Source organism: Streptomyces sp. NBC_01352 (genome assembly GCF_036237295.1).
Taxonomy (GTDB): Bacteria; Actinomycetota; Actinomycetes; order Streptomycetales; family Streptomycetaceae; genus Streptomyces; species Streptomyces plumbiresistens.
The window spans coordinates 6,500,795-6,558,465 of record NZ_CP108354.1 but is presented as its reverse complement, the minus strand read 5'-3'; the positions used below and the strand labels follow the sequence as shown (position 1 = coordinate 6,558,465).

The following is a 57,671-nucleotide window of genomic DNA, read 5'->3' as shown; positions in this document are numbered from 1 at the left end:
GCGGGCCGTACCGCCGCAGGCCGAGCCGGGGAAGATCACCGGCACGACCTGGCAGGACTTCACCCGCGGCAAGGGCGTGGGCACGCTCGGCGCGCCGGACGCGTCCGAGGTCGGCTACCCCGGCATGAAGATCGAGGCGGTCAAGGACGGCAAGGTGGTGGAGTCCACGAAGGCCGCCGACGACGGCACGTTCACCCTGTCCGAGAAGGCCGACGGGGCCCAGCTCCGGCTCCCGGCGAGCAACTTCAAGGAGCCGTACGCCGGCCTGGACTGGCTCGGCCCGTCTCTGGTCACGCCCGCGATCATCGGGTCGTACATCTGGATGTGGGCGGGTTTCGCGATGGTGCTGATCGCGGCCGGGCTGGCCGGGATGCCCCGTGAACTGCTGGAGGCGGCCCGGGTGGACGGGGCCAACGAGTGGCAGGTGTTCCGCAGGGTCACGGTGCCGCTGCTCGCGCCCGTCCTCGCGGTCGTCGCCGTCACCCTGATGATCAACGTGCTGAAGATCTTCGACCTGGTCTTCATCATCGCGCCGGGCTCCTCGCAGGACGACGCGAACGTCCTCGCGCTGGAGCTGTACCGCAAGGGCTTCTCCGAGGACCAGCCGGGCATCGCCAGCGCCATCTCGGTGTTCCTGCTCCTCCTCGTCATCCCGGTGATGTGGTTCAACATCCGCAGGCTCAGGCGGGAGGTGCGGCGATGACCATACATGCGGACAGGGTCGGCAAAACGGAGCCGGTCGAGAGCGTGAAGGCCAAACGGTCCCTCGGCGCACGCCTCGCGGAGGGCGTCGGCGGCGGTCTGATGCGCGTGTTCCTCATCATCGTCGGCCTGTTCTGGCTGGTGCCGACGATCGGGCTGTTGATCTCCTCGCTGCGCCCGCCGGAGGAGATGACCGCCAGCGGCTGGTGGAACGTCTTCGCCGAGCCGTCCCAACTCACCTTCGAGAGCTACGAAAAGCTCCTGCAGAACAGCGACATCACCAACTCGCTCGTCAACACGGTGCTGATCACGGTCCCGGCGACGGCCCTGGTCGTCGTCATCGGCGCGCTCGCGGGCTACGCGTTCGCATGGATGGAGTTCCCGGGCCGCGACTGGTGGTTCCTGGGCGTGGTCGGCCTGTTGGTCGTGCCCGTTCAGGTGGCGCTGATCCCGATCGCCGAACTCTTCGGCAAGCTCGGCCTGTTCGGCTCGATCTTCGGCGTGGTCCTCTTCCACACGGGCTTCGGTCTGCCCTTCGCGGTGTTCCTGCTGCGGAACTTCTTCGCGGAGATCCCCCGGGAACTGCTGGAGGCGGCCCGGCTCGACGGGGCGGGTGAACTGCGCCTGTTCGTGCGGGTCGTGATGCCACTGGGCGCGCCGGCGATCGCGAGCCTGGCCATCTTCCAGTTCCTGTGGGTGTGGAACGACATGCTGATCGCGCTGGTGTTCTCCGACTCCGGCAGCCAGCCGATCACGGTCGCGCTGCAGACGCAGGTACGCCAGTTCGGCAACAACATCGACGTCCTGGCGCCCGGCGCGTTCATCTCCATGGTGATCCCACTCGCCGTGTTCTTCCTGTTCCAGCGACAGTTCGTGTCCGGCGTGATGGCGGGCGCGGTCAAGTAGCCGCCAGGAACACCCACTTGAGGGGGTGGACCACACCGGTCCGCCCCCTTTGTCCGTCCACGGTCCCCCGAATGCCGTAACGCTTCGTAACCAGAACACGCCCTCGGCCGTTCCCGGGCAGAACGCCCGCGACGACCCTTGGATGTCCCCCTTGCCCAGGTTCAGTGTCATCGTCCCCGCGTACAAGGTTCAGGCGTACCTCAACGAATGCCTGGATTCGGTGCTCTCCCAGTCGAATCCGGATCTGGAACTGATCGTGGTCGACGACGGCTCGCCGGACGCCTGCGGCGCGATCATCGACGAAGCCGCGGCCCGCGACCCGCGCGTACGCCCCGTACACCTGCCCCGCAACGAGGGCCTCGGGCCCGCCCGCAACGCCGGTCTGCGCACGGCGACCGGCGACTACCTGCTCTTCCTGGACGGCGACGACACCCTCACCCCGCACGCGCTGCGCGCGATCGCCGACCGCCTGAAGGAGACCGGCGAGCCGGACATCCTGGTCCACGACTACGCGCGCACCGACTGGTCGGGCCGTACCGTCCGCAACCAGGCGGCGATCCAGCTCACCGAACGCGGCCCGGCGTCCTTCGTCCTGGAGGACCGCCCGGGCCTGCTCAAGCTTCTGACGGTGGTGTGGAACAAGACGTACCGCCGGGAGTTCGTCGAGCGTGAGGGGCTCACCTTCCCGACCGGCTACTACGAGGACGTCCCGTGGACGTACCCGGCGCTCATGGCCGCCGAGTCGATCGCCACCCTCGACCGGGTCTGCGTCCACTACCGGCAGCGCCGCCGGGGCAGCATCACCCGCACCACCAGCCGCCGCCACTTCGACCTCTTCGAGCAGTACGACCGGGTCTTCACGTACATCGAGCAGCGCCCCGAACTGGCGTGCTGGCGGCCGGTGTTGTTCCGCCGCATGGTCAACCACCTGACGACCGTCTTCGCCCACCGCGAGCGGCTGCCGCGCGATGCGCGGGCCGACTTCCTGCGCCAGGCACGCGCCCTCTGCCGCCGTCACCACACCCCCGGCCACCCGGTCCCGCTGCGCTCCCGGCTGCGGCACACCCTCGTCCAGCTGGGCCTGCGCCGCACGTTCCACACCCTGCAACGGGCGTCGGCCCTGCGCCGCCGCACGGTCAAGTCCCTGACCCGCCTGCTGAAGTCCATGGGCACCGCGGCCCTCCGGCTCCACTACCGCGTCCAGCGCCGCCTCCCGCTGCGCGCCGACCGCGCCCTCTTCGCCGCGTACGGCGGCCGCGGCCACGGCTGCAACCCGGGCGCCCTGGAGACCGCGTTCCGCACCCACGCCCCGCACATCCGCACGACATGGGTCGCGCGCCGCGAGCACCACCACACGATCCCGGTCGCCACCCGCCGCGTCCGGCCCGGCACGGTCGCCTACTGGACGGCGCTGGCCCGCTCCAAGTACCTGGTCAGTAACGTCGACTTCGACCGCCGCCTGGTCAGGCGTCCCGGCCAGATCCTGCTCCAGACGCAGCACGGCACCCCGCTCAAGCACATGGGCCTGGACCTCCAGGAGCGCCCGGCGGCCGCCCGCGACACGGACTTCGCCGAGCTCCTGCGGGGCGTCGACACCTGGGACCACGTCCTGTCCGCCAACCGCCACTCCACCCTGACCTGGGAGCGCGTCTTCCCCGGCCGCTACCGCACGCTCGAGTACGGCCAGCCCCGCAACGACGTCTTCCAGCAGGCGACCTCGGCGGACGTGTCCCGGCTGCGCGAGACCCTCGGCGTCCCCGAGGGCACGGTCGCGATCCTGTACGCGCCCACCCACCGCGACCACCGCCGCAGCCAGCACCAGCCCCTCGACCTGGAACGGCTCCTGCGCGCCCTCGGCCCCCGCTACGTCGTCCTGGCCCGCGCCCACCACGCCTACGGCGAGCCCCTCACCGCCGGATCGGACCGGGTCATCGACGTCACCGACCACCCGAGCGTCGAGCAGCTGTGCCTCGCCTCGGACGCCCTGGTCACCGACTATTCCTCGATCATGTTCGACTACGCCAACCTCGACCGCCCGATCGTGCTCCTCGCCGACGACCGGGAGGCGTACGAGGCGGCCCGTGGCACCTACTTCGACCTGCGCTCCTTCCCGCCGGGCGCGGTCGCGCGCAGTGAGGACGAGCTGATCGACATCTTCGCCACCGGCCACTGGCGCGGCTCGCGCTCCGCCCAGCTGCGCTCCGCGTTCCGCGAGCGGTTCTGCCCGTACGACGACGGGCGCGCCGCCGAGCGGGTCGTACGCCATGTGGTGCTGGGCGAGACGGACCTCCCGCCGGTCGTGCCGCTCGCCGAGCGCCACACGGTGCCGTCCGCGGCGGCGGCCCTCGGCCGCTTTCCACTGGCGGGCGTGCCGCAGCCGGCCGGTCCGCGGGACGGCGGGTCGCTGGACGGCGGGTCGCGGGACGGCGGGTCGCTGGGTGGCGGTTCACGGCTCGCCGGTCCGCCGGTCGTCGGTTCACCGGCCGTTGATTCGCCGGCCGTCGGTTCACAGCCCGTCGGTTCCCCGGCCGTCGGTTCCCCGGCCGTCGGTTCGCCGGTCGTCGGTCCGCAGCCCGTCGGTTCCCCGGCCGTCGGTTCGCCTGTCGTCGGTCCGCAGCCCGTCGGTTCCCCGGCCGTCGGTTCGCCTGTCGTCGGTCCGCAGCCCGTCGGTTCGCCGGCCGTCGGTTCGCCTGTCGTCGGTCCGCAGCCCGTCGGTTCGCCGGCCGTCGGTTCGCCTGTCGTCGGTCCGCAGCCCGTCGGTTCCCCGGCCGTCGGTTCGCCTGTCGTCGGTCCGCAGCCCGTCGGTTCCCCGGCCGTCGGTTCCCCGGCCGTCGCCGACCGCGTCTGAATGCCGGTGCCACTCCAGGGAGTTCGCATGCCGTCCAGCCCCTCCCGGCCGACCCCGACCCGGCCCTCCACCTGGCGGCCGGCGGGCCGGCCCGGCCGGACGTAGTCGCTCATGAGGCCGCGCACCTGGGTGCTGGTGCTCGCCGCGGTGTTCGCCGTGCTCCAGCTCGCGAACGTCACCGGCCGGGACACCCCCGACACCAGGAACTACCTGTCGTACGCCCTGAGCCTCGGCGGCGACAGCAAGCGGGAGGCGGCGGCCGCCACCCTCGACTACGCCTGCGCGGGCCGGGCGTCGGCGGCGTACCGCAGACAGAAGGTCGACGTGGTGCGCTTCCACGCGCCGGACCCCCGCCGGCGGGTCGTGACGGAGTGCCGGGCCACGGCCTGGCGGGAGGTGGACGCGCGGCTGCGGGCGGGGCAGAGGGGCGGGCATACCGTGCCGTTCAGTTCGGCGCGGTTCATGCGGATCTTCGAGGCGCGACCCGGGTACCCGGTGTTCCTGCTGCCGTTCGTCACCGTGCTCGGCGTGACGTGGGGGGTGTGGGCGGCGAGTGTCGTCATCGCGGTCGCGGGCGGAATCCTGGCGTTCCTCATCCTGCGCACCCTGTCCGTGCCGGTGCCGCTCGCGCTGACCGGCCAGGCGCTGTACTACGTCCTGCCGTGCGGCACGACCGCCATGCGGCCCATGACGGAGGGCCTGCTGCTGGCGCTGACGCTGGCGGCGGTGTGGGGGTGCGCGCTGGTGCTGCACGGGCATCGGGCCCGGGCCGGTCTGGTGCTGGTGGGCGGGTCGCTGGCCGGACTGTTCACGGTGAAGCACTCGCAGGCGCTGTTTCTGGGGCTGTGCCTGGCGGGGGCGGGAGCGGTGATCGCCGTACTGCGGCGGGGGCGGGGGCAGGCCGTGGGGCGTGACGTGATGGCTCTGGCGGCCGTGGGGGGTTCCGCCGTGGTCGGGGGCTTGCTGCTGGCGAAGGTGCTGCACTACCCGTCCGCGTCCGAGAGCGTCCAGGATCTGCTCGCCGACCACTTCACCCGGCCCGACCGGACCCGCCCGTGGCCGGAGTTCCTGCACCTCCAGGCCAACTTCTGGACGGAGTGGCTGCGTCGGCAGCTGTGGCAGCCGCTGTTCGCGGCGGCCCTGGCCGTGGGTGCGTGGGGTGCGCTGCAGGGGCGACGGCGGGCGTTCGGAGGGTTCCTGGTGGCTGCGGGCTGCACGGGGATCCTCACGCAGGCCGCGCACCCGGACATCACCATCTGGGGCGATCGGCTGATCGTGCTGGCGTGGCTGTTGCCGGTGGTCGGGGTGCCGCTGCTGCTGGAGCGTGTCGCACGGGAGCGGGTGACTCTGCCCGCGCAGGAGCGCGCCGAACGGGCTCACACGATGGGGTGAGGTACGGCCGGGCCGTCGCCCTCGGCGTGGCTGCGGGGAACATACGGCCAATGCCTCAGCCCCTCCCCCCGCTTCCCGTCCCCCTTCCCGTGCGATGAGCGGCGTCGGTGTTCTTGCCCGGCGGTCCGTGCGCGGTGCGACGGCGCTGCGTGGCGGCCGAGTCCTGCGTCCCACTCCGTACCAGGTCGTCGGGTTCCTGTTCTGGCTGGTGATGTCGCTGGCCTACTGGCGGGTGCCGCTGTGCTGCGACGCCGGGCAGCACGCGGCGGTCGTCGAACGCCTGAAGGCGAGTCTGCTCCAGCCGCGCCACCCGATGGCCGATCTGCCGGGCGCGGGCAGCCCGTACTACTCGCCGTACGCGCTGGCACAGGGCGCCTTCGCACGGCTGACGGGACTGAGCGGGTGGCAGGTCCTCCAACTCGCCGGGCCGCTGAACCTGCTGGTGCTGCTGACCGGCCTCGGCCGTTTCGTGCGGGTGCTGACGCCGAGACAGTGGGCGCCGGTGCTGGCGCTGGCCGCGATGACGCTGCTGTGGGGGACCGAGCGGGCCTGGTGGAGCGGGTACCTCGGGCTGATGTCGATGACGGGGAACCTCGGTCATCCGTCGGCGTTCGCGATCGGGCTGGCCTTCTGGGCGTGGGGGCTGACGGGGGCACGGGCCCGTGAGGCGGGCCGGGCGGTGCGGTACGTCGGGCCGAGCGGGCTGCCGGGTCTCAGCGGGTACGCGGGGCTCGGCGCGCTGTACGGGCTGATCCTGCTGGTGCACCCGGTCACGTGGGTGGCGGCGGCGCTGGGGGCCGTGGCCCTGGTCGCCGGGTGGCAGCGCGGATGGCGGCCGGCGGTCGTGCGGCGGTGGGCGCTGACGGGCGGGACCGCGCTGCTGGTCGCGGTCTGCTGGCCGTACTTCGACGTGTTCGTTCCGGCCGGGGACGGCAGCGCGGACGGAACGCACCGGACGCTGTACCAGGACCTCGGCGGACACTTCTGGCTGGCGCTGCTCGGGGTGCCGGCGCTGTGGCGGCGAGGGCGACGGTCGGTGCGCGATCCCCTCGTGCTGATGTTCGTCCTCGACTGCCTGGTCGTGGCGTACGGCTGGTTCAGCGGGCACCACACCTACGGCGGGATCCTCGGGCTGACCCTGGTGCCGCCGCAGGTGGCGCTCGCGGTGGAGCTGGCGGCGCCGCGGCCCTGGCCGGTGTGGCGGCGGGTGCTGGGCGGGGCCGCGGCGGCCGGGGCCTGCGTGGGGTTCCTCACCGTGCAGGCGGGCGCGGTCGTCCCGCGCTCACTGGATCCGGTCGGCTTCGCACAGCCGCCGCGCTGGCCGACGTACGCATGGGCCGCGCGGCACATCGGCCCCGGCGAGGTCGTGATCACCGACGGCTACCACGCCGGCCACGCGATCGCGGGCTACGGCGCGAACCTCGCCGCGCCCGCCCGGCCGGACGCGGCCCTCGACGAACGGGAAAGGGCGAGGCGGCTCGCGGACGTCCGCGCCTACCTCGCCCCGACGTCGACCCGCGCCGAGCGCACCGCCGTCGCCCGCCGCTACCAGGTGCGGTGGCTGCTGCTCACACGCCGGCACCCGGTGCCCGAGGAGGCGGTGGTGGTGACGTGGAGCGGGCGGACGGGGGAGGTGCTGGCGCGGGTCGGGTGACGCTTTCCGGTGTGTGACCGGGGGTTGCTCGATGACGAGCCCTGGGGTTACTCGATGGTGAGCCTCGTGGGTTGCTCGATGACGAGCCCTGGACTTACTCGATGACGAGCCTTGGGGTTACTCGATGACGAGGTCGACCTCGATGTTGCCGCGGGTGGCGTTGGAGTAGGGGCAGACCTGGTGGGCCTGCTCGACCAGCTTGCGGCCGGTCTCCTCGTCCACGGTGTCGGGCAGCTCCACGCGGAGGGTGACCTTGAGGGCGAAGCCCTCGCCCTGCTTGCCTATGCCGACCTCGGCGGTGACGGCGGCGTCGCTCACATCGACCTTGGCCTGACGGCCGACGAGGCCGAGGGCGCTGCCGAAACAGGCGGAGTAGCCGGCGGCGAACAGCTGCTCGGGGTTGGTGCCCTGTCCGTTGCCGCCCATCTCCACCGGGATGCCCAGCGCGAGGTCCAGGGTTCCGTCGGAGGAGACGGCGCGGCCGTCCCGGCCGTGGGTGGCGGTGGCGACAGCGGTGTAGAGCGCGTCCATGGAAGAACCATCCCTCTTTGAGTCACGTCTCGGCGGCCTGTCCGGCCGCCTTGCGAGCACAAGTAGAGCACACAATTCAGTTGTGCACAATTGAATGGCTCGCAAGAGCTATCCTGGATACATGACCCGGACGCCGACCCCCGCCCACGCATCAGCCGCCCCGTCGCCCTCGGAAGAGAACTGGCTGCGCCTCGACGGCCAGATCTGCTTCTCCCTGCACGCCGCCTCGCGTGCGTTCAACGGCGTCTACCGGGTGATCCTCAAGGACCTCGGGCTGACCTACCCGCAGTACCTGGTGATGCTGGTGCTGTGGGAGCGGGGCGAGATGCCCGTGAAGCAACTCGGCGAACACCTGCGCCTCGACTCCGGCACGCTGTCCCCGCTGCTCAAGCGCCTGGAGGCGGCCGGCCTCGTCCGACGGGAGCGCAGCACCCGCGACGAACGCTCGGTGGAGGTACGGCTCACCGAGGAGGGCGTCGCACTGCGCGAGCCCGCGCTCCGGGTGCCGCGCCGGATCTTCCAGGCCACCGGCTTCAACCTCGACGAACTCCGAGACCTGCGCGAACGCCTCGACCGGCTCACCTCGACGCTGGACTCGGCGGCACTGGAGGAGATGCCGGGCGGCCGCTAGCGGCACCGATCGGCCCTGCCTCGCGCGGGCACTGCGTGTCGCCTCGGGTTCACGTGGAGTCATCACAGTGACTCGCACGGGACTCGGCCGCCTGCTTCACTGACGACGGGAGCCGACAGCACACCCACAGCTCCTCGCAGATTCACCACAGGCCAATTCACGAGGGGACGGCCGCACATGACCTGGCTGATCACCGGCGGCGCCGGCTACATCGGGGCGCACGTCGTACGGGCGATGACCGAGGCGGGCGAAAGGACGGTGGTGTACGACGACCTGTCGACCGGCATCACCGAGCGCGTCCCCGAAGACGTACCGCTGGTGGTGGGCTCGACCCTGGACGGCGAGCGCCTGGCCCGGACCCTCGCCGACCACGAGGTCACCGGCGTGGTCCATCTCGCGGCGAAAAAGCAGGTGGGCGAGTCGGTGGACCTGCCGCTGCACTACTACCGGGAGAACGTCGAGGGCCTGCGCGTCCTCCTGGAGGCCGTGTCGGAGGCGGGCGTGCCGTCCTTCGTGTTCTCGTCCTCCGCGGCGGTGTACGGCATGCCGGACACCGCGCTGCACGGCGAACTGGTGACGGAGGAGACCCCGTGCGTGCCCATGTCGCCGTACGGCGAGACGAAGCTGGCCGGCGAGTGGCTGGTCAGGGCGACGGGCCGGGCGACGGGCCTGTCCACGGCGTCGCTGCGCTACTTCAACGTGGCGGGCGCGGCGCGTCCCGAACTCGCGGACGTGGGCGTCTTCAACCTCATCCCGATGGTCTTCGAGAAGCTCACGGAGAAAGCGCCCCCGCGCATCTTCGGCGACGACTACGAGACACCGGACGGGACGTGCGTACGCGACTACATCCACGTCGTCGACCTGGCCGAGGCCCATGTCGCGGCGGCCCGCGCCCTCCAGGCGTCCCCCGGCCGTGACCTCACCCTCAACATCGGCCGCGGGGAAGGGGTGTCGGTGCGCGAGATGATCGACCGCATCAACGCCCTCACCGGCTACGACCGCCCCCCGACGGTCACCCCGCGCCGCCCCGGCGACCCGGCCCGCGTCGTAGCCTCCGCCGACCAGGCCGCCACCGAACTGGGCTGGAAGGCCAAGCACGACGTCCAGGACATGATCACGTCCGCGTGGGAAGGGTGGGTACGACTACACCCGGAGGCGGCCCGCGGCTAGGAGACGCTTGTCGGGTGCGGGTGCGGGTGCGGGTGCAGGTCCGGGTCCGGGTCCGGGTCGGGTGCGAGTGCGGGTCTGGGTCGGGTGCGAGTGCGGGTGCCGGGTCGGCGTGGGAGCGGGAGCCGGGACCGGAGCGGGAGCCGGGACCCGGGCCGGGACCGAAGCCGAGGCCGGAGCTGGAGCTGGGACGGCGGCCCGGGCGGGAGCCGGAGCTGGGACCGGAGCCGGGACCAGGGCCGGAGCCGGGGCCAAGGCCGGAGCTGAAGCCGGGACCGAAGCTGGGACCGGGGCCTGGGCGGAAGCCGGGACCGGAGCCGAGGCCAGGGCGGACCGGGGCCGGGACCGAGGCCGAAGCCGAAGCGGGAGCGGGAGCCGAAGCCGGGGCGGACGCTGGAGCCGGAGCCGGAGCCGGAGCCGGAGCCGGGACCGGGGCCGAGGCGGGAGCCGAAGCCGGGACCGAGACCGGGGCCGAGGCGGGAGCCGAAGCCGGGACCGAGACCGAAGCCGAAGCGGGCGCTGGAGCCGGGGCGAACGCTGGAGCCGGAGCCGGAGCCGGAGCCGGGACCGGGGCCGAAGCCGAAGCGGGAGCGGGAGCCGAAGCCGGGGCGGACGCTGGAGCCGGAGCCGGAGCCGGAGCCGGAGCCGGGACCGGGGCCGAAGCCGAGGCGGGAGCCGAAGCCGGAGCCGGAGCCGGGGCGGGAGCTGGAGCCGAGGCCGGTGTGGGGCAAGTAACCTGCGCCGATGACCGACTCGCCGACCGCCTCCGCGCCCGACTCCCCCCGTCTGCACCGCGCCCTCGGCGCCGTCGTCGGTTCCGCCGTCGGCGACGCCCTGGGCGCGCCCTTCGAGTTCGGCCCCGAGGGCGCGTTCTCCGCCCGTTTCCCGGAGCCGGGGCAGGGCGGCGAGATGTGCGGGGGCGGCGGCTGGGACCCGGGCGAGGCGACCGACGACACGCAGATGGCGGTCCTGGTCGGCGAGTCGTTGCTGGAGTGCGGCGGGCTCGAACTTCCGGACGTCTTCCGGCGGTTCCGGCGGTGGGCCGCGTCGGAACCGAAGGACATCGGCCTGCAGACCGAGGCGGTGCTGGACAGCGGGGACCCCTGGGACCTGGCAGCGGCGCTGCACTTCCAGGTCAGTCAACGCGCCGCCGGGAACGGGGCGTTGATGCGCGCGGCCACCTCCGCCGTGTACTGCGCCCCGCACGGCCGCGACACCACGATGGACGCCGCCCGCCGCCTGTCCGCCCTCACCCACGGGGACGCGGCGGCCTGGGAAGGCACCGCGGTCCTCCACGAGTTGATCCGCGTCGCCCTGACCGGAGCCGACCCCCTCACCGCCCTCCCCGACACCCTCGCGGCACTCCGCCCCGACCACCGCCCGCGCTACGCCACCGTCCTCGCCCCCGACTGGCACCCCGACCTGGCGACGGAGTTCAACGGAGCCGTGTGGCCCTGCCTCGGCTCCGCCGTCTGGGCGCTGCGGACCACCACCTCGTACGAGGACGCCGTACGCGCCGCGATCGACCTCGGCGGCGACACGGACACCGTGGCCGCGGTGACCGGCGCCCTGGCCGGCGCCGTGTACGGCATCACCGCGATCCCCGAGCGCTGGACCACGCCCCTGCACGTACCACTGCCGGGATTCGGCGAACGCGTGCTGCGCACCCCGGAACTCACCGAACTGGCCACCCGGTTGAACACTTAGTGCCGCGCCAGCCCTCCTGCACTCCACCCACGACCGGAGCCCATTCACGGACCGACCGCACCTCGACCCCGGGCGTGCGGCGGTAGTACGGGTCGTCCCGCAGCACCTCCTCCAACCGCGACCGGTCCACCGCGAACGCCACTACGACACCGGCGACATCCTCCGCGCCCAGGGCACCCCCGCCGACCATCTGCTGGTCCTGCTGGAGGGCCGTGCGGCCGCGACCGCCACCACGGCGGCAGGGCGCGCGGTGGGGTTCAGTACCTGGACCGGGCCCTGCGCACTGGACAAGGTGGCGCTGCTCGACGGATCGGGCCACACGGCGACGTTCGCCGCGCTGACGCCGTGCGCCGTGCGCCGTGAGGGCCGTACCGCGGGCACGGTTCACCGCGCTGCTCGACGACTCGGCGACGGTCCGCGCCCATGTGTTCCGCCTCCTGGCGGCCCAGGCGCGCGCCCAGCAGGACCGGCTGACGGCCACGGTCACGCTGCGGTGCGGTGCGGTGCGAGGCCAGACTCGCGGCCTGGCTCCTGGAACGGACGGTGGCGGGCCGACCCGTCACCGCCACCGTGTCCCTGCCCGGCGGCCAGCGCGAACTGGCCGACCTGCTGGGCGTCACCCGCGCCACCGTGAACCGGGCGTTGTCCCGGCTGCGTCGCGACGGTCTGGTCCGGTGGGCCGGGGACGGCCGGCTCGAGATCCTCGCCCCGGAACTCCTCGCCCTGCGCGCGGCCGCTCCCGAGTGACCAGATCCTCGGCCACATGGCGTTCAGATACTGCGGCTACACGTTGTTCAGATACGTCAGCACCGCCAGCACCCGGCGATGCCCGCTGTCGGACGGCGGCAGCCCCAGCTTCAGGAACACGTTCCCGATGTGCTTGTGAACCGCCCGTTCCGTCACCACCAGCGTCTTCGCGATCGTCGCGTTGTCGTGCCCCTCCGCCATCAGCTTCAGCACCTCACGCTCACGCGGAGTCAGCGAATCGACCGGCGTGTCCCGGCGCCGCGTCAGCAACTCCGTCACCACCTCCGGATCCAACGCCGTACCCCCGGCCGCCACCCGCTCCAGCGCGTCGAGAAACTCATCCACCCGCCCGACCCGGTCCTTGAGCAGATAACCCACCCCACTGCTCCCACCACCCAACAACTCGGCGGCGTACGACTCCTCCACATACTGCGACAACACCAGCACCGGCAACCCCGGCATCTCCTTGCGCGCGGCCAACGCCGCACGCAGACCCTCGTCCCGGAACCCCGGCGGCATCCGTACATCCAGCACCGCCACATCCGGCCGATGCTCCAACAACGCCGGCAGGACCTCCGGCCCGGTGCCGACGACGGCCGCCACCTCGTGCCCGGCAGAGGTCAGCAACAGCACAAGGCCCTCGCGCAACAGGGCGTTGTCCTCGGCGATCACGAGTTTCATGGGGCCCATGGTCCTATGGATCGGACGGGGCACACCCACCGACCCCGGGACTGACGACGCCGGGACCGTAGCGAAGCGCCATCGACCCCACAGGTCACAACGCCTTGAGCGCCTCCGCAGTGGCCCGCGCCAGCGCGCCCAGGTACCCCTTCGGGAGCTTCGGGCTGCGGATCACCACCGAGCGCCAGTACAGCGGCCCGGAGATCAGATCCAGCGCCAGGTCCTCGCTCGCGCCCTCACGGACCTCCCCGCGCTGCCGCGCCGCCGCCACGATCTTGCTGGCCACGCCCTCCTGCCCCTCCCGCAGGGCCTTCTGCATGGCCTCGGCGATCTCGGGGTTGCGGGCCGCCTCGGCCTGGAGGTCGGGGATGACCTGCGAGGCCACGGGGTGCCGCAGGGCGCGCGAGGTCACCTCGTACAGCAGCCGCAGGTCGCCCTCCAGCGAGCCGGTGTCCGGCACGGGCAGGCCCATCACGGCGATCGCCGAGACGACGTCGAGGACGAGGTGCAGCTTGGAGCGCCAGCGGCGGTACACCGCGGTCTTGCCGACGCCCGCCCGGCGCGCGATCCCCTCGATGGACATCCGCGCGTAGCCCACGGCCGCGAGTTCCTCGAAGACCGCGGCCCGGATGGCCTCCGTCACGTCCTCGCGGAGCACGGCCGCTCCGGCGGGGGCCCGGCGGCGCGGACGGGTCTTCGGCTCGTCGGCGTTCGTCGTCATGCCGACCAGCATAGGGCGTTACGACGAAACGGTTGCGTTCCGACGCCGATTCGGCCTACGCTCACGTTGCGACGATACGGTCCCGTCCCGACGTAAGAGAACGTGAAGAGAAGCGTAAGGAAACGCCGGGTGACGGACCCGCCGACCGCACGAGCACCACGCGTCACCCCACCCCCCGAGTGAAAGCAGCGGATGTGAGCCAGGTCCTCCACACACCGCCCCCGCCGACGGCGACCGCACCCGTCGTCGTCGACGACGACCTCGCGGCGCTCGCCGCCCGCCACGGCCTCTCGGTCAGCGGGGCCCGCCCCTCCCTGCCGGAGTACGTCCGCCAGCTGTGGGCCCGGCGCCACTTCATCGCCGCCTTCTCGACCGCCAAGCTCACCGCGCAGTACAGCCAGGCGAAACTGGGCCAGGTCTGGCAGGTGATGAACCCGCTGCTGAACGCGGCGGTGTACTTCTTCATCTTCGGTGTGCTGCTGGGCACCAAGAAGGGCGTGCCGGACTACATCCCGTTCCTGGTGACGGGCGTGTTCATCTGGACGTTCACGCAGAGCTCGATCATGGCGGGCACCCGCGCCATCTCCGGCAACCTCGGCCTGGTCCGGGCGCTGCACTTCCCGCGGGCCGCGCTGCCGATCTCCTTCTGCCTGCAACAGCTCCAGCAACTGCTGTTCTCGATGGGCGCCCTGGTCGTGATCCTGCTCGTCTTCGGCGTGCCGGTCTCCGCGTCCTGGCTGCTGGCCGTCCCGGCGCTGGTGCTGCAGTTCACCTTCAACGCCGGCGTCTCGATGATCATGGCCCGGCTCGGCGCCAAGACCCCGGACATCGCACAGCTGATGCCGTTCGTCCTGCGCACGTGGATGTACATCTCGGGCGTGATGTGGAGCATCGACCACCTGCTCAGCAAGCACAACGACCTGCCGTCCTGGGTCGCGCCCACCCTCCAGGCCAACCCCGCGGCCGTCTACATCGACCTGATGCGCTTCGCCCTGATCGACACCTTCCACTCCAGCCAGCTGCCGCACCACGTGTGGCTGATCGCGACCGGCTGGGCCCTGCTCGCCGGAGTCGGCGGCTTCATCTACTTCTGGAAGGCTGAGGAGACCTACGGCCGTGGCTGAGAACACCGAGAACCCCGAGAACCCCGAGAACATCTACGTCGGCGACAAGATCCCCACCGTCGTCGTCGACGGCGTCGACATCGTGTACCGGGTCAACGGCACCGGCGCCGGCCGCGGCTCCGCGACCGCCGCCCTCAACCGCATGCTGCGCCGCAAGAAAGCGGAGAAGGCGGCCGGTGTACGCACGGTGCACGCCGTCAAGAACGTGTCCTTCGTCGCGTACCGGGGCGAGGCCATCGGCCTGATCGGCACCAACGGCTCCGGCAAGTCGACGCTGCTCAAGGCGGTCGCCGGCCTGCTCCCCGTGGAGAACGGCCGGATCCACACCGACGGCCAGCCCTCCCTGCTCGGCGTGAACGCGGCCCTGATGAACGACCTGACCGGCGAGCGCAACGTCTACCTCGGCGGCCTCGCCATGGGCATGTCCCGCGAGCAGGTCAAGGAGCGCTACGAGGAGATCGTCGACTTCTCCGGCATCAACGAGAAGGGCGACTTCATCACCCTCCCGATGCGGACGTACTCCTCCGGCATGGCCGCCCGCCTGCGCTTCTCCATCGCCGCCGCCAAGGACCACGACGTCCTGCTCATCGACGAGGCGCTGGCGACCGGCGACCGCTCCTTCCAGAAGCGCTCCGAGGCCCGCATCCGTGAGCTGCGCAAGCACGCGGGCACGGTGTTCCTGGTCAGCCACAGCAACAAGTCGATCCGCGACACCTGCGACCGCGTGCTCTGGCTGGAGCGCGGCGAACTGCGCATGGACGGGCCGACGGAGGAGGTGCTGGAGGCGTACGAGGCGTTCACCGGCGGTCCCGACAAGGCGAAGGCCAAGCCGAAGCCGAAGCCGAAGGTCGCGGTTCCCTCCTGAACCCCGGGTATGAGGGCGCCCCGAGCCGTTCCGGCCCGGGGCGCCCTCATCGCCGTATGCCTTACAAATGCGTCATGCCTTACGTATGCGTCCGCAGCAGCGTCCGCATCGTCCGCATCGCCACGGACAGATTGGCCAGGTCGAACGTCTCCGAGCCCTGGATCTCGTCCAGGGTCGTGCGCGCCCGGCTCAGGATCGGCGCGTTCTTCTCCTCCCAGGCCTTGAAGCGCTGCTCGGGAGTCGAGGTGCCGTTGCCCACCGCGAGGACGTCGGCGGTCAGGGCCGCGTGGGCCGCGTAGAGGTCCTCGCGGATGGAGGCACGGGCCATGGACTGCCAGCGGTCGGCACGGGGCAGCTCGATGATGCGGTCCATGAGCTGGGTGATGTGGAGACGGTCGGCCAGGTCGTAGTAGACCTCGGCGACGTCCATCGGGTCCCGGCCCATCCGGTCGCCCACCGACACGATGTCGAGCGTCGGGAAGGCCGAGGAGAACCCGGCCACGCGCGTGGCGACCTCGTCCGGCACCCCGGCGCCCGTCAGCTCGTCGTAGATCTTCTGGTACCACTCCGAGTCCGCGCCCCGCAGCAGCTTCGGCAGCTCCGACCACACCTGCTCGACCCGATCGCCGAAGAAGTCGACGGTCTCCGCGAGCTGCAGCGGCTGCGGCCGGTTGTTGAGCAGCCAGCGCGTACCGCGCTCGACCAGGCGCCGTGAGTGCAGCCGGATCCGGGTCTGTACGGCGGCCTCGACCTTGTTGTCGAGCGCCTCCACCGCGTCCCACACCACACCGGAGCGGAAGATCGCGCGGGCCGCGGTCTGCGCCCGCACGATCTCCTCCAGCGAGGCACCGGTCTCCTCGCGCAGCCGGTGCAGATAGGTCGTACCACCGGTGTTGACCGTGTCGTTGACCAGCACGGTCGTGGTGATCTCGCGGTGCAGCGGGTGGCCGTCGATGCGGTCCCCGAACTTCTCGCGCAGCGCGGCCGGGAAGTACGTGTGCAGCAGACCGCGCAGGTACGGGTCGTCCGGCAGCGAGGTGTGCAGCAGCTCCTCGGCGACCGTGATCTTCGTGTACGCCAGCAGAACGGCCGTCTCCGGGCCGGTCAACCCCTGCGCGGCGCCGAGGCGTTCGCGGATCTGACGGTCGGTGGGCAGGAACTCCAGGGCCCGGTCCAGCAGGCCCTCGCGCACCAGGTGGCGCAGGTACCGCTGCTGGGCGTGGAGCATGTCCTTGGACTGGGCGAGCGCGTTGGCGATGGCCGTGTTCTGCGCGTAGTTGTTGCGCAGGACCAGGTGGCCGACCTCGTCGGTCATCTCGGCGAGCAGCTTGTTGCGCTGCTTGACGGTCATGTCGCCGTCCGCGACCAGGCCGTTGAGCAGGATCTTGATGTTCACCTCGTGGTCGGAGGTGTCCACGCCCGCGCTGTTGTCGATGGCATCGGTGTTGATCTTGCCGCCGTGCAGCGCGAACTCGATCCGGCCGAGCTGGGTCAGGCCCAGGTTGCCGCCCTCGCCGACGACCCTGACGCGCAGGTCGGCGCCGTCGACGCGGATGGGGTCGTTGGCCTTGTCGCCGACGTCCGCGTGCGTCTCGGTGCTCGCCTTCACGTACGTCCCGATGCCGCCGTTCCACAGCAGGTCCACCGGCGCCTTGAGGATCGCCTTCATCAGGTCGGCCGGGGTCATCTTGGCGACCTTGCCCTCGATGCCCAGGGCCTCACGGATGTGCGCGTTGACCGGGATCGACTTGGCGGTACGGGGGAACACGCCGCCACCGGCGGAGATGAGCGCGGTGTCGTAGTCGGCCCAGCTGGAGCGGGGCAGCTCGAAGACGCGGCGGCGTTCGGCGTAGGAGGTGGCCGCGTCGGGATTCGGGTCGATGAAGATGTGCCGGTGGTCGAAGGCGGCGACCAGGCGGATGTGCTCGCTGAGCAGCATGCCGTTGCCGAACACGTCACCCGACATGTCGCCGATACCGACGACCGTGAAGTCCTCGGCCTGCGTGTTCACGCCCAGCTCGCGGAAGTGCCGCTTGACGGACTCCCAGGCTCCGCGGGCGGTGATGCCCATCTTCTTGTGGTCGTAGCCGGCGGAGCCGCCGGAGGCGAAGGCGTCGCCGAGCCAGAAGTTGTAGTTCTCGGCGACCCCGTTGGCGATGTCCGAGAAGGTCGCGGTGCCCTTGTCGGCGGCGACGACGAGATAGGTGTCGTCCTCGTCGTGCCGGACGACGTCGGCGGGCGGGACCACTTCGCCGGCGACCATGTTGTCGGTGATGTCGAGCAGCGCCGAGATGAAGGTCTTGTAGCTGCGGATGCCCTCCGCCAGCCACGCGTCCCGGTCGACGGACGGGTCGGGCAGCTGCTTGGCGACGAAGCCGCCCTTGGCGCCGACCGGCACGATGACGGTGTTCTTCACCATCTGCGCCTTCACCAGGCCGAGGATCTCGGTGCGGAAGTCCTCACGCCGGTCGGACCAGCGCAGTCCGCCTCGCGCGACCTTCCCGAACCGCAGGTGCACGCCCTCCACCCGAGGCGAGTACACCCAGATCTCGAACGCCGGGCGGGGCGCCGGCAGGTCGGGGATCATCTGCGGGTCGAACTTCATGGAGATGTAGTCGTGCGGCTTGCCGCCCGCCGCCTCCTGGAAGAAGTTCGTCCTGAGGGTCGCCTTGATGACGGTCAGGAAGGACCGCAGGATCCGGTCCTCGTCGAGAGAGGCGACCTGGTCGAGCGCCGCGTCGAGCTCTTCGAGGAGCGCGTCGACGAGCTCGTGCCCGGCACGCTGCCGGTCCGGCGACATCCGCGCCTCGAACAGCGACACCAGCAGCCGCGTGGTGTGGACGTTGTGGCGGAGGGTGTCCTCCATGTAGTCCTGGCTGAACGTCGAGCCCGCCTGCCGCAGGTACTTCGCGTACGCCCGCAGCACCATCGCCTGCCGCCAGTGCAGCCCGGCACTCAGCACGAGGGCGTTGAACCCGTCGTTCTCCGCCTGGCCGGTCCAGGTCGCGGCGAAGGCGTCCTGGAACCGCTCGCGCCCGTCGTCGCCGAGGTAGTCGCCGCTCCCGCTCTTCGGCTGGGGCATGCGCAGCCCGAAGTCGTAGATCCAGGCCACACTCCGGTCCGAGCAGCGCAGTTCGTACGGCCGCTCGTCCATCACCTCGACACCGAGCCGGTTGAGCACCGGCAGCACGGCCGACAGGGTGATGGACTCGCCCTTGCGGTAGATCTTGAACCTGCGCTCCTCGGGGGCGGCGCCCACGGGCTCGTACAGGCTGAGCTCGAAGCTCTTCTCCTCGGTGAGTTCCTCGATGTGCGCGAGGTCGGCGACCGCGGAGCGCGGGGTGTGGTCTGCCTTGTAGCCCTCGGGGATGGCGTTGCCGTAGCGGCGCAGCAGCTCGGCGGCGCGCTCCTCGCCGAACTCGGCGTTCAGCGCCTCGCCGAAACCGTCGGCCCACGACCGCGCGGCCTCCACCAGCCGCGCCTCGATGCGCTCCTTGTCGGCGTCGGACAGCTGCGGCAGCTCGGTGCCCTGCGGGACCCGGACGACGAAGTGCAGCCGGGAGAGGATCGACTCGGTGTTCCAGGCGGTGAAGTCGACGCTGGTACCGCCGAGTTCCTCCTTGAGGATGTCGATGATCCGCAGCCGTACGCCGGTGGTGTACCGGTCGCGGGGCAGGTAGACGAGGGCGGAGTAGTAGCGCCCGTACTCGTCCTGGCGCAGGTAGAGCCGCAGCCGCCTGCGCTCCTGGAGGTAGAGCACGGACGTGACGATGGCCTGCAACTCGTCCGGCGGGGTCTGGAAGAGCTCGTCACGCGGATAGGTCTCCAGGATCTGCAGCAGATCCCGCCCGTCGTGACTGTTGGGCGAGAACCCGGCCCGCTCCAGCACCTCTTCGACCTTGCGCCGGATGACGGGCACCCGCCGCACGGACTCGGTGTAGGCGGCGGACGAGAACAGTCCGAGGAACCGCCGTTCCCCCACCACGTTCCCGTCGGCGTCGAACTTCTTGACGCCGATGTAGTCGAGATACGACGGCCGGTGCACGGTCGACCGGCTGTTCGCCTTGGTCAGCACGAGGAGCTTGTGCTCACGCGCCTTGGCCCGGGCGTCGGCGGGCAGCCGCTCGAAGGAGGGACTGACGGGGTGGCTGTCCCCTTCGGCGTGATGAGGGTCGGACCGCAGAATCCCCAGCCCGGTGCCCGGGACGGCCGCGAGGGAGTCGTCCTCGCGCAGCTGGTACTCCCGGTACCCGAGGAAGGTGAAGTGGTCGGCGGCGAGCCAGCGCAGCAGTTCCCGCGCCTCCTCGATCTCCTGCTCGCGCAGGTCGGAGGCGATGGGCTCCTTGGGCAGTTCGTCGGCCATGCGCAGCGCCGCGTCCCGCATCTTCTCCCAGTCCTCGACGGCCTCACGGGCGTCGGACAGGACACGCAGCAGGTCGGCGGTGATCTGCTTCAGGTCGCCGCGGTCGGTCTCGCGGTCGATCTCGACATGGATCCAGGACTCGGTGTGCCCGTCGTGCGGCAGTTCGCCGGTGACCGGCGCGGTGATCACCTCGATGAGCTTGCCGGTGACGTCACGCCGCACGATGACCTGCGGATGGATGACGACGTGGATCCCACGCCCCTGCCGGGTCAGCTCGTTGGTGACGGAGTCGACGAGGAAGGGCATGTCATCGGTGACCACCTCGACAACCGAATGACTGCACGTCCACCCGTTCTCCTCCACGGTGGGCGTGTGGACCCGCACGTTGGCCGTGCCCTGCGGACGGTTCTCGGCCAGCCGGTAGTGCGAGAGTGCGGCGCCGAAGACGTCGACCGGGTCGCGGTCGGCGAGGTCCTCCGGGGCGGTGTGCAGGTAGTAGCGCTGGAGGAACGCGAGCAGCGTGTCCCGGTCGGGTGTGCTCGCGTCCGTCGTCCCAGTCGGTAGGTGCCCCCCGACCGGGCTGTTCTCAGCTACCCGGGCGGCCCTCTCGAGCAGCTCGGCCTTGGCTTCGTCCAGCTTGGTCTGCATTGTCCTCTGGCTCCTGTCGCGCGCCGTTGCGTGACGTAGGTGGAAGTACGGTCTCTTCCCCTGTGACGTAACGCCGCGACGCGGGGTCTCCGGTCTGATCCGACGCTATGCCGCAAGGTGAGATGAGCGGGGGGTTATCAGCCATTCTCGACACGCCGGAAGGGTGTGACGCTGCTCTCTGCGGCGGCACATGTTTCCGGCGTGTGTACGGCGTCCCGGAGGCCCCTGGGCCCCCGTCCCACCCGCGAAGACCAGCGACCGCCGCCCGGTCACGGAGGTACTCCGTGCTCCCCGGGCGCAAGGCAGGGGCGACGATGCCCCCGCGAACTATCGCGCTGATCACGCCACCAGGCTATCGCTCCTTCCAGGGGGCCCGTCATGAGCCGTATGTGTACAAAACCAGGCCCAGAACTTTGACGTTCTGCACAGGCCCACGAACAGCCATCTCATGCGGGGCACGGCATCCCACCGGACGGGAGGGTGATGGTCGCCACCGGACGGGAGGGTGATGGTCGCCGCCGGGCGGGAGGATGATGGTCGCCGCCGGGCGGGAGGATGATGGCGGCCGCCGGGGGAGAGTGATGGTCGCCGCCGGGGGTGCGGGGGGGGCGCCGCGGGGGTGCGGGGGCGAAGCGCCGCGGGGGGGGCAGGGACGAAGCGCCGCCGGGGGGTGGGCAGGGGCCGCAGTCCCCGCCAGGGCTAAGGGGCGAAACCCCCGCGGGGGTGGAAGGGACCGGAGTCCCCGCCGGGGTTCAGGGGCGGAGCGCCGCGGAGGGTGCAGGGACGCGGTCCCCGCCGGGTCTGAGGGGCGAAAACCCCACGGAGGTGGCAGGGGGAGGTCCCCCGCCGGAGTCCAGGGGCGGAGTGCCGCAAGGGACGCAGGCTACGCGGTCCTCGCCGGGGCGACGGGACGCAGCCCCCGCCAGCGTCCAGGGACGAAGTCCCCGCGTAGGGCACAGTCCCCGCCAAGGTCCAGGAGCGCAGTCCCGCATGGGGGTCAGGGGCGAAGCCCCGCGTGGGGTGCAGGGGCGAAGCCCGCCGGGGTCAGGGGCGAAGCCCCGCACGGGGTGCAGGGGACGCAGTCCCCGCCGGGGTCCAGGGGCGAAGCACCGCCGGGGTCCAGGGGCGAAGCCCCGCACGGGGTGCAGGGGACGCAGTCCCCGCCGGGGTCCAGGGGCGGAGCCCCTGGCGGGGTCGAAGGGGCGGAGCCCCTGGGATGGGACGGGTAGGGGCGGCGGGGGCGAAAACACCCCCGGCGACACCCCCAGGCGGCAACCACAACCCTGGGCCGACCACACCACACCCGACCCCAGCTCACCGCAGCGCGTCACGCCGCCAACCGCTCCGCCTCCACCACAGCCTCCTCCAACGAATCCACCACCGGCACCCCCACCACCTCAAGGCTCGCCCGCCCATGCGACCCCCCGGTGTACAACACGGCCCGCGCCCCCACATGCAGCGCCGCCACCGCATCATCGGCAGCATCCCCGATCACCACCGTACGACCCGGATCCACCCCCACCAGCGCCCCAAGATGCCGCACCATGTGCTCCGCCTTGCTCCCCCCGGACGGCCCGACCCGCCCGTCAACCCGCAAGAAGTGCGCCTCGATACCGAACCCCCGCACCAACGGCACCAGCTCGTCATGCACATACATGCTGAGAATCGACTGACTCCGCCCCGCCGACCCCCAGCCGGCAAGCAGGTCCACCGCCCCCGCGGTCAACCCGCACCTCACCCGATGCTCGGCGTAGTACCGATGAAAGGTCTCATCCATGACCTCCCACTCCGCATCGGTCGGCAACCGCCCCATCAACCGCTCATAGAACTTCGGCACCGGCACGCAGTACAGCGCCCGGTACTGCTCCATAGTGATCGGCGCCAGCCCCAACTCCGCGAACGCCGCGTTCGTCGCCCCGATGATCGCGTCGTTGTCATGGAACAGCGTCCCGTTCCAGTCCCAGACAATGTGCGCGCCCGTCTGCTTCCCCATGCCCAAAACGTACCCGCCCCCACTGACAATCAAGAGACGAGCAGGTCACCACAGCGCCAGTCCCCGGCTCCCCCGCCGCGGAGCCCCCCCCTCAGCCCCCTCAACCCCCTCAGCCCTCCTTAGCCCCCAGCCCCCAGCCCCACCAGGTTCGGAATCTCCTGCGTGGCGAACCACAGCAGCTCATGATCCTCGGCCCCGTCCACAACGAACTGCGCGTCGTCGTCCCCACCGTCCGCCGCCGCCAGCGCCCCGGCCGCCGCGGCCACATCCGCCTCCGCGTCAGGCGCATCGACATGCACGGACGCCGCCTTGGCCAACGGCACGCCCCCGGCAACCCGCACCTCACCGAGCGCCGCAGGATCAAGCGCCCGGTCGGGATCCGAGGTCGCCGCACCGTCGGGCACATCCACGGCGACCACAACCCGCCGCCGCACCGCCCCCGCATCCGCCGCCAGCAACCGCAGTGACCCCAACGCGGCCCGGTTCAGCGCGGCGTACTCCAGTTCCTCGATGTCGTCGGACAGGTACCACTCACGCAACGCCGGCGTGACCGCGTACGCGACGAACGGCCCGCTCCCCAACTCCCCCGTCTTGTACGCCTCGGCGAGCCCGGGAAGGGTCAGGGGGACGTAGACACGCATGGCTCGCCGCTTTCGTGGTCGAAGGCTCCTCGGATCCTCCCGGAGCGGAGGACGTTCGGCGCTTCCCGGAGGGCCTCCAGGATACGTGCGTGGGGTCCCCTTTCGAGTCCCTGCCCACCCCCCTGAAGTCGTCCACCCGGCGCCCCGGAACTCACCCGGTACACCCCCGCCAGGTCGGGCTTTCCGCACCCCACGACCACTCTGATAGGTGAACATTCCGGCCACCCCGGCGAGGACCCCCGCCGCCTTGCCGCCGCGGTCCACCACCCCGTACAAGATCCCCAACCACGAAGTTACTGCCCGGTACCACCCGGGCCGATCGAGCGGGGACACCGATGAACAAGGTCATGACGAGGGCGAACCACCACCCCGGCGCCCGACCGCCGGGCCGCCGCGACCCGCGCCGCCCCGGCGGCACACCACCCCGCACGCCCGGCGGCGGCACGCCCCGCACGACCACACCCGAAGGCCGCCCGCCAGGCTCACCGGCCACCACCGCACCCGCCACCCGCACCAGCCCGCCCGACAACCGCCCCCCGACCCCTGGCAGGACCGCAGGAAGGCCCACCACGGCCCCACACAGCCCAGCCACCTCCCCCACCTCCCCCGCCTCCCCCAGTGCCCTCAGCACCCGCACAGGCACCCCCACAAGGCCCTCAGCACCCAGGCCCGGCACAACCACGACCACGACCACGACCACCACCCCGACCACACCCCCACGCCCAGCCACACCGCCACGCCCAGCCACAGCCGCCCGACCGGCCCCGGCCGCCCTCATCCCCCAGCCCCGCCCCACCGACCTCTTCGCCGACCGCCTCCTCGCCGTCCTCAGCGGCCGCCGCCCCGTCCACTGGATGCTCCGGTACACCGCGGGCCGCGCCTACGACGAACTGGCCTGGCTCGCCGAACGCGGCCCCCTGCGCACCACACGCGGCACCCTCCCCGTCGTCCGCGACATCGGCTACTTCGAACCCCGCCCCGGCGCCATCGAGGCCTTCGCCCGCATCGGGGCCGGCGACCGGCTGCGCGCGATGGCCTTCCGCCTGGAACAGGGCCGGGACCTGCGCTGGCGCTGCACGGCCGTGGAAGTGGGCGGCCCGCGCAGGCCGAGCACGGACGACGACTGATCCCGCCAGGCACACCGTGCCCGCCCGAACGACCACCCAGCCCAGCCACATACCAAAGGGCCGGGCCACCCCAAGGTGACCCGGCCCTTCAAGCCGCTACCGCGCCCCGGACAGAGGCACAGACACAGACCTCACTACTTCACTTCTCACTACTTCTTACGACGCCGCCCGCCACGCGACTGCTTGCGCCGCTCCGCGCGCGTGAGGCCGTCGGACTCCGAGCGGACCGGCTCGTCGTCATCGGCGAAGTCACCCTCGATGACACCGCCCTCGCCGTCCACGGTCGGCGCGGAGAAGTGCAGCTCCCGGCGCTGCGGGACGTCGAGCCCCTTGGCGCGGATCTCGGGGCGCGCCTGCGCCGGCACCGCGTCCTGCTTGTCGAGCGACGGCTTGGTGTCCTCGACCGGGACCTCCTCGACCTGCTGCTCGACCTGGACCTCCAGGTTGAACAGGTAGCCGACGGACTCCTCCTTGATGCCCTCCATCATGGCGGTGAACATGTCGAAGCCCTCGCGCTGGTACTCGACCAGCGGGTCCTTCTGCGCCATCGCGCGCAGGCCGATGCCCTCCTGGAGGTAGTCCATCTCGTAGAGGTGCTCGCGCCACTTGCGGTCCAGGACCGACAGCACGACCCGGCGCTCCAGCTCACGCATGATCTCGGAGCCGAGCTGCTCCTCGCGCGCCGCGTACTGGTCGTGGATGTCGTCCTTGATGGACTCGGCGATGAACTCGGCGGTCAGACCGGCCCGGTCGCCGGCCGCCTCCTCCAGCTCCTCGACGGTGACCTTCACCGGGTAGAGCTGCTTGAACGCGCCCCACAGCCGGTCGAGGTCCCAGTCCTCCGGGAAGCCCTCGGCGGTCTCCGCGGTGACGTACGCGTCGATGGTGTCGTCCATGAAGTGCTGGACCTGCTCGTGCAGGTCCTCGCCCTCCAGGACGCGGCGGCGCTCGCCGTAGATGACCTCGCGCTGCCGGTTGAGGACCTCGTCGTACTTCAGGACGTTCTTACGGGTCTCGAAGTTCTGCTGCTCGACCTGCGACTGCGCGGACGCGATCGCGCGCGTGACCATCTTGTTCTCGATCGGCACGTCGTCCGGGACGTTCGCCATCGACATCACGCGCTCGACCATCTGGGCCTTGAACAGGCGCATCAGGTCGTCGCCCAGGGAGAGGTAGAAGCGGGACTCGCCCGGGTCGCCCTGGCGGCCGGAACGACCGCGCAGCTGGTTGTCGATACGACGCGACTCGTGCCGCTCGGTGCCCAGGACGTAGAGCCCGCCGAGGTCCTTGACCTCCTCGAACTCCGCCTTGACGGCCTTCTCGGCCCGCTCCAGGGCGGCCGGCAGGGCCGCGGCCCACTCCTCGATGTGCTCCTCGGGGTCGAGGCCGCGCTGGCGCAGCTCCGCCTCGGCGAGGTCGTCGGGGTTGCCGCCGAGCTTGATGTCGGTACCACGGCCGGCCATGTTGGTGGCGACGGTGACGGCGCCCTTGCGGCCGGCCTGGGCGATGATCGGGGCCTCACGGTCGTGCTGCTTGGCGTTCAGCACCTCGTGCTGGATACCGCGCTTGGAGAGCTGCTGCGAGAGGTACTCGGACTTCTCGACCGACGTCGTGCCGACGAGGATCGGCTGGCCCTTCTCGTGCTTCTCGACGATGTCGTCGACGACCGCCTCGAACTTCGCGACCTCGGTGCGGTAGATCAGGTCCGACTGGTCCTTGCGGACCATCGGCCGGTTGGTCGGGATCGGGACGACGCCGAGCTTGTAGATCTGGTGGAACTCGGCGGCCTCGGTCATCGCCGTACCGGTCATGCCGCAGAGGCCGGGCATTTCCTTGCCGTTGTGGTCGTGGCGCTTGTAGAGGCGGAAGAAGTTCTGGAGGGTGATCGTGGCGAGAGTCTGGTTCTCGTCCTTGATGTCCACCCCTTCCTTCGCCTCGATCGCCTGGTGCATGCCCTCGTTGTAACGGCGGCCGGCGAGGATACGGCCGGTGTGCTCGTCGACGATCATGACTTCGCCGTCGATGACGACGTAGTCCTTGTCCGCCTTGAAGAGCTCCTTGGCCTTGATGGCGTTGTTCAGGTAGCCCACGAGGGGGGTGTTCACCGACTCGTAGAGGTTGTCGATGCCCAGCCAGTCCTCGACCTTGCTGACGCCGGACTCGTGGATGGCGACCGTGCGCTTCTTCTCGTCGACCTCGTAGTCGCCGGTCTCCTCGATGCCCTTGAGCGGGTTGCCCGGCTCGCCCCTCTTCAGCCGGGTGACCAGCTTGGCGAAGTCGCCGTACCACTTGGTGGCCTGGTCGGCCGGGCCGGAGATGATCAGCGGCGTACGGGCCTCGTCGACCAGGATCGAGTCGACCTCGTCGACGATGGCGAAGTTGTGGCCGCGCTGGACGAGCTCGTCCTTGGACCACGCCATGTTGTCGCGCAGGTAGTCGAAGCCGAACTCGTTGTTCGTGCCGTAGGTGATGTCGCACGCGTACTGCGCGCGGCGCTGGGCCGGCGTCATGTTGGCGAGGATGCAGCCGACGTTCAGGCCCAGGAACTTGTGGACGCGGCCCATCATCTCGGAGTCGCGCTCGGCCAGGTAGTCGTTGACCGTGATCAGGTGGACGCCTTGGCCGGAGAGGGCGTTCAGATACGCGGGCAGCGTGCCGACCAGGGTCTTGCCCTCACCGGTCTTCATCTCGGCGACATAGCCGAGGTGGAGGGCGGCGCCGCCCATCATCTGTACGTCGTAATGGCGCTGTCCGAGGACGCGCTTGGCGGCCTCGCGTACGGTCGCGAATGCTTCGGGAAGCAGGTCGTCCAGGGTCTCACCATCGGCATAGCGCTGCTTGTACTCATCGGTGAGGGCCCGCAGCTCGGCGTCGGAGAGGTCGACGAAGTCCTCTTCGATGGAGTTGACCTGGTCCGCGATGCGGTGCAGCTTGCGCAGGATCTTGCCTTCGCCTGCACGCATGATCTTGGAGAGGACGGACACGGGGGTTGGTCTCCTTGCCGGTCGGGCCTGGGACGGTCGGTTTCCATTGGACTACTGAGCAACGGCCATCGTATGCGAGGACCCCGCCACGCCGGGAGGCCTGCCGCGACGGTGACCGCCCACTGCTTCACATCTCTTCAAAAGGACAACGGCCGGGCTCCGCGGATGGTGCCGCGCCGCTCCGACGAATTGCGCGAATTGTGATCACCCGCTCACGCACGGCAAAGAGATGGTGCCTTTGCGCGACCCCGAGCAGAATCGGCCGATGGACCCCGTCACGCTCACCACCGACCGCCTCCTGCTGCGCGCGGTCGGGCCGCAGGACACCGACGCCGTGTACGCGGCCGTCCAGGACCCCGACATCCGGCGCTGGACCACCATCCCCGCGCCCTATCTCCCCGAACACGCCCGGAGCTTCACCGAGCAACTCGTCCACGAGGGCTGGGCGGACGGCTCGATGCTCACCTGGGGCATCTTCCTCCCCGAAGGGGAGGACCTGGTGGGCATGCTCAGTCTCACGATGCGCTCCCTGAGCGCGGCGGAGATCGGTTTCTGGGGCACGAAGGAACACCGCGGCAACGGCTACGTCACCGAGGCCGCCCGCACCGCCTCCCACTGGGCCTTCACCCAGCTGTCGATCGACCGCGTGGAGTGGCGCGCGGAGGTCGGCAACGAGCCCTCCCGCGCGGTGGCGGAACGCGTCGGCTTCACCTGTGAGGGCATCCTGCGCTCCGCGATCGTCCACCAGGGCGTACGACGGGACAGCTGGGTGGGTTCGCTGCTGCCCTCGGACCTCGGCCTGCCGTCGACGGCGCCCTATCTGCCGGCGCCTTCCCGGTCGTAGCAGAGAAGCCGCAGCTCAGCTCCGGTTGTCAGTGCCACCCCCTATCGTGCGGCTCATGACGACCCCGCGCCCGGACACCACCCTCTCGGCAGACGAGGCCCGCCGCATCGCCCTGCGGGCCCAAGGCTTCCTAGGCGCCCCGGACCGCCGTTCAGGCGTCCGCGGCATCCTCCGCCATCTGGGCGCGGTCCAACTCGACACCATCTCGGTCCTCGCCCGCTCCCACGAACTCATTCCGTACGCCCGCCTCGGCGCCGTCGGCCGCAAGACGGTCGAGGACGCCTACTGGACCGACACACACGCCTTCGAGTACTGGTCCCACGCCGCCTGCATCCTCCCCATCGAGGAGTGGCCCCACTTCGCCTTCCGCCGCCGCGCCTACCGCAACCGCCCCCACTGGAACCACACCCTCCCCGACGGCACCTACGACCAGGTCATCAAGCAGCTCCGCACCGAAGGCCCCCTCACCGCCACGGATCTGGGCGGCGCGAAGAAGACCAGCGAGTGGTGGGACTGGTCGGGCACGAAGGTGGCCGTCGAGCGGGCCCTCATGCACGGCGAGGTGGTGTGCGTCGAGCGCCGCGGCTGGAAGCGCGTGTACGACCTCGCCGAACGCGCCGTCCCACAGACCCTGCTGCACGACGATCTGGACGACACCGAGTGCCTGCGCCGCCTGGTCCGCCTCGCCGGCCAGTCCCTGGGCGTCGGCACGCGCGCGGACATCGCCGACTACCACCGCCTCAAGGCCGAGCAGGTCGACGCGGTGATCGCCGACTCCGGCCTGGTCCCGGTCTCGGTCGAGGGCTGGGGCAGGCCGGCCTGGGCCGATCCGGCGGCCCTGGAGACACCTCCGCGCGGCCGCCACCGCACCACCCTGCTGTCCCCCTTCGACTCCCTCGTCTGGGAACGGGCGCGCACGGAGCGGATCTTCGGCTTCACGCACCGCCTGGAGGCCTACGTCCCCAAGCCGAAGCGGGTGTACGGCTACTTCGCGATGCCGGTGCTGGCCGGCGGCCATCTGGTCGGCCGCGTGGACCCGGCCCGCGAGGGCAGCACCCTGGTCGCCCGGCAGGTCACCCTGGACGGCCCGAAGGCGGTCCCGGCGGTCGCGCAGGCCCTGCTCGAGGCGGCGAGCTGGGTGAACTGCACGAACGTACGGGTGGAACGGGTGGACGCACCGGACCTGCGCGAGCCCCTCGCGAGGGAACTCACCCGCGCGACCCTCTGATCCGGGCCTCTGATCCGCTTCTTTACCGGATTTCGAGGATCTTCTCGCGCATCGCGTACACCACCGCCTCCATCCTGGAGTGCAACTGCAGCTTCTCCAGGATGTTGCGCACATGGTTCTTCACGGTGTTCTCGGAGATGAACAACTCCTTGGCGATATCCCGGTTGTTCATCCCCGTGGCGACCAGTTTCAGCACCTCCAGCTCACGCTCCGTGAGCCGCGGCGCGGGCACCAGACGGCGTTCGTCGGTCCGCTGGATCATCGACTTGAACTCGGTGAGCAGTTTCGACGCCATGGAAGGACTGATCTGCGACTGCCCGTCGGCCACCGCGCGAATGGCGGTGGCCACCTCGTCCGTGGAGATCTCCTTGAGGAGATATCCGGTCGCGCCCGCCTTGATCGCTTCGTAGAGGTCGGCCTCCTCGTCGCTGATCGTCAGCATGATGATCTTGGCGCTGGGGGCGACCTCCTTGATGGAGGTGCAGGCCTCGATCCCGCCGCGCTTGGGCATCCGCACGTCCATCAGCACGATGTCCGGCAGCAGGTCGGCGGCCTTGTCGACGGCCTCCGCGCCGTCCCCGGCCTCTCCGACGACCTGGATGTCCTCCTCGGCCGCCAGGACGATCTCCAGGCCGCGGCGGAAGAGGGCATGGTCGTCCACGACCAGGACACGGATCGGCTCCTTGCGTGGAGAGCCCGCGTCCGGGCCCGTGGCGACGACGCCGTCTGCGGCGTCCTCGTCCTGCATCGGTCCGAAGCTGTCCGCCATCGTTCCTCCCCCTGAAGGCTGTGGCCTGTGGTTCTGTGCCATCGCCAACCCAAGGCAACGGCCCAGCGGTTGGGCCGGTGCGGCCATGATTTCATGCCCGGACGACACTGCGGTGACGAGCGGGGCGCGAAGTGGTCGCACACCGGTGCCCCTGGGGGCGCACACACGCGCACCAGGGGCACCGGCTCAGCTGTCGGCCGGGTGATCAGCCGCCCAACGTGCCACCCGCCGCGGGGCCTTGCGTCTGGGTGACCATCGGGTCCGTGCTGAGGTGGATGACGCCGTAGTCGTAGGCGTGCCGCCGGTAGACGACACTCGGCTCCTTCGTCTCGGAGTCGATGAACAGGTAGAAGTCGTGCCCGACCAACTCCATCTCGTAGAGAGCCTGGTCGAGGGACATCGGGGAGGCGACGTGGGTCTTCTCACGGACGACGAGGGGGCCTTCACCCTTCACCTCGAGAGAGCCGATCTTCTTGGTCGGCACGCTCTCCGGCTCTTCCTCGTGGGCGGTGTGGCCGTTCCCGTTGAGCGTCGCCGCGCCCGGAACGTGGTCGGCGACCTCGGCCGCCGTCAGCCGCCGCGCGCCTCGGCGCGTGTGGCGCTTGTCGTGCTGCTTGCGCAGCCGGGCGTCCAGCTTCTCCGCCGCCAGGTCGAGTGCCGCGTACGGGTCGCTGGCTGCCGCTTCCGCCCGGATCACCGGACCGCGGGAGTGGAGCGTGATCTCCACTCGGTCACTGCGGTCGGCCTGTCGGGGGTTGGGCTCCTTGGACACCTCGACGTCGAGGCTGATCACCTTGCCATCGAGCTTCTGGATCTTCTCCAGCTTCAGCTTCTCGGCCACGTGCTTGCGGAACCTCTCGGGCACCTCGGTCTTGCGGCCCTTGACGACGATGTCCACGCAGAACTCCGTTCCCGGATCGCTCCGCTTCGCTGCGGAGCGTCTCCCTTTTGCACCAGGCTCCGGTGAGCCCCGGAACCTCGGACTCGGTGACTTCCACCTCCTCCCCCGCGGGCAAGATCTCCACTCCACCGGTGTGGGTGATAGTGAAAAACCCACGGCACGGCATTCGGATTCGAGAGGTGTGGCCTGCGCCTTTTCTCTCACAACCGAACATATCTCGCCCGGACGGATGTCGTCACCCTCTACCGCGGCATACCTCCGTTCAGGTGAATAGACCCTCTCATTACCTGCAACGATGCAAGTTCTCAGTCAGTTCCGGTTTATTTCGAAAGAATCCGGTGTGGCTGCGACCACGGCCGCGCAGATCGCGTCACCATCACCGCCGACGCCCGCCGTTCCCGACGGGACGGCCACCCGGCCCGTCTCCTCCTCCGTCGCACCGCCCATCCGTTCCCCTCTGCCTTCCCTACGTACCGTGCCGTACACCGCCGTTGCACCCTCTCCACACACATCCGCCCCACTCACCACGACCGCTCGGGCACCCGCGGCGCCGCCACCTGCCACCGTCTGCTCCACCATGGCCGTCTGCTCCGCCATTGCCGCCCGCACCGCACGCGCCGCCTCCGCCAAGGACGCGCCCGTGGTCATCAGGTCGTCGACAAGCACGACCCGACCACCGGACAGGAGCCGTCCGCCCCCCGGAACCACCACCAGCGCACCGGCGAGATTCTCCAGCCGCTGCCGGTGGTTGAGCCCCGCCTGGTCGGCCACGGCACGGCTCTGCCGCAGCACGGACACCACCCGCGCCGGCGTCCCCGCCCGCCGGAGCTCCCCGGCCGCCGCCAGCGCGATCCGCCGCGCCGGATCATGCCCCCGCGACCGAACCACCGCACGCGAGGACGGCACGGGAACCAGCATCACGACGCCGCCGCCTCCCCCCGCAGCCCCCTGACCACCACCAGCCGCGTCGACCAGCCCTCGCGCCTCCCGAAGCCCGGCACTGTCGGCCGGTCCCCGGGCTTCCCGAAGCCCGGTGACGACCCCGTCAGCGGGCCTCCCAGCCACCCGCAGCCCCGCCCGCACAGCCCCCGCCAGAGCCGTACCGAGCGGTGCCGCCAGCGCCAGCGCACCGCGCTCCTTGTGGGCCAGCAGCACGGCCCGTACCTCGTCCGCGTACCGGGCCACCGCGTGCACGACCGGCAGCCCCGGCGGCTCCGGCACCGGTCGCACCCGGCGCGGTACGGCCCCGCTCAGGACTGCACGGCACTCCGGACACAGCACCGTGCGAGGCCTCCCGCAGCCTCCGCACTCGGCCGGCAGTACCAGGTCGGTGAGGTCCTGCCACCACCCCCGCATGGCCACCACTGTGCCAACGCCGACCCGACGCTGCCACCCCTGTGGACAACTCCCTGTGGATAACTCGAGGAGCCTGCGCACACAGCGAAGCGACCGCCCCCGCCGGAGTCGAACCCGGCAGCAGCGGCCGCCCACCTACCCCGCAGGAGCCCGCAGCCCCCACAGACCGACACTCACCCCGGATACACCGGCGCCGTCCCGTCCGTGTCCACCTTCTGCCACTGCGTCCCGGACGGCAGCCGTACGATCCCGTCCTCCGAGAACGCCACCAACGGCAACCGGTCGTCCTCGGACGCGGCGATCTCCTTCACGCCCGTCAGAGCCGCAGGCGCGGATCCCTCCGGCGTGGAGCCGTCGACCTGGACGTACCGCATCTGCTGCACGCCACCCTGCTCGCGCCCGGCCACCACGAGCCGGCTGTCACCGGCCCACGACATGGTCGTGAGCTCCTCCATCTCCGGGGTCGCGGACCGCAGTTCCTGGACCGACGGCGCGTCCTCGGCCTTCTCGCCCCGCTCGATCCGCCCGATGAACAGGGACTGCTTGCCGTCCTTCTCCACGACGAGCGCGATCCGCACCCCGTCGGCGGCCACCCGGACGTCCTTGATGCGCCCGTCCAGCCCCGGCATGTCCACCGTCAGCGGCTCGCCCGCGCCCTCCTTCAGCAACAGCAGCCGCGGGTTGCCGGGATCGCGGTCGGCCACCCACAGGTCGCCCTCCGCGTCCCAACTGGGCGCGGTCAGCCTGTCGTTCGCCGTGGCACCCTGGCTGGTCAGCACGGGCTCGCCGAGCGATCCGCCCGACACGAGCGAGCCGACGTACAGCGCCTTGCCGTCGATGCCGACCCCGGCCGCGCTGTGCTCGTCGCGCGACACGGCGACCGACCGCAGCTCCTTGTCGCCCTCGCCCAGCGCTCCCGGCACCGGATCCGGCTTCGTACTGTCGTTGCCCGCCGGCAGCCGTACGAGCCGGTGCTCGCCGTCGACGAAGTACAGGTACGCGGGACTGCGCACCGAGCCGCGCGCGGCGACCGTGTCGGCCCCGTCCTCGGGGAGCGAGCACAACTGCTTGCCGCCCGCCTGCAGTTCGACCTCGTCCACCGCGGGGGTGAGGTTCTGCAGGGTGAACAGGAGCTGGGCCGCCATCTCGTCGCACTTGACCGAATCGACCCGCGCCGCCCGGTCGTTGAGCGGCACGGTCAGCTTGCCCTGGTCGTCCGGCGTCAGCGAGGTGACGCCGTCCTTCAGCTTCGTACCGGTGGGGAAACTGGACCTGACGACGCGATCGAGCCAGCTCGTCGGCCCGGCGAGCAGGGAACGCACCATCTGCGCCATGGGATCCACGCGCTCACGCACGTACACGGGATCGGCGACGGCCACGGTCTCCGGACTCGTTCCGGACGTCGTGTTCGAGGCGAAGTAGTACTTGTCGACGGACGTGTAGTTGCGCTGGAAGTCCGACTTCCCCATGACGACGCCCTGCGGCAGCCCGTCGATGCGCCACTGCTTGTTCTTCTGATCCCGCGTCAGGTACACCGTCTGGCTGTACTTCCCCTCCGCGGGCGCGTACGACTGCTGCGCGTCCACGGTGGCGACCCGGTCGCCGGTGAGCGGATACGAGACGATGTCCGCGTCCTCCCGGTCCGCGGCCTGCTCGGCCCCGACGGTCACGCCGTCCGCGAGCACCGTGGTGGACAGCTCCGGCTGCCACTTCTTCGCGGCCTCGGGCGTCAGGTACTTCTTCGCCGTCTCATAGTGCGGATCGTCGCTGGTCAGTGCCTCCAGGAAGCCCTGGACGATGTCCGAGGCGGACGCGTCCTCCTGGGGCGGCATCGCGAACACCCGCACCTGTGTGTCCTGACGCGGCGTGGACTCGACGCCCCGCAGATCCCCGCCGTCGGGCATGGACGCACACCCTGCCAGCAGTACGACACCACAAGCGGCGTACACCGCCGCGCGCCCCGGCGTGCGCCGGGCGCCCCCCTCGCGGTCAGCGCCCACGAAATGCCTCCCCCTGCTCGTACGAGCCCTCCGACCCGGCGTCCGGCCGGCTCACGGCCTCACTCCGTGCCTCGTCGGCCTCGCTGTGCTCCGGCCCGGCTCCCGCGGGCGCTTCGTCGTGCCGCCGCGCTCCCGAAGCGGGCCGGGGCACCACGCGCGCGCCGTTGCCGGGCAGCGCCGTCGGGTCGGCCGTGGGCGTCGCTGCGGACGGCCGGGTCGTGATCGGGCCCCGCGACGGCCCCTGGTCGCCCTTCGGCTGCGCCGGCACGGTGGCGGTCTTCTCCCCGCCGCCACGCGGCAGACCGGCGTCGTCGAGGCCGCGATGGCGCCGCGAGTCCTTGGGTTCCAGCGGTATCGGCGAGCCCCGCAGCGGTTCGTCCGCGGTCCGCGGCAGCGTCAGCCGGAACTGCGAGCCGCCGCCCGGCTCGCCCCACGCCTGCAGCCAGCCGCCGTGCAGCCGCGCGTCCTCCAGGGCGATGGACAGCCCCAGGCCCGTACCACCCGTGGTACGCGCGCGTGCCGGGTCCGCCCGCCAGAAGCGGCTGAAGACGCGGGTCGCCTCGCCGGGCTTGAGCCCGACACCGTAGTCGCGCACCGCGATCGCCACCGCCCCGCCCGCCGCGGCGAGCTTGACGACGACGTCCTTGCCCTCGCCGTGCTCCACAGCGTTGACCACGAGGTTGCGCAGCACCCGCTCCACCCGCCGGGCGTCCGCCTCGGCCACGATGGGCTGCTGGTCGCCCACGACGCGGATCTGCGTGCCCTTGCGCTCGGCGAGCGGCTCGGCCCCGCTGACGACCCGCCGTACGACCTCGCGCAGGTCGATCGGCTCGGCCTCCAGGGCCGCCGCGCCAGCATCGAAGCGGCTGATCTCCAGCAGGTCCGCGAGCAGCGTCTCGAACCGGTCCAACTGGTCGGCGAGCAACTCGGCCGACCGGGCGGTCACCGGGTCGAAGTCCACGCGCGCGTCGTGGATGACATCGGCCGCCATCCGCACGGTCGTCAGCGGCGTCCGCAGCTCGTGCGACACGTCCGACACGAACCGCCGCTGCATCCGCGACAGGTCCTCCAACTGCTGGATCTTCAACTGCAGATTTTGCGCCATCTTGTTGAAGGCCTCGCCCAGCCGCGCGATGTCGTCCTCGCCGGTGACCTTCATCCGCTCCTGAAGCCGCCCGGCGGACAGCCGCTCGGCGATCCCCGCCGCCATCCGCACCGGGGTGACGACCTGCCGCACCACGAGCCAGGCGATGGCCCCGAGGAGTACGACGACGAAGAGGCCGGCCGTCGCAAGGGTCCCCTTGACCAGGCTCAGCGACTTCTCCTCCTGAGTGAGCGGGAAGAGGTAGTACAGCTGGTACGGATCGCTGTTCGGGTCGTTGACCTGCTTGCCGATGACGAGGGCCGGCTGGGACTCCTTGTCGGCGTCGTAGACGATCCGGGTGTAGCTCTGGAACGCCGCCGTACTGTTGTCGATCCGCTCGCGCAGGGCCTCGGGCACGCTGGACGACGCGACGACGTTGCCGGAGGCGCGCGGCCCGCGCCCGCCGCCGCTGTCGTTGCCGGCCGGGAGCGTCACCACGTCGAAGGCGCCCTGGCCACCGCTGGACAGGGACTCCACCAGGTCGCTCATCCACTGGATGACGTTCTGTGCGGGGCGGCCGTCCACCGTGGTGGCCTCGTCGCCGGTGCCGCTCCCCGCCTCCTCGGCCTTCTGCTTGGCCACCGCGAACCCGCCGGTGGCCTGGCCCTGCGAGGCCTTCACCTTCGCGTCCAGCAGGCCGTTGCGCACCTGTCCGATGACGACGAAACCGAGCAGCAGAACAACACCCAGGGACATCAGCAGGGTCGTGACGACGACCTTGAGCTGGATGTTGCGCCGCCACAACCGCATGACGGGCAGCAGCGGCCGACGCACCCAGCGCATGAAGAGGCGCAGAACCGGGCTGCCCTGGACGCCGCCCTGCAGCAACCCGCCCTCGAGGAAGCGACCCCAGCGGGAGCCTGCCGCCTTCCGGCCGACAGGCCGCCCCGCGCCGGCCCCGGACCTGCCCGGCGCCGAAGCGGCACTGTCTTCGGACATGTCAGCTCGGTCCGGCCTTGTAACCGACGCCACGGACGGTCACCACGATCTCCGGCCGCTCCGGGTCCTTCTCGACCTTGGAGCGCAGCCGCTGCACATGCACGTTGACCAGGCGGGTGTCGGCCGCGTGCCGGTAGCCCCACACCTGCTCGAGCAGCACCTCACGCGTGAACACCTGCCACGGCTTGCGCGCGAGCGCCACGAGCAGGTCGAACTCCAGCGGCGTCAGCGCGATCGACTGCCCGTCCCGCTTGACGGAGTGCCCGGCCACGTCGATGACCAGATCACCGATGGCGAGCTGCTCGGGCGCCGGCTCCTCGGACCTCCTGAGCCGCGCCCGGATCCGGGCCACGAGCTCCTTCGGCTTGAACGGCTTCACGATGTAGTCGTCGGCGCCCGATTCCAGGCCCACGACGACGTCGACGGTGTCGCTCTTCGCCGTGAGCATCACGATCGGCACCCCGGACTCCGCCCGGATAAGACGGCACACCTCGATACCGTCCCGCCCGGGCAGCATCAGATCCAGCAGCACCAGATCAGGCTTGCTCTCGCGGAAAGCGGCCAGCGCCTTGTCGCCGTCGGCTACGAAAGACGGCTCAAAACCTTCACCACGCAGCACAATGCCGAGCATCTCGGCCAGTGCGGTGTCGTCGTCGACGACAAGGACTCGTCCCTTCATAAACGACATCATCCCATTCTTGTAACAGTGACCGGGGCGCTGGTGAGAGAGGTCACTGGCCTGTGACGATAGTCGTACGAAGTCACTACTGTCTGCCCTCGCCGACCGGTGTCGATGTCCCCGAGGATGTCAGGCCCGGCCGGGCGCGGCAGCCAAGGGTGCCACGCCCGGCAGGCCCGGGCAGATCCCCTCAGCCGGTCGTCACCTGCCGCGACCTCGCACACACCTCCGCGAGCGCCTTGGCCGTCACCGGTGAAACTACGCCCTCCTCGGTGACGATCGCCGTCACCAGCTCGGGCGGCGTCACATCGAAGGCCGGGTTGTACGCCTGGGTCCCCAGCGGCGCCACCGGAACCCCGCCACCCGCCTCGGCCCCCGCCACCGGCACCTGGGGCGCTGTGACCTCGGTCACCTCATGCCCAGGACGCTGCTCGACCTCGATCGACGCCCCGTCCGGCGTGTCCGGATCCACCGTCGTCACCGGCGCCACCACGATGAACGGCACATGGTGGTACCGCGCCAGCACCGCGAGCGGATAGCTCCCCACCTTGTTCGCCACCGACCCGTCGGCCGCGATGCGGTCCGCCCCGATCAGCACCGCGTCCACCTCCCCGGCCGCGAACAGCGAACCCGCCGCGTTGTCGGTCAGCAAGGTGTACGCCATACCGCTGCGCGCCGCCTCGTACGCCGTCAGCCGGGCCCCCTGCAGCAACGGCCGCGTCTCGTCCACCCACAGCCGCCGCAGCTGCCCTGCCCGGTGCGCCGCGAGCGCCACCGCGAACGCCGTCCCCTCACCACCCGACACCAGCGAACCGGTGTTGCAGTGGGTCAGGATCCGGTGCCCGCCGCCGGGCAGCAGCTCGTCCAGCAGCGCCAGCCCACGCTCGGCCATCCTGCCGCTGGCCTCGGCATCCTCCTGATGCAGCCTGCGCGCCGCGGCCAGCGCCGCCTCGGCGGCCTGCCGGACATCACCGCCCTTGGCGAGCCCCGCCCGGTACGCGGACTGCGCCCTGCGCACTCCGACGGCCAGGTTCACCGCCGTGGGGCGGGCCCCCGCCAGCGCGTCCGCCGCGTCGTCCACGTCGAACCCACGCACGGCGGCGAGCGCGACGCCGTACGCTCCCGCGATGCCGAGCAGCGGTGCCCCGCGCACGGCGAGTGAACGGATCGCCTCCACCAGCGCCGGCGCATCCGTACAGACGAGTTCGACCTCCTCGGCCGGCAGCCTCGTCTGATCGAGAAGCACCAGTACGGGCCCCTCGGGTGGCTCCTCCCAACGGAGCGCCGGTATCTCGGTCGGCCTGCTGTCCTCGCCGGTTTGCGCGTACTGATCAGCCATGCGGTCAGTCTGCCCGTTATCCGGCGGACAATTGAAGGTGGCCGGCCCATACCGCGGCTGGTCCGTCGACGACCACCCCATGGCACGATGGCTGCCAACCTGCCGCCGCGACCGCGGACGGGCACCGTGAAGGAGCGACGATGAAGGACACTCCGGGCTGGGCCTCGCCCGGATCCGCCCCCTCCGACGGGCACGAGTCCGGCCCCGCCGACCGGCCTGACGCCGCGAACCCCGCGGAGCAGCCGGGAACGGACCCGCAGGACCCCGGCTCGAAGTGGTCCAAGGACCAGCCCCCGGCCGGCCAGTGGTCCGCGCCCACCGGTCAGCCGGCCCCCGGCCAGGCACCGCCACCCCCACCGCCCGGCCCGGGCTGGGGCGCCCCACCCCCCACCGCCCCTGGCGGACCTGGGGGCTACGGCCCTCCCGGCGGATACGGCGGCCCTCCCGGCGGCGGAAACGGCGGCTGGGGCGGCGGCTACGGCCCTCCCGGCGGATACCGCGGCTGGGGCGGCCCCCCGCCCGCTGCCAAGCCCGGCGTGATCCCGCTCCGCCCCCTCGGCGTCGGCGAGATCCTCGACGGCGCGGTCTCCACCATGCGCACCTACTGGCGCACGGTCCTGGGCATCTCGCTAACCGTCGCCGTCGTCACACAGATCGTCGTCATCCTGCTCCAGGGCTTCGTCCTCAACGACACCACCGACGCCGAGGCCCTCAACGACCCGAGCGCGACACTCGGCGAAGTGACCCGCGCCATGGGCGACGCCATGCTCGGCAGCGCCGTCGTCTTCGCGATCTCCCTGATCGGCACGGTCATGGCGACCGCCCTGCTCACCACCGTCACCAGCCGCGCGGTCCTCGGCCGCCCCGTCACCACCGGCGAAGCCTGGCGCGACGCCCGCCCCCAGGTGATGAAGCTGCTCGGCCTGATCCTCCTGCTGATGCTCATCGCCGCCGGAATCGTCCTCGTGGGCGTGCTCCCCGGCATCCTCGTGGCCGTCGCGGGCTCGACCGGGGCAGGCACGGCACTCGCTGTCGTCGGCGGCCTCGGCGCCGGCGTCGTGGCCGTGTGGCTGATGATGCGCTTCTCCCTGGCCTCGCCGGCGCTGATGCTCGAGAAGCAGGGCATCGTGAAGTCGATGAGCCGCTCCGCGAAGCTGGTCCGCGGTTCCTGGTGGCGGGTGTTCGGCATCCAGCTCCTCGCGGGGATCATCGCGAACATCATGGCGGCGATCGTGGTCCTGCCCTTCACCTTCCTCGCCGCCGCGTTCAGCGGTGATGGCGTCACCGGCTTCATGGAGGGCACCGGCGACCTCGGCTGGACCTTCCTCATCATCAGCGGGATCGGCTCGGTGATCGGCTCCATGATCACGTTCCCGATCACGGCCGGCGTCACCGTGCTCCTCTACATCGACCAGCGCATCCGCCGTGAGGCCCTCGACCTCGACCTGGCCCGCGCCGCAGGCGTCCAGGGTTACGGCACCACCCCCGCCCCCGGGAGCTGATGCGGTGATCCTGGCGGGGGGAGTTCTCACAGCGGTACCGGCACTGCCGAACGCCGCCGACATGGCCGTACGCGCATCGGTCAGGGCCGTGCTGCACGCCGACCGCACATCCGCGCTCTCGCTCGTCCGCTCCGACGACGAACCACCGCTGACGATCCCGCGCGACCCCGCGCGAGAGGCGGCCCGACGCGAGCTGTCCAAGCGGATGTACCACGAGAACGACCCCAGCTGGTTCCAGCGCGCCCTGAACGCCTTCTGGGACTGGGTCGACAAGCTGTTCAACACCGCCTCGGCCGCGACCCCCGGCGGAGCGCTCGGCCTGGTGGTCGTCATCGTGGCCGTCCTCGCGGTCCTGGGCGCCCTCTGGTGGCGCCTGGGCACCCCGCGCCGCGAACCCGTCTCCTCCGCCGCCCTGTTCGACGACCGCCCCCGCAGCGCCGCCGAACACCGCGCGGCCGCCGAGGCCCACGCGGCCCAGGGCCACTGGAGCCAGGCCGTCCAGGAGCGGATGCGTGCCATCGTCCGCTCCCTGGAGGAACGCGCCCTGCTCGACGCCCGCCCCGGCCGCACCGCCGACGAGGCAGCCGCCGAGGCGGGTGGCGCACTGCCCTCGCAGGCAGACCGACTGCGCGCCGCCGCCCGGGACTTCGACGACGTGACATACGGCGGACGCACGGCGACCGAGCAGACGTACCGACGCATCGCCGAACTCGACCGCGACCTTGAACGCACCAAGCCCCAACTAGCGAGCAGCAGCCCGAGCACGACCCAGAGCGCGGTCCACGACACCCGCCGGGGAGCCGCCGAATGACCACCGAGGCCACGCTCCCGTCCACCTCGGCCTCGCCCACCGCACGCCAGGTGTGGACCCGCGCGCGAGGCGTCGTCCTCGCCCTCGTGCTCCTCCTGGTGGCGGCCGTGGTGATCGCCGCCATCCGCTCCGACACCCGGCACGGCACGCTCGACCCACGCTCCGCCGACCCCTACGGCAGCCGCGCCGTCGCCGAACTCCTCGCCGACCGAGGCGTCTCCACCCGCGTGGTCAGCACCCTTGCCGAGGCCGAGGCCGCGGCCGGCCCGGACACCACCCTGCTGGTCGCCGTCCCCGACCTCCTGACGCACGGCCAACAGAGCCAACTGCGCTCCGGGACCGCCGACTCCGGCGGCCGCACACTCCTCGTCGCCCCCGGCAGCTCGTCCGTCGAGCGGCTCGCCCCCGGCGTCGTCGCCAACCCCGCCACCAGCCTCGACTCGACGCTCTCCCCCGACTGCGCCCTGCCCGCCGCCCAACGTGCGGGCACCGCCGACACGGGCGGCATCCGCTACACCGCCACCCGGCCCGACGCCGACGAGTGCTACCCCAGCAACCGCCTGGCCACCCTGGTGCGGGTCCCGGACAGGTCCGGGGACGGCGACACCGTCGTACTCGGCGCGCCCGACATCCTCTACAACGACACCCTCGACGAGCAGGGCAACGCCTCGCTCGCCCTCCAACTCCTCGGCTCCCGCCCCCATCTGGTCTGGTACCTCCCCTCGCTCTCCGACACCGCCGCCACCGACCCGGACGACGAAAAGGGCTTCTTCGACCTGCTCCCGTCGGGCTGGTTCTGGGGCACACTGCAGCTCTTCATCGCCGCGGTCCTCGCCGCCCTCTGGCGGGCACGCCGGCTCGGCCCCCTGGTGCCCGAAAATCTCCCCGTGGCGATCCGCGCCTCCGAAACCGTCGAAGGCCGTGCCCGCCTCTACCGCAAGGCCAACGCCCGCGACCGCGCGGCCGCCGCTCTTCGCTCCACCACCCGCACCCGCCTCGCCCCCCTCGTAGGCGTCCCCGTCGCCCAGGCACACGCGCCCGAAGCCCTGCTCCCCGCCCTGTCCGCCCACCTCCACAGCCCTGGAGACGGACAGGCCATGCACGCTCTCCTCTTCGGCCCGCCGCCCGGCGACGACACGGCCCTCATCTCCCTCGCCGACCAACTCGACGCCCTCGAAAGAGAGGTACGCCGTCCATGATGGACCCGACCACTGACAACGCCGTGCACGCCGGGGATCCGGGCAACGCCCGAGCCGCCCTGGAAGCCCTGCGCGCCGAGATCGCCAAGGCCGTGGTCGGCCAGGACCCCGCCGTGACCGGCCTCGTCGTCGCCCTCCTCTGCCGCGGACACGTTCTCCTCGAAGGAGTCCCTGGAGTCGCCAAAACGCTGCTCGTCCGCGCCCTCGCATCCGCTCTCGAACTCGACACCAAGCGCGTCCAGTTCACTCCCGACCTGATGCCGAGCGACGTCACGGGCTCCCTGGTCTACGACAGCCGCAGCGCCGAGTTCTCCTTCCAGCCCGGCCCTGTCTTCACTAACCTCCTCCTGGCCGACGAGATCAACCGCACCCCGCCCAAGACCCAGTCGTCCCTCCTCGAAGCCATGGAGGAACGCCAGGTCACGGTCGACGGCACCCCGCGCCCGCTTCCCGACCCGTTCCTGGTCGCCGCGACCCAGAACCCGGTCGAGTACGAGGGCACCTACCCCCTCCCCGAAGCGCAGCTGGACCGTTTCCTCCTCAAGCTGACGATCCCGCTCCCGTCCCGCCAGGACGAGATCAACGTCCTCACCCGTCACGCCGAGGGCTTCAACCCGCGCGACCTGCACGCCGCCGGCGTACGCCCTGTCGCAGGCCCCGCCGACCTGGAAGCCGCTCGCGCCGCGGTCGCCAAGACGACGATCTCCCCGGAAATCACCGCCTACGTGGTCGACATCTGCCGAGCCACCCGCGAATCGCCGTCCCTCACCCTCGGCGTCTCACCGCGCGGCGCGACGGCCCTGCTCGCCACGGCCCGCGCCTGGGCCTGGCTGACCGGCCGCGACTACGTCACCCCCGACGACGTCAAGGCGCTCGCCCTCCCCACCCTCCGCCACCGCGTACAACTGCGCCCGGAGGCCGAAATGGAAGGCGTGACGGCCGACTCCGTCATCAACGCGATCCTCGCCCACGTCCCCGTCCCCCGCTGATGGCACTCACCGGACGCGCCGCACTCCTCGCGGCCCTGGGCTCCCTCCCGGTCGGCATCTGGGACCCCGGCTGGACAGGCATCCTCGCGGTCAACGCCCCCCTGGCCGTCGCCTGCGCCTGCGACTTCGCACTCGCAGCACCCGTACGACGCCTCGGCCTGACCCGCTCGGGCGACACATCGGTCCGCCTGGGCGACACCGCCGACGTCACCCTGACCATCACCAACCCGACGCGCCGCCCTCTCCGCGCCCACCTGCGCGACGCCTGGCCCCCCAGCACCTGGCTGCCCGGCACCGAAGTGGCGGCCTCCCGCCACCGTCTGACGGTCCCGGCAGGCGAACGCCGCCGAGTGACCACCCGTCTACGACCGACCCGCCGCGGCGACCGCCAGTCCGACCGCATCACGATCCGCTCGTACGGCCCCCTCGGCCTGTTCACCCGCCAGGGCACCCACAAAGCCCCCTGGACCGTACGCGTCCTGCCCCCGTTCACCAGCCGAAAGCACCTGCCCTCCAAGCTGGCCCGCCTGCGCGAACTCGACGGCCGCACCAGCATGCTCACTCGTGGCGAGGGCACGGAATTCGACAGCCTGCGCGAGTACGTCCCCGGCGACGACACCCGCTCCATCGACTGGCGCGCCACAGCCCGCCAGACCACGGTCGCCGTACGCACCTGGCGCCCCGAACGCGACCGCCACATCCTCCTGGTCCTGGACACCGGACGCACCTCGGCCGGCCGCGTCGGCGACGCCCCACGCCTGGACGCCTCCATGGACGCGGCACTGCTCCTGGCTGCCCTGGCATCCCGCGCAGGCGACCGTGTCGACCTGCTCGCGTACGACCGCCGGGTACGCGCCCTCGTTCAGGGCCGCACCGCAGGCGACGTGCTCCCGTCCCTGGTCAACGCCATGGCAACCCTGGAACCCGAGCTCGTCGAAACGGACGCCCGAGGCCTTACGGCCACGGCACTCAGGTCGGCTCCTCGCCGTTCCCTGATCGTCCTGCTCACGACCCTCGACGCGGCCCCGGTCGAGGAGGGCCTGCTGCCCATCCTCTCCCAGCTCACCCAACGCCACACGATCCTTCTGGCATCGGTGGCGGACCCGCACATCGCCGGCATGGCCACAGCCCGCGGAAACACCGACTCCGTCTACGAGGCCGCAGCCGCTGCCCAGGCCCAGGCGGAACGCCATCGCACCGCGGAACAACTCCGCCGCCATGGCGTCACCGTCGTCGACGCCACGCCTGATGACCTTGCCCCCGCACTGGCGGACGCATATCTGGCACTGAAGGCCGCAGGACGCCTGTGAGCTATTGCCGGCATATCGCCGGAGGGGGCCGACAGCCCCTAAACGACCCGGAAAAACAGAAAACCCCCGTGCCGATGGCACGGGGGTTTCCTCAACAATTGTTCGGCGGCGTCCTACTCTCCCACAGGGTCCCCCCTGCAGTACCATCGGCGCTGTAAGGCTTAGCTTCCGGGTTCGGAATGTAACCGGGCGTTTCCCTCACGCTATAACCACCGAAACACTATGAAACTGTTTCAGCCGCACCGTTGTCGTGGCCCGACAACGGGGCTGTTCGTGGTTTCAGAACCAACACAGTGGACGCGAGCAACTGAGGACAAGCCCTCGGCCTATTAGTACCGGTCACCTCCACCCATTACTGGGCTTCCAGATCCGGCCTATCAACCCAGTCGTCTACTGGGAGCCTTAACCCCTCAAAGGGGGTGGGAATACTCATCTCGAAGCAGGCTTCCCGCTTAGATGCTTTCAGCGGTTATCCCTCCCGAACGTAGCCAACCAGCCATGCCCTTGGCAGGACAACTGGCACACCAGAGGTTCGTCCGTCCCGGTCCTCTCGTACTAGGGACAGCCCTTCTCAATATTCCTGCGCGCGCAGCGGATAGGGACCGAACTGTCTCACGACGTTCTAAACCCAGCTCGCGTACCGCTTTAATGGGCGAACAGCCCAACCCTTGGGACCGACTCCAGCCCCAGGATGCGACGAGCCGACATCGAGGTGCCAAACCATCCCGTCGATATGGACTCTTGGGGAAGATCAGCCTGTTATCCCCGGGGTACCTTTTATCCGTTGAGCGACGGCGCTTCCACAAGCCACCGCCGGATCACTAGTCCCGACTTTCGTCCCTGCTCGACCCGTCGGTCTCACAGTCAAGCTCCCTTGTGCACTTACACTCAACACCTGATTGCCAACCAGGCTGAGGGAACCTTTGGGCGCCTCCGTTACTCTTTAGGAGGCAACCGCCCCAGTTAAACTACCCATCAGACACTGTCCCTGATCCGGATCACGGACCCAGGTTAGACATCCAGCACGACCAGACTGGTATTTCAACGACGACTCCACCTGAACTGGCGTCCAAGCTTCACAGTCTCCCAGCTATCCTACACAAGCCGAACCGAACACCAATATCAAACTGTAGTAAAGGTCCCGGGGTCTTTCCGTCCTGCTGCGCGAAACGAGCATCTTTACTCGTAGTGCAATTTCACCGGGCCTATGGTTGAGACAGTCGAGAAGTCGTTACGCCATTCGTGCAGGTCGGAACTTACCCGACAAGGAATTTCGCTACCTTAGGATGGTTATAGTTACCACCGCCGTTTACTGGCGCTTAAGTTCTCAGCTTCGCCACCCCGAAGAGTGACTAACCGGTCCCCTTAACGTTCCAGCACCGGGCAGGCGTCAGTCCGTATACATCGCCTTACGGCTTCGCACGGACCTGTGTTTTTAGTAAACAGTCGCTTCTCGCTGGTCTCTGCGGCCACCCCCAGCTCACCGTGTAAAACGGATCACCAGTGATGGCCCCCCTTCTCCCGAAGTTACGGGGGCATTTTGCCGAGTTCCTTAACCATAGTTCACCCGAACGCCTCGGTATTCTCTACCTGACCACCTGAGTCGGTTTAGGGTACGGGCCGCCATGAAACTCGCTAGAGGCTTTTCTCGACAGCATAGGATCATCCACTTCACCACAATCGGCTCGGCATCAGGTCTCACCCTCATGTCATCCGGATTTACCTAGATGACGGGCTACACCCTTACCCCGGGACAACCACCGCCCGGGATGGACTACCTTCCTGCGTCACCCCATCACTCACCTACTACAAGTCTGGTCCGTCGGCTCCACCACTCCCCTTTGCCCGAAGGCTCCAGGGCGGCTTCACGGACTTAGCATCGCCTGATTCAATGTTTGACGCTTCACAGCGGGTACCGGAATATCAACCGGTTATCCATCGACTACGCCTGTCGGCCTCGCCTTAGGTCCCGACTTACCCTGGGCAGATCAGCTTGACCCAGGAACCCTTAGTCAATCGGCGCACACGTTTCTCACGTGTGTATCGCTACTCATGCCTGCATTCTCACTCGTGAACCGTCCACAACTCGCTTCCGCGGCTGCTTCACCCGGCACACGACGCTCCCCTACCCATCACAGCACCCGTTGGGGCTATTGCTGCAATGACACGACTTCGGCGGTACGCTTGAGCCCCGCTACATTGTCGGCGCGGAATCACTAGACCAGTGAGCTATTACGCACTCTTTCAAGGGTGGCTGCTTCTAAGCCAACCTCCTGGTTGTCTGTGCGACTCCACATCCTTTCCCACTTAGCGTACGCTTAGGGGCCTTAGTCGATGCTCTGGGCTGTTTCCCTCTCGACCATGGAGCTTATCCCCCACAGTCTCACTGCCGCGCTCTCACTTACCGGCATTCGGAGTTTGGCTAAGGTCAGTAACCCGGTAGGGCCCATCGCCTATCCAGTGCTCTACCTCCGGCAAGAAACACACGACGCTGCACCTAAATGCATTTCGGGGAGAACCAGCTATCACGGAGTTTGATTGGCCTTTCACCCCTAACCACAGGTCATCCCCCAGGTTTTCAACCCTGGTGGGTTCGGTCCTCCACGAAGTCTTACCTCCGCTTCAACCTGCCCATGGCTAGATCACTCCGCTTCGGGTCTTGAGCGTGCTACTGAAACGCCCTATTCGGACTCGCTTTCGCTACGGCTACCCCACCCGGGTTAACCTCGCAACACACCGCAAACTCGCAGGCTCATTCTTCAAAAGGCACGCAGTCACGACGCACCGAGTAAACTCGATGCGCGACGCTCCCACGGCTTGTAGGCACACGGTTTCAGGTACTATTTCACTCCGCTCCCGCGGTACTTTTCACCATTCCCTCACGGTACTATCCGCTATCGGTCACCAGGGAATATTTAGGCTTAGCGGGTGGTCCCGCCAGATTCACACGGGATTTCTCGGGCCCCGTGCTACTTGGGTGTCTCTCAAACGAGCCGCTGATGTTTCGACTACGGGGGTCTTACCCTCTACGCCGGACCTTTCGCATGTCCTTCGCCTACATCAACGGTTTCTGACTCGTCTCACGGCCGGCAGACCGTAAAAGAGAGATCCCACAACCCCGCATACGCAACCCCTGCCGGGTCTCACACGTATACGGTTTGGCCTCATCCGGTTTCGCTCGCCACTACTCCCGGAATCACGGTTGTTTTCTCTTCCTGCGGGTACTGAGATGTTTCACTTCCCCGCGTTCCCTCCACATACCCTATGTGTTCAGGTATGGGTGACAGCCCATGACGACTGCCGGGTTTCCCCATTCGGAAACCCCCGGATCAAAGCCTGGTTGACGACTCCCCGGGGACTATCGTGGCCTCCCACGTCCTTCATCGGTTCCTGGTGCCAAGGCATCCACCGTGCGCCCTTAAAAACTTGGCCACAGATGCTCGCGTCCACTGTGCAGTTCTCAAACAACGACCAGCCACCCATCACACACCACTTCCGTGATGCTGCACCGGGGCCGGCAACTGAGGGGTTCATTCCCTCAGACACCCAACAGCGTGCCCGACACCCTTCCCGCTCCCCTCAACGGTCCACGCTCTTACGAGCAGTACTGGAAGGAGAAGACGATCAAGTGTGCCGAGTAGTCAACGTTCCACCCTTGAGCAACCAGCACCGGACGTTCGCCGATGAACTGGCCTCTGGACAACCAGGCAAGCCCGGCTGCCAAGAAGTGCTCCTTAGAAAGGAGGTGATCCAGCCGCACCTTCCGGTACGGCTACCTTGTTACGACTTCGTCCCAATCGCCAGTCCCACCTTCGACAGCTCCCTCCCCACAAGGGGGTTGGGCCACCGGCTTCGGGTGTTACCGACTTTCGTGACGTGACGGGCGGTGTGTACAAGGCCCGGGAACGTATTCACCGCAGCAATGCTGATCTGCGATTACTAGCAACTCCGACTTCATGGGGTCGAGTTGCAGACCCCAATCCGAACTGAGACAGGCTTTTTGAGATTCGCTCCACCTCACGGTATCGCAGCTCATTGTACCTGCCATTGTAGCACGTGTGCAGCCCAAGACATAAGGGGCATGATGACTTGACGTCGTCCCCACCTTCCTCCGAGTTGACCCCGGCGGTCTCCTGTGAGTCCCCATCACCCCGAAGGGCATGCTGGCAACACAGAACAAGGGTTGCGCTCGTTGCGGGACTTAACCCAACATCTCACGACACGAGCTGACGACAGCCATGCACCACCTGTCACCCGGCCACAAGGGGGGCACCATCTCTGATGCTTTCCGGGCGATGTCAAGCCTTGGTAAGGTTCTTCGCGTTGCGTCGAATTAAGCCACATGCTCCGCTGCTTGTGCGGGCCCCCGTCAATTCCTTTGAGTTTTAGCCTTGCGGCCGTACTCCCCAGGCGGGGAACTTAATGCGTTAGCTGCGGCACCGACGACGTGGAATGTCGCCAACACCTAGTTCCCACCGTTTACGGCGTGGACTACCAGGGTATCTAATCCTGTTCGCTCCCCACGCTTTCGCTCCTCAGCGTCAGTAATGGCCCAGAGATCCGCCTTCGCCACCGGTGTTCCTCCTGATATCTGCGCATTTCACCGCTACACCAGGAATTCCGATCTCCCCTACCACACTCTAGCTAGCCCGTATCGAATGCAGACCCGGGGTTAAGCCCCGGGCTTTCACACCCGACGTGACAAGCCGCCTACGAGCTCTTTACGCCCAATAATTCCGGACAACGCTTGCGCCCTACGTATTACCGCGGCTGCTGGCACGTAGTTAGCCGGCGCTTCTTCTGCAGGTACCGTCACTTTCGCTTCTTCCCTGCTGAAAGAGGTTTACAACCCGAAGGCCGTCATCCCTCACGCGGCGTCGCTGCATCAGGCTTTCGCCCATTGTGCAATATTCCCCACTGCTGCCTCCCGTAGGAGTCTGGGCCGTGTCTCAGTCCCAGTGTGGCCGGTCGCCCTCTCAGGCCGGCTACCCGTCGTCGCCTTGGTGAGCCATTACCTCACCAACAAGCTGATAGGCCGCGGGCTCATCCTTCACCGCCGGAGCTTTCAACCCCCACCCAGGAGGGAGGGAGTGTTATCCGGTATTAGACCCCGTTTCCAGGGCTTGTCCCAGAGTGAAGGGCAGATTGCCCACGTGTTACTCACCCGTTCGCCACTAATCCCCACCGAAGTGGTTCATCGTTCGACTTGCATGTGTTAAGCACGCCGCCAGCGTTCGTCCTGAGCCAGGATCAAACTCTCCGTGAATGTTTACCGGTAATCCGGTCGACACCACGAGAGCGGAACGACCAGGCGGAATAAGCCCGGCCGTTCACAGCGTCCTCGCTGTGTATTCTTCAAAGGAACCTCGCCACCGGAAGAATCCGATGGACGGGGTATCAACATATCTGGCGTTGACTTTTGGCACGCTGTTGAGTTCTCAAGGAACGGACGCTTCCTTTGTACTCACCCTCTCGGGCTTTCCTCCGGGCGCTTCCCTTCGTTCTTGCGTTTCCGACTCTACCAGATCTTCCCGATCCGATTTCCTCGGTGCTTTCCAGGTTCCCGCTCTCGCGTTTCCCTTTCCGGCGCTCCCAACATTATCAGAAGTTTTTGGCCGGTCTGACCGGCCGTTCGTTTCCGACTTAATGGGAAGGGGGGCTTCTTTGAAATCAACGTTTCTTGAAGCCAGACAGATTGTCACTGTCGCCGAACCCGTTAGATGCCGGGCTCCAGACAACTGTTTGAATCTACCTCCCCGTCGGCTCCGTGTCAACGGCTCCTGTGGGGCGAAGGAGACAGTAGCAGCTCAGCGAGGGCAGACGCACATCAGGCGGCCGTCGGCACCGTGGCGCTGCGCTCGGCTGCCTCGACGTCGCCGGTGTCGCCGGCTCGGGCCGCACGGGCGCCGAGAACGTAGACGTACACGAGGAAGGCCGACTCGGCCGCGATGCCGATACCGATGCGGGCCCAGGTGGGCAGGCCGGAGGGGGTGACGAAGCCTTCGATGGCGCCCGAGATGAAGAGGACGAGCGCGAGACCTATCGCCATGCCCACGGCGGCTCGGCCCTCCTCGGCCAGCGCTGAGCGTCGGGAGCGCGGGCCGGGGTCGATCACCGTCCAGCCGAGGCGCAGGCCTGTGCCGGCCGCGACGAAGACGGCGGTGAGTTCGAGGAGGCCGTGCGGGAGGACGAGGCCGAGGAAGGTGTCGAGGCGGCCGGCCGAGGACATCAGGCCGAAGCCGACGCCGAGGTTGAGCATGTTCTGGAAGAGGATCCAGAGGACCGGTAGGCCCAGGAAGACACCCAGGACCAGGCACATCGCCGCGGCCTGGGCGTTGTTCGTCCAGACCTGCGCGGCGAAGGAGGCCGCGGGGTGGGTCGAGTAGTACGACTCGTACTGGCCACCGGGGCGGGTCAGCTCGCGCAGTTCGGTGGGGGCCGCGATGGATGCCTGTACTTCCGGGTGAGTGCCGATCCACCAGCCCAGGAGGGCCGCTACGACCGTGGACAGAAGCGCCGTGGGTACCCACCAGTGGCGCGACCTGTAGACCGCGGCGGGGAAGCTGTGCGACAGGAAGCGGGTGACGTCACGCCAGGAGGCGCGACGGGTGCCCGTCACGGCACTACGCGCGCGTGCCACCAATTGGCTCAGCCTGCCGGTCAGCTGCGGGTCGGGAGCACTGGACTGGATCAGGGAGAGGTGGGTGGCGGTGCGTTGGTAGAGGGCGACGAGTTCGTCGGCCTCGGCGCCCGTGAGACGGCGCTGGCGTCGCAGCAGCGCGTCGAGGCGATCCCACTCGGCCCGGTGGGCGGTGACGAAGACGTCGAGGTCCATCGGTCTGCCTGCTCCTCGGCTGGTCGTCGGCGGTTCGTCGTGAGGTCAGCTTGTCGTACTGCGACGCGATGCGCCCTCAGCTTGGCAGACTGGCCACTCTCGGGGCAGGCCAGGGGAAGGACGGCGGACAGACGTGAGTGATCTGGTGACGGGCGAGGCGGTGGCGCTTGAGTTGCGCCCCGCGAAACTGCCCAGCAGGGCGTTGTCCGTACTGATCGATCTGGCCGTGGCTGTGACGGCCTACATCGTGGTGACCATCGCTCTGGTGGCTTCCACCGCTTCCCTGGACGAGGCGGCACAGGTCGCTCTGTCGATCGCGGCGTTCCTTCTCGTACTGGTCGGTGCGCCGATCGCGGTCGAGACGCTCAGCCATGGCCGTTCGCTCGGGAAGCTGGCGTGCGGGCTGCGGGTGGTGCGGGACGACGGCGGGCCGATCCGGTTCCGGCATGCGTTGGTGCGGGGAGCGATCGGCGCGGTCGAGATTCTGATGACGTTCGGAGTCGTCGCCTGTATCGCGTCGCTCGTCTCGGAGCGCGGGCGCCGGCTCGGTGACGTGTTCGCGGGAACTCTCGTCGTACGGGAACGGGTGCCGGCCACGCGGACAGGCTTCGTGCCGCCGCCTCCGCCCTGGCTGGCCGGGCGTTTCTCGGCGCTTGATCTTTCGGCGGTCCCGGACGGCCTGTGGCTTGCGATCCGCCAGTACCTGACGCGCATGCAGCAGTTGGATCCGCAGGTCGGTTGGGCCATGGCGGAGCGGCTCGCCGCTGACCTCACGGCTCGTACGGGGGCTCCGGCGCCGCCGGACGTGCCGCCGGCCGCGTATCTGGCGGCGGTCGTGCAGGAGCGGCAGTCTCGGGAGGCTCGCCGGGCCTTCGGCGCTGGGGCGGCAATGGGCGCTGCGCCGGTCGGTGACGCGTACGCGGGCGGCTGGCCGGGCAGTGGTGGTGCGCCGCATGGTGCTGGTGCGCCGGGTGTGTACGGGCCTCCGGCTGTGCAGCCTGCGGGGGCCTCTGCTCAGCCCGCCGCGCAGACCGCGTGGACTACTCCGGCAGGAGGCGCGGACGCTGTGGTCCCGACGGGCGGTCAAGCGGAGGGCCCGATCGGCGGCGAACCGGAGACTCCGGTGCAGCCGAGTCAGCCTGTGGCGCCGTCGCGCGAGACGACGGCTGCTGATCGTCCCGGCACTGGGTTCGTACCGCCTGCCTGACCCGGTGGGGTGGCTGCGGGGAGTGCCGTATTCGCTCGGCGGGCTCCCGGCCTCCGCACGTGCGGCTCGCGTCGCCGCTCAGGCGAACGCCGAGGGCGGGGATTCGAGGTCTTCCAGCTCGATTCCGGGTGCCGCGAGCACCACGTCGCCGGCGATGTGAACGGTGTGCTGCTCCCCCGTGTCCAGGGCTGTGACCTGGTATTCGTCCACGGTCAGAGGGCCGTTGTCAGTGGCGTGTGCTTCTCTTTTCAGCAGGGCCCAGGACTGGTCCACGGTGCGCGGCGCGAGGACCGGGTCCGTGAAGGCGACGAGGCGTACGCGGGTTGCTGTGGTGGAGGGGGTGAGGCGGAGAAGACGGGTGGTGGCGACGAGGAACGCGGGGGATGTGCCGGTGAAGGCGTGGGCGGAGGCGTTGCCTTCTGTGGCATGGGTTCCGGTCGGGTCCGTGCGGACCCAGGTGACGCCGTCGAGGGCGGCTCCGCGGACCTGCCAGCTCGCGGCGTGCAGTTCGAGGCGGATCGGGCGGCCGAGTTCGTCGAGGGTGAGGTCGACGGAGCCACTGTGATCGCCCGAGGGGGCGGTCAGTTGAGAGACGTAGCGCCAGCCGGAGGGGCCGGGGGCGCAGTGGAAGTGCTCTTCTGCGAGGGGGGTGTGATCGTGCGGATCGTGGAGCGAATAGCGGCCGCGGGGCATGGGGGTCCTGGTCCTGGGGCTTGACGGGCGGGTCCGGCCTCAGTGGCCAAAGGGGCAGGCCCCCGGCACGGGGGTGCGGGGGCCTGCCTCGGAGGACCTGCTGTCGCGGGAGCGCGTCAGTGCACGGACGTGCTCGTCGCGAGCCGGGGTGCCGGCTCAGTAGCGGTAGTGGTCCGACTTGTACGGGCCCTCGACCTCGACGCCGATGTACGCCGCCTGCTCCGGGCGGAGCGTGGTCAGCTTCACGCCGAGCGCGTCCAGGTGGAGGCGGGCGACCTTCTCGTCGAGGTGCTTGGGCAGCACGTAGACACCGGTCGGGTACTCGTCGGGCTTGGTGAACAGCTCGATCTGGGCCAGGGTCTGGTCCGCGAAGGAGTTGGACATCACGAACGACGGGTGGCCGGTGGCGTTGCCCAGGTTCAGCAGGCGGCCCTCGGAGAGGACGATCAGCACCTTGCCGTCGGGGAACTTCCAGGTGTGGACCTGCGGCTTGACCTCGTCCTTGACGATGCCGGGGATCTTGGCGAGGCCGGCCATGTCGATCTCGTTGTCGAAGTGGCCGATGTTGCCGATGATCGCCTGGTGCTTCATCTTGGCCATGTCCGAGGCCATGATGATGTCCTTGTTGCCGGTCGTGGTGATGAAGATGTCGGCCTTGTCGACGACCTCGTCGAGGGTCGTGACCTGGTAGCCGTCCATCGCCGCCTGGAGGGCGCAGATCGGGTCGATCTCGGTGATGACGACGCGGGCGCCCTGTCCGCGCAGGGACTCCGCGCAGCCCTTGCCCACGTCGCCGTAGCCGAAGACGACCGCGGTCTTGCCGCCGATGAGGACGTCGGTGGCGCGGTTGATGCCGTCGATCAGGGAGTGGCGGCAGCCGTACTTGTTGTCGAACTTCGACTTGGTGACGGCGTCGTTGACGTTGATCGCCGGGAACAGGAGGGTGCCGTCGCGCTGCATCTCGTACAGACGGTGGACACCGGTCGTGGTCTCCTCGGTCACGCCGCGGATCTCGGAGGCGACCTGAGTCCACTTCTGCGGACTCTCAGCCACCGTGCGGGTCAGCAGCTGGAGGAACACACCGTGCTCCTCGGACTCGGCGGTCTCGATGTCCGGGACCTTGCCGTCCTTCTCGTACTCGACGCCCTTGTGGACGAGCATCGTGGCGTCGCCGCCATCGTCCAGGATCATGTTCGGGCCGCCGGTGGGGGTGTTCGGCCAGGTCAGCGCCTGCTCCGTGCACCACCAGTACTCCTCCAGGGTCTCGCCCTTCCAGGCGAAGACCGGGACGCCCTGCGGGTTGTCGGGCGTGCCGTTCGGACCGACGGCGATGGCGGCGGCCGCGTGGTCCTGGGTGGAGAAGATGTTGCAGGAGGCCCAGCGGACCTCGGCGCCCAGGGCGACCAGGGTCTCGATGAGGACCGCGGTCTGGACGGTCATGTGCAGGGAGCCGGTGACACGAGCGCCGGCCAGGGGCTGCGCCTCGGCGTATTCCTTGCGGATCGACATCAGGCCGGGCATCTCATGCTCGGCGAGGGTGATCTCCTTGCGGCCGAACTCGGCCAGGGAGAGGTCGGCGACCTTGAAGTCCTGTCGGTTGTCGACAGTCGTCATACGAGCTGCTCCTGGAGTTTGGGTCGAGGTGGGTACGGCTGGTCTGCGCGGCGGCGGACACAGGGGTGCCCCGAGGAGGACACAGGCATGCCCGCGTGCGCGCAGCGCAGTCCGTCGGAGGCCCTCTCTCCCTCGGTCGGTCCGCGGAGGGACCGCCCGACCGCCATCAGCAGCGACGTCTGGCTCCCACCCAAGCTACACCGGTGGACCCGGCCGCCCCAGTCCGGCTCCGAACACATCGCGCCGAACACGAGGTGTCGTCGGGATCGGTGGCACGCGGCCATACGGCGATAACAGGACACCTACGAACGGGAGGACATCGTGCGACAGACCTGGAGGACAGGGGCTTTCGGGCCTTTGAGCGTTGGTGCGGGTGTTGGAGGATGCGGGGAGATCTGAACCTCTGATCGATCCTGCGGGGCGTCCGGGACGGCGTTCCGTGTGACAAAGGCGTTAGGAGATCGACGTGACCAGTCCGGCCGGCCCTCCCCCCACGGGCAGCGGCGATGGCGAGCGCAGGCGGTTGAAGCTGCTCGCGGTGACCGCGTGTCCGACCGGCATCGCACACACGTACATGGCGGCGGAGAAACTCGCGCAGGCCGCCGAGAGCCGCGGTATCGACATGAAGGTGGAGACGCAAGGGTCCATCGGGGCCGAAAACGTACTCGATGACAACGATGTCAACACGGCGGACGGCATCATCGTCGCCGCGGACAAGGACGTGGACCTGAGCCGCTTCGTGGGCAAGCGGGTCCTCACCGTCGGGGTGGCGGAGGGCATTCACCACCCCGAGCGACTGATCGAGCGGGTGCGGTCGGCGCCGGTGCACACCCAGGCCGGCTCCATCAAGCCTGCCTCCGAGAACGGCGGCAAGGAGCGGAGCGTCGGGTACAAGGCGCTGATGAACGGGGTCAGTTACATGATTCCGTTCGTGGTGGTCGGCGGGTTGCTGATCGCCGTCTCGCTGTCGCTCGGCGGGCACACCGATCCCTCCGGGGGCCTCGTCATCCCGAAGGACTCCTTCTGGATGGACGTGAACAACATCGGCGTCATCGGCTTCACGCTGATGGTGCCGATCCTGTCCGGATACATCGCCTACGCCATCGGGGACCGGCCAGCGCTCGTGCCGGGCATGATCGGTGGCTGGATCGCCAACACCGGGTCGCTGTACGACTCGAAGGCGGGCGCCGGCTTCATCGGGGCGATCGTGACCGGGTTCCTCGCCGGGTATCTGGTGCTGTGGATCAAGAAGGTCAGGGTCCCGAAGTTCGTGCGGCCGATCATGCCGATCATCGTGATACCGATCCTGGCGACCACGGCGCTCGGGCTGTTCTTCATCTACGTCATCGGGGAGCCGATCTCCTGGGTCTTCGAGCATCTGACCGACTGGCTCAGCGGGATGACGGGCACGAGCGCGATCCTGCTGGGCGCGATTCTCGGGCTCATGATCGCCTTCGACATGGGCGGGCCGGTCAACAAGACGGCGTTCCTCTTCGGCGCCGGGCTCATCGCGACCGGCAACCAGACGGTCATGGGCATGTGCGCGGCCGCGATCCCGGTGATGCCGCTGGGGCAGGGCCTGGCCACGCTGATACGGAAGCGGCTGTACACCGAGCAGGAGCGGGAGACGGGGCTCGCCTCGCTGTTCATGGGCTGCTTCGGCATCTCCGAGGGCGCGATCCCGTTCGCGGCGGCGCGGCCCGCGCAGGTCATCCCGGCGAACATGCTGGGCGGCGCGGTGGCCGGTGCGATCGCCGGGCAGGCCGGGGTCGAGGACGCGGTGCCGCACGGCGGGCCGATCGTGGCGGTGCTGGGCGCGGTGAGCGGGGTGCCGATGTTCTTCGTGGCCGTGGTGATCGGCACGGTCGTCACCGCGCTGACGACGGTCGCGCTGGTCGACATCAGTGAGCGGAAGCGGCGGGGGGTGTCCGTCGTCGGCGGGGGCCCGGTGGGAGCCGAGCCCGCTTTGGTCGGGGTGGGCGCGGGGGCCGTCGTAGCGCAGCAGGCCCCTGTCGGGAGTGTGGCGGCGGGCGCGAGCGCGTCTGCCGCAGAGCCGGCGTCGGCTGAAGTCGACGGCCGTGACGCGGTCCTCTCCGGCTACCTCACCGAGCAGACCGTGAAGGTCTCGCTCGACGCGCGTGACAAGGAGGCCGCCATCCGGGAGATGGCGGGGCTGCTCGCGCGCAGCGGCAAGGTGGCGGACGGGGACGAGCTGGTGCGGACGGCGTTGCGGCGCGAGGAGCAGGGCACGACCGGGCTCGGGGAGGAGATCGCGATTCCGCATGCCAAGACGGACGCGGTGACCGCGCCCGTGGTCGGGTTCGCGCGGTCCGTCGAGGGGGTCGAGTGGGGCTCGCTGGACGGGACGAAGGCCAAGCTGGTCTTCATGATCGCCGTGCCGGAGGCGGCCGCGGGTGACGAGCATCTGCGGATTCTGGCGCTGCTGTCGCGGAAGTTGACGGACGCCGGGTTCCGGGAGCGGCTGACGACCGCCGCGGACGAGGCCGTGGTGCTCGGCGTGCTCGGCGAGATCCGGTAGGCGCACAACGGGGTCCACCGAGCGACTCGGTGGACCCCGTTGCCGTACGACACAGGCGGACTGGACGGACGTACGAGAAATCAGTGGCCGGTGTCGTGCTGTGTCGGGCCGCCCGGGGAGGCCTCGCGGTCGGCGCCCTTGGCGGCCTCGGTCTCGCTGTAGATGTCCGGTTCGAGGTAGATGACGCGGGCGATCGGGACGGCCTCGCGGATGCGGGACTCGGCGGCGTTGATGGCGGTGGCGATCTCGGTGGCCGTGTCGTCGTGCTGTACGGCGATCTTGGCGGCGACCAGGAGTTCCTCGGGGCCGAGGTGGAGCGTGCGCATGTGGATGATGCGGGT

At 69.6% G+C, this 57,671-nt stretch carries 40 protein-coding genes, 3 rRNA genes and 1 pseudogene (2 of these 44 running past the window's edge); 22 read left to right on the top strand and 22 right to left on the bottom strand.

The features are described 5' to 3' along the window. From OG252_RS30540 to OG252_RS30520, 5 genes and pseudogenes are all read left to right on the top strand, one after another. Nucleotides 1-703, top strand: partial view of a carbohydrate ABC transporter permease gene (locus tag OG252_RS30540; protein WP_329340122.1) — the 3' portion only. 641 nt of this gene lie to the left of the window's left edge; the window shows 703 of its 1,344 coding nt (coding positions 642-1,344); the start codon falls outside the window, past its left edge; the stop codon is at nt 701-703. Further along, complete coding sequence (locus OG252_RS30535; protein ID WP_266438784.1) at nt 700-1,608, top strand: carbohydrate ABC transporter permease; 909 nt, start codon at nt 700-702, stop codon at nt 1,606-1,608. Before OG252_RS30540 ends, OG252_RS30535 begins: the two co-directional genes overlap by 4 nt. A 151-nt stretch (nt 1,609-1,759) precedes the next feature. Next, nucleotides 1,760-3,997, top strand: a pseudogene (locus tag OG252_RS30530) (CDP-glycerol glycerophosphotransferase family protein); the annotation flags it as partial. Nucleotides 3,998-4,567: 570 nt separating this feature from the next. Then, a complete protein-coding gene (locus OG252_RS30525) occupies nt 4,568-5,848 on the top strand; it encodes a hypothetical protein (protein ID WP_329340119.1) in 1,281 nt (426 codons plus the stop codon). 94 nt (nt 5,849-5,942) lie between these two features. Beyond that, nucleotides 5,943-7,502 (top strand): hypothetical protein, encoded by a 1,560-nt coding sequence (locus OG252_RS30520; protein ID WP_329340117.1) that lies wholly within the window; start codon nt 5,943-5,945, stop codon nt 7,500-7,502. A gap of 117 nt (nt 7,503-7,619) precedes the next feature. Here OG252_RS30520 and OG252_RS30515 read toward each other — a convergent pair whose 3' ends face one another. After that, a complete protein-coding gene (locus OG252_RS30515) occupies nt 7,620-8,033 on the bottom strand; it encodes an organic hydroperoxide resistance protein (RefSeq protein ID WP_266438777.1) in 414 nt (137 codons plus the stop codon). A gap of 121 nt (nt 8,034-8,154) precedes the next feature. Here OG252_RS30515 and OG252_RS30510 point away from each other — a divergent pair, with 121 nt between their 5' ends. Together OG252_RS30510 and galE are read left to right on the top strand one after the other, a co-directional pair. Next, the gene (locus OG252_RS30510; protein ID WP_266438774.1) at nt 8,155-8,664 is read left to right on the top strand and encodes a MarR family winged helix-turn-helix transcriptional regulator; all 510 of its coding nucleotides are present in this window, start codon (nt 8,155-8,157) and stop codon (nt 8,662-8,664) included. Nucleotides 8,665-8,841: 177 nt separating this feature from the next. Then, nucleotides 8,842-9,834, top strand: a complete 993-nt coding sequence (gene galE / locus OG252_RS30505; RefSeq protein ID WP_329340114.1) for a UDP-glucose 4-epimerase GalE — start codon at nt 8,842-8,844, stop codon at nt 9,832-9,834. Here the strand turns inward: galE and OG252_RS30500 are convergent. Further along, nucleotides 9,831-10,562 carry a hypothetical protein gene (locus OG252_RS30500; protein WP_329340113.1) on the bottom strand — a complete coding sequence of 244 codons (732 nt, stop codon included), beginning with the start codon at nt 10,560-10,562 and terminating at the stop codon, nt 9,831-9,833. The genes galE and OG252_RS30500 overlap by 4 nt on opposite strands. Before the next feature lie 13 nt (nt 10,563-10,575). Here OG252_RS30500 and OG252_RS30495 point away from each other — a divergent pair, with 13 nt between their 5' ends. The 3 genes from OG252_RS30495 to OG252_RS30485 are packed head-to-tail and all read left to right on the top strand — an operon-like array spanning nt 10,576 to nt 12,285. Continuing rightward, the gene (locus tag OG252_RS30495) at nt 10,576-11,538 is read left to right on the top strand and encodes an ADP-ribosylglycohydrolase family protein (RefSeq protein ID WP_329340111.1); all 963 of its coding nucleotides are present in this window, start codon (nt 10,576-10,578) and stop codon (nt 11,536-11,538) included. A gap of 16 nt (nt 11,539-11,554) precedes the next feature. Continuing rightward, nucleotides 11,555-12,172 (top strand): cyclic nucleotide-binding domain-containing protein, encoded by a 618-nt coding sequence (locus OG252_RS30490; RefSeq protein ID WP_329345221.1) that lies wholly within the window; start codon nt 11,555-11,557, stop codon nt 12,170-12,172. After that, complete coding sequence (locus OG252_RS30485) at nt 12,082-12,285, top strand: helix-turn-helix domain-containing protein (RefSeq protein ID WP_329340109.1); 204 nt, start codon at nt 12,082-12,084, stop codon at nt 12,283-12,285. Before OG252_RS30490 ends, OG252_RS30485 begins: the two co-directional genes overlap by 91 nt. A gap of 36 nt (nt 12,286-12,321) precedes the next feature. Here the strand turns inward: OG252_RS30485 and OG252_RS30480 are convergent, their stop codons facing one another. After that, nucleotides 12,322-12,966, bottom strand: a complete 645-nt coding sequence (locus OG252_RS30480) for a LuxR C-terminal-related transcriptional regulator (protein ID WP_266438764.1) — start codon at nt 12,964-12,966, stop codon at nt 12,322-12,324. Between the two features lie 94 nt (nt 12,967-13,060). Continuing rightward, the gene (locus OG252_RS30475; protein ID WP_266438761.1) at nt 13,061-13,687 is read right to left on the bottom strand and encodes a TetR/AcrR family transcriptional regulator; all 627 of its coding nucleotides are present in this window, start codon (nt 13,685-13,687) and stop codon (nt 13,061-13,063) included. A 194-nt stretch (nt 13,688-13,881) separates the two neighbouring features. On the opposite strand from OG252_RS30475, the gene OG252_RS30470 reads away from it, so the two are divergent. Together OG252_RS30470 and OG252_RS30465 are read left to right on the top strand one after the other, a co-directional pair. After that, nucleotides 13,882-14,811 (top strand): ABC transporter permease, encoded by a 930-nt coding sequence (locus tag OG252_RS30470; protein ID WP_266438758.1) that lies wholly within the window; start codon nt 13,882-13,884, stop codon nt 14,809-14,811. Then, the gene (locus OG252_RS30465; protein WP_329340105.1) at nt 14,804-15,676 is read left to right on the top strand and encodes an ABC transporter ATP-binding protein; all 873 of its coding nucleotides are present in this window, start codon (nt 14,804-14,806) and stop codon (nt 15,674-15,676) included. The genes OG252_RS30470 and OG252_RS30465 overlap by 8 nt, the downstream gene beginning before the upstream one ends. 79 nt (nt 15,677-15,755) lie before the next feature. Here OG252_RS30465 and OG252_RS30460 read toward each other — a convergent pair whose 3' ends face one another. The 3 genes from OG252_RS30460 to OG252_RS30450 form a co-directional block, all read right to left on the bottom strand. Beyond that, nucleotides 15,756-20,687: an NAD-glutamate dehydrogenase gene (locus OG252_RS30460; protein ID WP_266438753.1), complete on the bottom strand. Its 4,932-nt coding sequence runs from the start codon at nt 20,685-20,687 to the stop codon at nt 15,756-15,758. A gap of 1,327 nt (nt 20,688-22,014) precedes the next feature. Further along, nucleotides 22,015-22,680 (bottom strand): HAD family hydrolase, encoded by a 666-nt coding sequence (locus OG252_RS30455; protein WP_266438751.1) that lies wholly within the window; start codon nt 22,678-22,680, stop codon nt 22,015-22,017. Nucleotides 22,681-22,799: 119 nt separating this feature from the next. Next, nucleotides 22,800-23,321: a DUF6912 family protein gene (locus OG252_RS30450; protein WP_329340103.1), complete on the bottom strand. Its 522-nt coding sequence runs from the start codon at nt 23,319-23,321 to the stop codon at nt 22,800-22,802. A 335-nt stretch (nt 23,322-23,656) separates the two neighbouring features. Between OG252_RS30450 and OG252_RS30445 the strand changes: the two genes are divergently transcribed. Then, nucleotides 23,657-24,448, top strand: a complete 792-nt coding sequence (locus OG252_RS30445; RefSeq protein WP_329340101.1) for an Rv3235 family protein — start codon at nt 23,657-23,659, stop codon at nt 24,446-24,448. 149 nt (nt 24,449-24,597) lie between these two features. Here OG252_RS30445 and secA read toward each other — a convergent pair whose 3' ends face one another. Further along, nucleotides 24,598-27,432, bottom strand: a complete 2,835-nt coding sequence (gene secA, locus OG252_RS30440) for a preprotein translocase subunit SecA (RefSeq protein ID WP_266438743.1) — start codon at nt 27,430-27,432, stop codon at nt 24,598-24,600. 265 nt (nt 27,433-27,697) lie between these two features. Here secA and OG252_RS30435 point away from each other — a divergent pair, with 265 nt between their 5' ends. Then, nucleotides 27,698-28,276 carry a GNAT family N-acetyltransferase gene (locus OG252_RS30435; protein ID WP_329340099.1) on the top strand — a complete coding sequence of 193 codons (579 nt, stop codon included), beginning with the start codon at nt 27,698-27,700 and terminating at the stop codon, nt 28,274-28,276. A gap of 55 nt (nt 28,277-28,331) precedes the next feature. Beyond that, a complete protein-coding gene (locus OG252_RS30430; protein ID WP_266438738.1) occupies nt 28,332-29,504 on the top strand; it encodes a winged helix-turn-helix domain-containing protein in 1,173 nt (390 codons plus the stop codon). 22 nt (nt 29,505-29,526) lie between these two features. Here OG252_RS30430 and OG252_RS30425 read toward each other — a convergent pair whose 3' ends face one another. The 7 genes from OG252_RS30425 to mtnA form a co-directional block, all read right to left on the bottom strand. Then, complete coding sequence (locus OG252_RS30425; protein WP_266438736.1) at nt 29,527-30,273, bottom strand: response regulator; 747 nt, start codon at nt 30,271-30,273, stop codon at nt 29,527-29,529. A 205-nt stretch (nt 30,274-30,478) separates the two neighbouring features. Further along, complete coding sequence (gene hpf / locus OG252_RS30420) at nt 30,479-31,171, bottom strand: ribosome hibernation-promoting factor, HPF/YfiA family (protein ID WP_266438733.1); 693 nt, start codon at nt 31,169-31,171, stop codon at nt 30,479-30,481. Between the two features lie 312 nt (nt 31,172-31,483). Further along, entirely contained in the window at nt 31,484-32,530 is a 1,047-nt protein-coding gene (locus OG252_RS30415) for a ComF family protein (RefSeq protein ID WP_329340094.1), read from the bottom strand. Between the two features lie 173 nt (nt 32,531-32,703). Continuing rightward, complete coding sequence (locus OG252_RS30410; protein ID WP_266438728.1) at nt 32,704-34,530, bottom strand: LpqB family beta-propeller domain-containing protein; 1,827 nt, start codon at nt 34,528-34,530, stop codon at nt 32,704-32,706. After that, the gene (gene mtrB, locus OG252_RS30405; RefSeq protein WP_329340092.1) at nt 34,520-36,613 is read right to left on the bottom strand and encodes an MtrAB system histidine kinase MtrB; all 2,094 of its coding nucleotides are present in this window, start codon (nt 36,611-36,613) and stop codon (nt 34,520-34,522) included. The genes OG252_RS30410 and mtrB overlap by 11 nt, the downstream gene beginning before the upstream one ends. 1 nt (nt 36,614) lies before the next feature. Further along, entirely contained in the window at nt 36,615-37,304 is a 690-nt protein-coding gene (gene mtrA, locus OG252_RS30400; protein ID WP_187284748.1) for a two-component system response regulator MtrA, read from the bottom strand. A 178-nt stretch (nt 37,305-37,482) separates the two neighbouring features. Beyond that, nucleotides 37,483-38,631 carry an S-methyl-5-thioribose-1-phosphate isomerase gene (gene mtnA, locus OG252_RS30395; RefSeq protein WP_329340089.1) on the bottom strand — a complete coding sequence of 383 codons (1,149 nt, stop codon included), beginning with the start codon at nt 38,629-38,631 and terminating at the stop codon, nt 37,483-37,485. A gap of 140 nt (nt 38,632-38,771) precedes the next feature. Here mtnA and OG252_RS30390 point away from each other — a divergent pair, with 140 nt between their 5' ends. From OG252_RS30390 to OG252_RS30370, 5 genes are all read left to right on the top strand, one after another. Further along, complete coding sequence (locus tag OG252_RS30390; RefSeq protein ID WP_329340087.1) at nt 38,772-40,133, top strand: hypothetical protein; 1,362 nt, start codon at nt 38,772-38,774, stop codon at nt 40,131-40,133. A gap of 61 nt (nt 40,134-40,194) precedes the next feature. After that, nucleotides 40,195-40,944 (top strand): DUF4129 domain-containing protein, encoded by a 750-nt coding sequence (locus tag OG252_RS30385; protein ID WP_266438715.1) that lies wholly within the window; start codon nt 40,195-40,197, stop codon nt 40,942-40,944. Continuing rightward, the gene (locus OG252_RS30380; protein WP_329340084.1) at nt 40,941-42,143 is read left to right on the top strand and encodes a DUF4350 domain-containing protein; all 1,203 of its coding nucleotides are present in this window, start codon (nt 40,941-40,943) and stop codon (nt 42,141-42,143) included. Before OG252_RS30385 ends, OG252_RS30380 begins: the two co-directional genes overlap by 4 nt. Beyond that, nucleotides 42,143-43,132 carry an AAA family ATPase gene (locus tag OG252_RS30375; protein ID WP_266448432.1) on the top strand — a complete coding sequence of 330 codons (990 nt, stop codon included), beginning with the start codon at nt 42,143-42,145 and terminating at the stop codon, nt 43,130-43,132. Before OG252_RS30380 ends, OG252_RS30375 begins: the two co-directional genes overlap by 1 nt. Continuing rightward, nucleotides 43,132-44,442 (top strand): DUF58 domain-containing protein, encoded by a 1,311-nt coding sequence (locus tag OG252_RS30370; protein ID WP_329340082.1) that lies wholly within the window; start codon nt 43,132-43,134, stop codon nt 44,440-44,442. Before OG252_RS30375 ends, OG252_RS30370 begins: the two co-directional genes overlap by 1 nt. Before the next feature lie 100 nt (nt 44,443-44,542). Here the strand turns inward: OG252_RS30370 and rrf are convergent. The 4 genes from rrf to OG252_RS30350 all read right to left on the bottom strand — a co-directional run bounded on the left by rrf (nt 44,543) and on the right by OG252_RS30350 (nt 51,277). Further along, nucleotides 44,543-44,659, bottom strand: a 5S ribosomal RNA gene (gene rrf, locus OG252_RS30365). Nucleotides 44,660-44,751: 92 nt separating this feature from the next. After that, nucleotides 44,752-47,874, bottom strand: a 23S ribosomal RNA gene (locus tag OG252_RS30360). A 306-nt stretch (nt 47,875-48,180) separates the two neighbouring features. Beyond that, nucleotides 48,181-49,708 (bottom strand): 16S ribosomal RNA (locus OG252_RS30355). The 16S, 23S and 5S rRNA genes sit together here, the layout of an rRNA operon. 561 nt (nt 49,709-50,269) lie before the next feature. Continuing rightward, a complete protein-coding gene (locus OG252_RS30350; RefSeq protein WP_329340080.1) occupies nt 50,270-51,277 on the bottom strand; it encodes a stage II sporulation protein M in 1,008 nt (335 codons plus the stop codon). 133 nt (nt 51,278-51,410) lie between these two features. Here OG252_RS30350 and OG252_RS30345 point away from each other — a divergent pair, with 133 nt between their 5' ends. After that, the gene (locus OG252_RS30345; protein WP_266438702.1) at nt 51,411-52,484 is read left to right on the top strand and encodes an RDD family protein; all 1,074 of its coding nucleotides are present in this window, start codon (nt 51,411-51,413) and stop codon (nt 52,482-52,484) included. A 78-nt stretch (nt 52,485-52,562) separates the two neighbouring features. Here the strand turns inward: OG252_RS30345 and OG252_RS30340 are convergent, their stop codons facing one another. After that, complete coding sequence (locus OG252_RS30340; RefSeq protein ID WP_329340077.1) at nt 52,563-53,177, bottom strand: hypothetical protein; 615 nt, start codon at nt 53,175-53,177, stop codon at nt 52,563-52,565. A gap of 156 nt (nt 53,178-53,333) precedes the next feature. Beyond that, a complete protein-coding gene (gene ahcY / locus OG252_RS30335) occupies nt 53,334-54,791 on the bottom strand; it encodes an adenosylhomocysteinase (RefSeq protein WP_266438696.1) in 1,458 nt (485 codons plus the stop codon). A 466-nt stretch (nt 54,792-55,257) separates the two neighbouring features. Between ahcY and OG252_RS30330 the strand changes: the two genes are divergently transcribed. Further along, nucleotides 55,258-57,330, top strand: a complete 2,073-nt coding sequence (locus OG252_RS30330) for a fructose-specific PTS transporter subunit EIIC (RefSeq protein ID WP_329340074.1) — start codon at nt 55,258-55,260, stop codon at nt 57,328-57,330. A gap of 80 nt (nt 57,331-57,410) precedes the next feature. On the opposite strand, the gene OG252_RS30325 is transcribed toward OG252_RS30330, so the two are convergent. Beyond that, nucleotides 57,411-57,671, bottom strand: the final stretch of a protein-coding gene (locus OG252_RS30325; protein WP_266438694.1) for a cation diffusion facilitator family transporter. The gene runs 720 nt beyond the window's last position; only the last 261 of its 981 coding nucleotides appear in the window; the start codon falls outside the window, past its right edge; its stop codon occupies nt 57,411-57,413.

Excerpts from the sequence above, each read along its gene's own strand:
- OG252_RS30535 (WP_266438784.1), top strand. The coding sequence starts at position 700 with ATGACCATACATGCGGACAGGGTCGGCAAAACGGAGCCGGTCGAGAGC.
- OG252_RS30525 (WP_329340119.1), top strand. The coding sequence starts at position 4,568 with ATGAGGCCGCGCACCTGGGTGCTGGTGCTCGCCGCGGTGTTCGCCGTG.
- OG252_RS30520 (WP_329340117.1), top strand. The coding sequence starts at position 5,943 with ATGAGCGGCGTCGGTGTTCTTGCCCGGCGGTCCGTGCGCGGTGCGACG.
- OG252_RS30515 (WP_266438777.1), bottom strand. The coding sequence starts at position 8,033 with ATGGACGCGCTCTACACCGCTGTCGCCACCGCCACCCACGGCCGGGAC.
- OG252_RS30510 (WP_266438774.1), top strand. The coding sequence starts at position 8,155 with ATGACCCGGACGCCGACCCCCGCCCACGCATCAGCCGCCCCGTCGCCC.
- galE (WP_329340114.1), top strand. The coding sequence starts at position 8,842 with ATGACCTGGCTGATCACCGGCGGCGCCGGCTACATCGGGGCGCACGTC.
- OG252_RS30495 (WP_329340111.1), top strand. The coding sequence starts at position 10,576 with ATGACCGACTCGCCGACCGCCTCCGCGCCCGACTCCCCCCGTCTGCAC.
- OG252_RS30480 (WP_266438764.1), bottom strand. The coding sequence starts at position 12,966 with ATGAAACTCGTGATCGCCGAGGACAACGCCCTGTTGCGCGAGGGCCTT.
- OG252_RS30475 (WP_266438761.1), bottom strand. The coding sequence starts at position 13,687 with ATGACGACGAACGCCGACGAGCCGAAGACCCGTCCGCGCCGCCGGGCC.
- OG252_RS30460 (WP_266438753.1), bottom strand. The coding sequence starts at position 20,687 with ATGCAGACCAAGCTGGACGAAGCCAAGGCCGAGCTGCTCGAGAGGGCC.
- OG252_RS30455 (WP_266438751.1), bottom strand. The coding sequence starts at position 22,680 with ATGGGGAAGCAGACGGGCGCGCACATTGTCTGGGACTGGAACGGGACG.
- OG252_RS30450 (WP_329340103.1), bottom strand. The coding sequence starts at position 23,321 with ATGCGTGTCTACGTCCCCCTGACCCTTCCCGGGCTCGCCGAGGCGTAC.
- OG252_RS30445 (WP_329340101.1), top strand. The coding sequence starts at position 23,657 with ATGAACAAGGTCATGACGAGGGCGAACCACCACCCCGGCGCCCGACCG.
- OG252_RS30435 (WP_329340099.1), top strand. The coding sequence starts at position 27,698 with ATGGACCCCGTCACGCTCACCACCGACCGCCTCCTGCTGCGCGCGGTC.
- OG252_RS30430 (WP_266438738.1), top strand. The coding sequence starts at position 28,332 with ATGACGACCCCGCGCCCGGACACCACCCTCTCGGCAGACGAGGCCCGC.
- OG252_RS30425 (WP_266438736.1), bottom strand. The coding sequence starts at position 30,273 with ATGGCGGACAGCTTCGGACCGATGCAGGACGAGGACGCCGCAGACGGC.
- OG252_RS30415 (WP_329340094.1), bottom strand. The coding sequence starts at position 32,530 with ATGCGGGGGTGGTGGCAGGACCTCACCGACCTGGTACTGCCGGCCGAG.
- mtrB (WP_329340092.1), bottom strand. The coding sequence starts at position 36,613 with ATGTCCGAAGACAGTGCCGCTTCGGCGCCGGGCAGGTCCGGGGCCGGC.
- mtrA (WP_187284748.1), bottom strand. The coding sequence starts at position 37,304 with ATGATGTCGTTTATGAAGGGACGAGTCCTTGTCGTCGACGACGACACC.
- mtnA (WP_329340089.1), bottom strand. The coding sequence starts at position 38,631 with ATGGCTGATCAGTACGCGCAAACCGGCGAGGACAGCAGGCCGACCGAG.
- OG252_RS30390 (WP_329340087.1), top strand. The coding sequence starts at position 38,772 with ATGAAGGACACTCCGGGCTGGGCCTCGCCCGGATCCGCCCCCTCCGAC.
- OG252_RS30385 (WP_266438715.1), top strand. The coding sequence starts at position 40,195 with ATGGCCGTACGCGCATCGGTCAGGGCCGTGCTGCACGCCGACCGCACA.
- OG252_RS30380 (WP_329340084.1), top strand. The coding sequence starts at position 40,941 with ATGACCACCGAGGCCACGCTCCCGTCCACCTCGGCCTCGCCCACCGCA.
- OG252_RS30375 (WP_266448432.1), top strand. The coding sequence starts at position 42,143 with ATGGACCCGACCACTGACAACGCCGTGCACGCCGGGGATCCGGGCAAC.
- OG252_RS30370 (WP_329340082.1), top strand. The coding sequence starts at position 43,132 with ATGGCACTCACCGGACGCGCCGCACTCCTCGCGGCCCTGGGCTCCCTC.
- OG252_RS30350 (WP_329340080.1), bottom strand. The coding sequence starts at position 51,277 with ATGGACCTCGACGTCTTCGTCACCGCCCACCGGGCCGAGTGGGATCGC.
- OG252_RS30340 (WP_329340077.1), bottom strand. The coding sequence starts at position 53,177 with ATGCCCCGCGGCCGCTATTCGCTCCACGATCCGCACGATCACACCCCC.
- ahcY (WP_266438696.1), bottom strand. The coding sequence starts at position 54,791 with ATGACGACTGTCGACAACCGACAGGACTTCAAGGTCGCCGACCTCTCC.